Below are 56,948 nucleotides of genomic sequence, written 5' to 3' on the forward strand. Positions count from 1 at the left end.
CTTCTGCAAAAACTGCTCGGCCGAGGAGGTCTTGCTGACGCTGTCGAGACCCCGCAGACCGGCGAGGATGCCCTGCAATTCACCGGGGCTGAGCAGCCGCCGGTCGAGCTTGTAGCCGTCCATGATGGCGACCCCTCCGCCGCCGCCCCGGGTGCTCACCAGGGGGATGCCCGCGCGGCAGAGGGCGTCCACATCCCGCTGGATGGTGCGCCGAGACACCTCAAAGCGGGCCGCCAGCTCCGGCATGGTGGCCCGGTCGGTCTGCAAGAGGTAGGTCAAAATGCCCACCAGACGATCTGTTTTCACGCGCTCACCCCGCCGGTCAAATTGGATCGGAAACGCGGCTGTGCGCTCCCTCTGAAGAGAGTGTACGGCATTCCCGGCAAATTGACAAGCGGTGACCCTTGTCCCCCCGGCCGCCGCTGTGCTATCATGCAGGAAAGAGAAGGGATGTGCGGCCCCCGACGGGCCGCCTGTTTGCAGAAAGGGTGGTATGCCGTGTACCCAGTTGATTTGATCCTCGAGAACGCCCGGATATACAACAGCTATTTCCAGCGCTTTTTCCATGGCTATCTGGCCGTTTTGGAGGGGCGGATCTTCCATGTGGGCCTGGGGGAGGAGGGGCTGGAGGAGTTTTCGGCCCCGGCGCGCTTTGACTGCGGCGGGCGCTGCCTGATCCCCGGGCTGGTGGACGTGCACATGCACATCGAGAGCAGCATGGCCGCCCCGCTGCCCTTCACCGACTACCTGGCCCGCTGTGGGGTCACCACCATCGTCAGCGAACCCCACGAGATCGCCAACGTCTTTGGGTTCGAGGGGATCCGCGCCATCCTCGACGCCGCCCCCGACAGCGCGGTGGAGGTGCTCTGCGGCATCCCCAGCTCGGTGCCCTCCACCAGCGCCGCGCTGGAGACCACCGGCGGCGAGATCGGGCTGGAGGAGCTGAAGGAGCTGCTCCAAGACCCCCGCATCGCCTGCCTGGGCGAGGTGATGAACACCCGCGGGGTGCTAAATGAGCCCGCCTGCAAGCCCAACGTTTTTACCCGCTACCTGCGCACCCAGGCCCCGGCGCTCCCCCTGGAGGGGCACTGCCCCCGCCTCAAGGGGGTCGACCTCTCCCGCTACCTCTTCACCGGCATCGACTCGGACCACACCGAGCACGACTTGGAAGAGGTGAAGCATCGCTATTTTAAGGGGATGTTCTTCGAGTTGCAACAGAAGATGATGCTGCCCGAGGTGGTGGCGTTCATCGTGCAAAACCGCCTCTACGAGCAGACCGCCTTTGTCACCGACGACACCATGGCCGACGCCCTCGTCGACCGGGGCCACCTCAACGCCCTGGCGAGGGAGGCGGTACGACAGGGGATGCCCCTGGAACAGGCCGTCTACTGCGCCAGCTACACCGGCGCCCGGCGGATGCGGCTGTACGACCGGGGGGCCCTTGCCCCCGGCCGGCTGGCGGACATGGTGCTGCTCTCCGAGCGGGCCGAGGATTTTCTGCCCCAGCGCACCTACAAGGCCGGGCGGCTGGTGTGGGACGCGGCGGCCCCAGCCCCCACCCGCAGCCGCGCGGGGATGTTCCCGCCCCACTTCTACCGCTCGGTGCAGCTTTCCCCCATCGGGGAGGAGGCCTTTCGGGTGCCCGCCCCCCAGGGGGCCCAGCGGGTGACGGTGCGGGCCATGGGGGTCAGCCGCCTAAGGACCCAGACCACCGAGGAGCATCTCTCCCTGCCGGTGCGAGGGGGGCTGGTGGACTGGCAGGGCAGCGGCGCGGCCCTGGTCTGCGTCTTCGAGCGCCACGGCCGGGGCGGCGGCGTGGGCCGCGGGTTTGCCTGCGGCGACCTGCTGCAGCGCGGGGCGGTGGCCACCACCTACGCCCACGACCACCACAACCTGATGGCGGTGGGCCACAGCGCCGCCGACATGGCCCTGGCGGCCGAGCGGGTGCGGCAGTTGGGCGGGGGGATGGCGGTGGCCGAGGGCGGCGAGATCCTGGCCGAGATCCCCCTGCCGGTGGCGGGGCTGATGAGCGAGGAGCCGATGGAGGTCATCGGTTCCCAGTTGCGGGAGGTACAGCTTGCCCTGCGCCGGCTGGGGTACCGCCACTACGAGCCGGTGATGTCCCTGTGCACCCTCTCGCTGCCGGTGAGCCCGGCTTTGAAAATCACCGACAAGGGGCTGGTGGACGTGGCCAAAGGGGCGGTCGTCCCCCTGTTTTGTGAGGGATGAGCGGGAGAAAGCCGCGATAAAGGCCGTTGGAGCGGCCGGGTGCGCCCTGGCGGCCGCGCTTTTGGCGGCGGGTCCGGCTCTGGTGCCGGTGGCCCGAGCGGCAGTCGTCCCCCTTTCCAAAATAGAGGAGAGGCCGTTCCCCGGACCAAACGCAGAAGAGCGCCGCCGCCAGGGCTTTATAAAGTCGTTTTCTTTGCCATTTTGGCCGGGCCGACAGCGGCCCTTGACCCGGTGGTGGGATTTGAAATGGACAGCCGTTTTGGGCAGATGGCGGGGGAGAAGACGGCCCTCTGCCTCTCCCACCGGCTTTTCGGCCACCGCTTCTGCCGGGGCATCGCGGGCGGCCGATCCAGCGGGGCCCCCGTGAGGCTGGCTCTTATACACTTCTCGATGTGTATAAGAGCCAGGGTACGAACCACCGCGAGATGAGAAAGAGCGACGGGGGGATCTGGCCGTGGGGCAGGGGGCAAACGGCGTCTGCGCGTCCGCCTGGCCATCCCCGGCATCGTGGCCGCTTCGTGGCTATTATACCATATTTCTTCGCCGGGGGAACCCGGTTTCACCGCTTTTCAAGGAGGTTTTAAAAGAGATGAGACACCGCTTGTTTTCCGCCCGGGAGCCCGCGCGCCCGGCCCCCCTTTCGACCGAGGGGGACGCCATCTGCCTGGCCGGCGGCTGCTTTTGGGGGCTGCAAAAGTACCTCTCCCTCATCCGGGGGGTCACGGCCACCCAGGTGGGCTACGCCAACGGCTTTAGCGAAGATCCCAGCTACGAGGCAGTCTGTTACGGCAACACCGGCCACGCCGAGGCAGTGATGGTCCGCTACGATTCGGCCGTCCTCTCCCTGGAAGGGCTGCTGGAGTGCTATTTTGGGGCGGTGGACCCCACCATTCGCAACCGCCAGGGGGGCGATATGGGCAGCCAGTACCGCACCGGCATCTTCTACTTGCGGGAGGGGGATCTCCCCGCCATCCGCCGGGCGGTTGCGCGGGTACAGGCCCAGTACAGCGCCCCGGTGGTCACCCAGGTGGAGCCGCTGAAAAATTACGCCCCGGCGGAGGAGTACCACCAGGACTACCTGCAAAAAAATCCCCAGGGCTACTGCCACATCGGCTCCGCGCAGTTTCGCCGGGCCGAGGCGGCCAATCCCCCGCCCAGGGAGGCGGGGGAGCGGGGGTGGAAAAACCCGCCGGAGGAGGTGCTGCGGGAGGAGCTGCCCCCCGAGCAGTACCGGGTGCTGCGCGAAAACGGCACCGAACCCGCCTTTGAAAACCCCTACTGGGATTTCTTTGACGACGGCCTTTACGTGGACGCCGCCACCGGCCAGCCCCTTTTCCTCTCCTGCGACAAGTTCGCCTCCGACTGCGGCTGGCCCGCCTTCTCCCGTCCGGTGGAGGGGGCGGCCCTCACCGAGCGCCGGGACGAGAGCTTTGGCATGGAGCGGGTGGAAGTCCGCTCCCAGGGGGGCGACAACCACCTGGGCCACCTCTTTGACGACGGCCCGGCGCAGACGGGCGGTCTGCGCTACTGCATCAACAGCGCCGCCCTCCGCTTCATTCCCCGGGAAAGGATGGAGGAGGAGGGCTACGGCGCCTACCTCGCCCGGCTGGAAGGGCAGGGGAAGTGAGGGCCCACCCCCTCAAACCGTCCGTTGGCCGCCCGGGCGAGGGGAACAGGGCCCCGGCGCCTGCTGGGCAAACTCCCCAAAAAAGAGGGCGAAAAATCCCCGCTCACCCTGCAAAAGGGGGATTCTCGCGGCCCGCCCTTGTGTTTTGGCGGAGGCTGTGCTATTTTTATAAAAGTTATTTTGCCACCGGGCAAAGGGTGCGAAAAGCATTCGTCTGCACATCGTTAGGTCTTTGAAGATGTGCGAGCGGATGCTTCTTTTTTTGGAGGTGCTTGCAGTGAACAGAAAGGCGTTGTCCAACTACTTCACAAGGGCGGAGAGGCTGCTGTGGTGCTCGTCGGTGCTGCTGATCACCCTCTCCTTCTGCCTTTTTGACCGGGCCAACTACCTGACCCTGGTCGCCTCGATCGTCGGCGCGACCTCGCTGGTTTTAAACGCCAAAGGAAACCCCATCGGACAGTTTTTGATGGTTGTTTTCAGCCTGCTGTACGGGGTGATCTCCCTGCGGTTTGCCTACTACGGGGAGATGATCACCTATCTCGGGATGACGGGGCCGATGGCCCTCTTCGCCCTCATCTCGTGGCTGAAAAACCCCTATGGCGGCAACCGGGCAGAGGTGAAGGTGGACCAGTTGAAGCGGGGGGAGGGCGCCGTCATGCTGGCCCTGACGGCGGCTGTCACCGCGGTGTTTTTCTTTGTCTTGAGGGCCTTTCACACGGCCAATCTGGGGGTGAGCACCCTCTCTGTCGCCACCAGTTTCCTCGCCGTCTACCTCACCTTTCGGCGAAACCCCTACTACGCGCTGGCCTACGCGGCCAACGACCTGGTGCTGGTCGCCCTGTGGGGGATGGCCTCTTTGACAGACCCCTCCTACCTCTCGGTGGTCATCTGCTTTGCCATGTTTTTGCTCAATGACCTCTACGGGTTTGTCAACTGGCGAAGGATGCAGATCCGGCAGAGCGCGGCCCGATGAAGCGCAAAAAGGGCTCCCCCCAAGGGGAGCCCTTTTTTGTGGGAGAGGGGCGCAACCCCTCTCTCTTTGACAGCGGCGCGGGGAAATCAGAGCATCGCTTTCAGCAGCTCTTCCAGCTCGGCCTGGCTTGCCTCCCGCGGGTTGTCGGCGGTGCAGACGTCGCTCATGGCCTGCTGGGCCAGGAAGGGGACGTCCTCCGCCTTGACGCCCAGGGCGCCCAGGTTGGCGGGCACCCCCAAATCGGCCCCCAGCTGGCGCACCGCGTCGACCGCGGCCCTGCGGTACTCCTCCGGCGACATGTTGGCGGTGCCGTGCACCCCCATGGCCTTGGCGATGTCGCGGTACTTTTCGCCGGTGCACTCGGCGTTGAACTCCATTGCCCAGGGGAGGATGACCCCGTTGGTCAGCCCGTGGGAGGTGCCGTAGACCCCGCCCACCGCGTGGGCCAGGGAGTGGACGACGCCCCGCCCGGCGTTGGAGTAGCCCATCCCCGCCAGGTGCTGGCCCAGGGCCATGCTGCTGCGGGCCTCCGGGTCGTTTTCAAGGGCGGCTTTGCGCAGCGACCGGCCAATGAGTTCCACCGCCTTGAGGGTGAAGATGTCGCTCATGGGCCAGGCGCCCTTGCTGATATACCCCTCGATGGCGTGGGTCAGGGCGTCCATGCCGGTGGCCACGGTCAGGTCCTTGGGCATGCCGGCCATCATATCGGGGTCGACAATGGCCACCACGGGGATGTTGTGGGGGTCGTTGCAGACGATCTTGCGGCGGTTTTTCACGTCGGTGATGGTGTAGGAGGTGGTCACCTCGGCGGCGGTGCCGGCGGTGGTGGGGACCGCCACGATGGGCACGGCCTGATTGAGGGTGAGGGGCCGCCCCTCCAGCGAGAGAACGTCGTCGTAGTCGGGGTTGTTGGCGATGATGCCGATGGCCTTGGCGGTGTCCATGACGCTGCCGCCGCCGATGGCGATCATGCAGTCGGCCTTGACAAAGTGGTAGGTCTGCACCCCGTGCTGCACGTTTTCGATGCTGGGGTTCTGGTGGATGTCGTCAAAGAGGCTGTATTTGATTTTGTTTTCGTCCAGGATGTGGGTCACCCGCGCCGCCACCCCCAGGCGGATCAGGTCCCGGTCGGTGACGATGAGGGCCTTTTGCCAACAGTGCTCCCGCACCTCGTCGGGAATCTTTTCGATGGCCCCGGGGCCAAAGTAGGACGTTTCGTTGAGCAGCATTCTCTGGATCATTTGTCAAACCCTCCCGCTGTTATTTGTGTTGGGATATGGATTCTCTCAACACCTTTAGTGTAGTATATATATGATAACAAACTATTAACAAAAATAGAAAATGTAGATAGAATATACATATTTCTGCCAAAAAGACGCTAAACTTTTGCGCTTTCTTTTGTGCAGCTTGGGGGTGGGGCGGGCCCGCCGTTTGGGGCCGCGCCCTTTTGGTTTTTGGAGAAGTCTGCTATAATGGAGCAAACCGCCGGGCGGCCCGCGCCCCCGGCCGGAAAAACCCACCCAAAAAAGGAGCGAGCGACCATGTACGATACCCAGACCGGCGAATGGATCGAACCCGGCAAGGAGCCGATGTCCGCCCCCCTGCAGAGAGAGCCCGTCTACAAACACCTGGCGGCCACCTTCGGCTGGATGTTTCTGGCCCTGGCCATCACCTTTGTCACCTCTTATGCGGTATATGCCACCGGCGCCCTCTACTATGTCTTTGCCAGCCCCTACCTGCTCATCGCCATGGTGGTGGCCAAGCTGGTGATGGTGGCGGTCCTCAGCCGCAACCTCTACAAGTTCAGCGTGGGGGCGGCCCGGGCCATCTTCCTGGCCTACGCGGCCACCACCGGGGTAGTGCTCTCCTCCCTCTTTTTGCTCTACGACGTGCCCAGCGCCATCCTCCTCTTTTTGGCGGCCTGCGTCTACTTCGGGGCGATGGCGGCGGCGGGGATCATCACCAAAAAGGACGTCTCCGGCCTGGGGGGACTGGTGACCTGCGGCCTGATCGGGCTGCTGGTGATGACCGTGTTGTCGATGGTCTTTCGCCTCTCGGGGCTGGACATCGCCGTCAGCTTCATCGGCCTGGCCCTCTTCATGGGCATCACCACCTACGACGCCAAGCGGGCCAAGGACTACTATTACAGCTTTGAGGGCGACGGGGAGATGCTCAAAAAAATCTCCATCTACTCGGCGCTGAACCTCTATCTCGACTTCATCAACATCTTCCTCTATCTGCTGCGGCTGCTGGGCAAGCGCCGGAAGTAGAGCGGCGGCCATGGTACTGCTCCCCACCCGGCGGGGGGAGCACCGCGCCACCGAGGAGCTGGTGCGGGAGGCCTTTTGGGACCTCCTCGCCCCCCGGGTGCGTGGAACACTACCTGCTGCACCGGCTGCGAGGGGATCCTGCCTACCTGCCGGGCCTGGACTGGGTGGCCCTGGTGGCCGGTCGCCCGGTGGGAGTGATCGCCTGCCCCCAGGCCCTGGTGACGGGGGCAGATGGGGTGCGCCGCCCGGTGGCCACCTTTGGCCCCATCGGGGTGTTGCCCGACTGGCGGGGGCAAAGGGTGGGTTCCGCCCTCATCGAGACCACCCTCCCGCTGGCCGCCGAGCGGGGGTACGGCGGGCTGGTCATCACCGGCGACCCCGACTGCTGCCGCCGCTTTGGCTTTCGCACCGGCAAGGCCTTCGGCATCCGCCCGGGCGATGGGTGCTATCACGCGGCCCTGCTGGCAAGAAGCTGCGCCCCGGCGAGCTGTCGGGGGTCGCCGGCCGCTACTGCGAGACGGAGGTGTTCTCCCTCTCCCCCGGCGATGCGGGCCTGCTGGCCTTCGAGAGGGGCTTTCCCCCCAAAGAGCGGGTGGAGGGCACCCCCTCCCGGCGGCGGTTTGCCCGCTCCGCCGCCCGCCTCTCCCCGACGACTGACCGGCAAAGTGCCCCGCTCCCACTGTGGAGCGGGGCACTTTCTTTGACAGGTGGGGAAATTTTGTGGGCTGTTCTAAAAAAGCTGTACAAACCTTGTCTGATAAACAATTGAAAAGGGGGCGTTGAGGGAATAAGCTGAGGGTAGAAGCTGTCACACCGCTGGAGTAGACGGAGGGATACAGAATGGACGTTCAAAATTTGACCAATGAAGTGGGCGCGCCGGTGGCGGAAAACGAGAACGCACTGACCGCGGGTCCCCGCGGCCCGGTGATGCTGCAGGATGTTTGGCTGCTGGAGAAGCTGGCCCACTTTGACCGGGAGGTCATCCCCGAGCGGCGGATGCACGCCAAGGGCTGGGGGGCGTACGGCAAGCTGACGGTCACCGGCGACATCTCCCGCTACACCCGGGCCAAGGTGCTGCAGCCCGGCGCGGTGACCGACCTCTTCCTCCGCTTCTCCACCGTGGCGGGGGAGCGGGGCGCGGCCGACGCCGAGCGGGACATCCGCGGGGTGGCGGTGAAATTCTACACCGAGGAGGGCAACTGGGACCTGGTGGGAAACAACACCCCCACCTTCTTCCTGCGCGACGTCCACAACTTTCCCGACCTCAACCGGGCGGTGAAGCGCGATCCCCGCACCGGCATGCGCTCGGCGCAGAACAACTGGGATTTCTGGACGCTGCTGCCCGAGACCTTCCACCAGACCACCATCGTCATGTCCGACAGGGGAATCCCCGCCTCCTTCCGCCACATGCACTTTTACGGGGAGCACACCTTCTCCCTCTACAACGAGGAAAACCAGCGGGTCTGGTGCAAGTTCCACTTCAAGACCCAGCAGGGCATCCAAAACCTCACCGACGCCGAGGCGGAGGCGGTGGTGGCCAAGGACCGGGAGAGCCACGGCCGGGACCTCTACGAGTCCATCGAGCGGGGCGACTACCCCCGCTGGACCATGTACGTGCAGATCATGACCGAGGAGCAGGCCCAAGCCCACTATGAAAATCCCTTTGACATCACCAAGATCTGGAGACACGGGGAGTTCCCCTTGATCGAGGTGGGGGTGCTGGAACTCAACCGCAACCCCGAAAACTACTTTGCAGAGGTGGAGCAGTCCGCCTTCACCCCGGCCCATGTGGTGCCGGGCATCGGCTTCTCGCCGGACAAGTTCTTGCAGGGGCGGCTCTTTGTCTACGGCGACGCCCAGCGCTACCGGCTGGGGGTCAACTACAACCAGATCCCGGTCAACCGGGCCCGCTGTCCGGTGAGCGATTACCACCGGGACGGCGCCATGCGCACCGACGGCAACTACGGCGGCGCGCCCGCCTACTCCCCCAACAGTCAGGGGGCCTGGGCGGCCCAGCCGGGGGTGATGGAGCCGCCGCTGGACCTGTCGGGGGCCATGTACGCTTACGACCCCAAGGACGACCCCACCGACAACTGTTTCCGCGCGGGGGGCGACCTCTGGCGGGTGATGACCCCGCAGCAGCGCGACCTGCTCATCGAGAACACCGCCAGAAATATCGAGCCGGTGAGCAAAAACGTCAAGTACCGCCATGCCGTCCACTGTTACCTGGCGGACTTGGAGTACGGCCGCCGCATCACCGAGGCCATGGGGCTGGACTTTGAAAAGGTCAAGGCCCTCTCCCGCCTGCCCCACCAGAAGTTGGTGGAGGCCACGTTGGGGGAGATGGAGTAGAAACAAGGGACCCGGCGCTTTGGCGCCGGGTCCCTTTTCAGTTGCCATTCCCGCAGCGGCCCGCCGTCCGGCGCTGCGGGGGGAGGCAGGTGTTGCCGCCCGGCCGTCCCTCCCCGACTTCAATCGGGGGCTGGGGGAAAAGACAAATCTGCTTTTCATCGGCAAGAGCGAGTGGGGGAGAGGTGGCCTGCCCCAACGGAGGGCCGGTGGGGCTTTTTCTCCAGTCGAAAAGCAGCGACCGAATACGGGTGGGGGCCGCTGATTGGAAGGTTGGAAAGAGGAAAAGGGGGGCCTGCATTTTGAAAGGGACCCAATCGAGGGCGATGCTGCCAAGCCACCGGCAGCTTGGCGGCTCTGCCCTTCGGCGAGGGAGGCGATTGCCTTGGCGGGCAGCGCCCTCGGACCGGGCTGTTGCCCCACTTCGGTTGGCCCCTGCGCCCGCCGTCTCTTTGTATTCATCCCCCTGCAAAGGTGGGTGCCTCCCTTGAAAGGGCGGGGGAGCGGCCCCTAGCGGCAATATCCGTCGGGCAGGGGGCGGTGGGGGTACTGCACGGCAATGCGGTTTTCCGGCAGGGGGTCAAAGAGGTAGAGTGCGGTGAGAAAGAGCCACTCGGCCGGTTTCATCAGCAGATAGATGGCGTCCGCCAGGTAGGGGGAGCGGATGTGCCGGGCCACCGGGTAGCCCAGCCGGTCGTAGAGCCCCCGCACCAGCCGGTGAAAGGGGGGGGTGCGCTCCTCCAGCAGCTGTTCAAAGGCGTTGGCCACGCAGAGCTGCCGGTTGACCGTCACCTGGTGGCCGTGGCGGCAGCCCGGGCGCAGGGGTTTGACCAGCCGCCGGTGCCCGCCCGCCGCCACCGTGCAGAGGTAGTGCTCGTCGTAAATGACATTGGGGGGAGAGACCTGCCGGGAGAGGTTCCAGTCGCTGGTCTCGCTCCAGGCCCGCAGCACCGCGTCGGGCGCCTGGCCAAAGAGGGCCAGCAGCCCGACGAGGACCCCCAGCAGGGGCCACATCAGCAGCCCGGCGAGCCAGGGCCAGTTGGCGGCGTTTTCGAGCAGGGCGGCCATCCATCCCAGCAGGGGGCGGGTCTGGTAGCGCGCCGCGGCCTCCCGCCGGGAGCACTGTTCCCGCCACTGGGCCACCAGATCCCGCACCGCCTTGGCGGCGATGAGAAGGCAGTTGGCGGGGAAAAGGGCCAGCAGCCAGTACCGGGCGGTGAACACCTGCGCGATCCAGAGCAGGCAGACGCCGCAGCCCAGGTAGAGGGCGGCCATGGCCAGCACCGCCGCCAGGGGCGGCAGTTTGGGCAGGGGGACCAGCCGCAGCAGCAGGTATCCCAACAGCCCCACGGCCGCCAACACCGCCACAGTGGGCGCCCCCCAGCTGGCGACGGGGGTGTGTCGCTGGGCGTTTTGCAGGGGAACCGGCCAGTCGGCAAAGCGGATCTCCGAGACCGAGAGGAGAAGGGCGGTAAAGAGAGCCCCGGCCGCCAGTGTCGCCCCCTCCACCGCCTGTCCGGCCCGGCGGGCGGCTGCCCCCTTGGCGCGGCGGATCAAAAAGGCCAGGTTGAGGAGGGTCAGAAGGAGGGGCCAGACCAGAAAGAGGCCGACGCCCGCCGATACCGCGAACAGCCCCGAAAGGGAGGAGGCGCGGCCCAGCGCCGCAGTCAGACAGCCCAGAAAGCCCAGGGCCTGCCCGGCCGCCAGCGACCAGAGGAGCGGATGGCGCAGGAAGGCCCCTTTGGCCTTGGCGGGGCTCATCCCCTTTTCCCCCGGGACGCGAGGCCCAGCCAGCGGCCGTAGAGGAGGGCCAGCAGCAGCTGAACGCCCCCCGCTGCCAGGGCGATGAGCAGGCAGGGGAGAAGGCCGCCTCCTCCTTGCCCCCAGCCGCGGTAGTACCAGAGGGCAAGGGCGTCGCCCCCCAGGCAGAGCAGGGCGGTCAGTCCCCCCGAAACGGCGGCAAAGAGGGGGGCACTGCGGTATTCCCTGGCAAAGAAGTAGTGGATGAGGGAGAGAAAGAAACTCACCCCCGGCACCACCAGCCAGAGGGCGGCCCGCCCCTGGGGCAGGGTGTGCCAGCCCCCCTCCACCATCACCCCGGCAGCGGTGAAGAGCAGGGCGGTGAGGAGGATGGCCGCCAACAGGGAGTTGGCCCAGCGGCGGCGGATGTTGGCGAGGACGGTCCCCTCCGGCGGGGGGGCGGCGAGGGGGAGGTCGAGCCCCGCCTCCATCTCCGCCAGAGCGCGGCGGCAATCGGCGCAGCCGGCCAGGTGCGCCTTTACCGCCCGGCGCGAGGCGTCGCTGCAGACCCCGTCCAGGTAGAGGGGGAGCAGGTCGCGTATCAAATCACAGTCAAAGTCCATCCAAACCATCCTCCTTCATGACGGCGATGAGCCGCCGTTTGGCCCGGTAGTAGAGCACCCGTGCCCAGCTTTCAGAGCGGCGGAAGTGGCGGCTGATCTCGGCTAGCGAGAGCCCCTGCAGGGCGTGCAGGGCAAAGACGGTGCGCCCCGGCTCGGTCAGCCGCTCCACCTGGTGGAGGATGGCCTCCGCCGCCTCTCGTTCCTCCTGGCGCAGGAGGGCTGGGTCCTCCGCTGCCGCATCGGCCACAGCTCCCTCCAGGGGGAGCTGGCGGCTCTGCCTGCGCCGGGCGTCCAGATAGAGGTTTTTGCCGATCTGGCAGAGCCAGGAGGAGAGCCGGCAGTCCCCCCGAAAGCCGTCCAGCCGGGTCAGGGCGCGGACAAAGGTCTCCTGCAACAGCTCCTCCGCCTCGCCGGGATCGCCGGTCAGCCGCAACAGGTAGCCGTAGACCAGGGGGGCGTTCTCCCGGTACAGCTGTTCAAATTCATCCACGGCGGCTTCCCCCCTCTCTTCTGGTAAGACGTCCTGCCCCTTCCCGCCGTTACAGCATCCCGCTTTTTTTCTGCCCCTTCGCCCCGGCGGTCATCCGGCCGCCGGGGCGGGCGGGAGGGGGAAAACGGCAGAGAAACGGGCCGCCCGCCCTCTGGCGAACGGCCCGTTGCGGTCGGGTCGGCGGTCAGTCCCGGCTGCGGCGCAGCTTGCTCTCGGCGGCTGCCAGCCGGTCATAGCCCTCGATCTTGCGGTCAAGCCTTGCCAACACCGCCTGCATCTCCTCGATGCGCTCCGCCAGCCGCTGCCGCTGCTCCACCAGCAGCAGTTTGCGGGCCGGGGCGGTCTCCTCCCCCTGCTGGAAGAGGGCGACATACTCCACCAGCGACTCGATGGGGAGCCCCGCCCCCCGCATACACTTGATGAATTCGACCCAGCGGCAGTCCTCCTCGTCGTACTCGCGGATGCCACCGGCGCTGCGGTGTACCGGGGGGATCAGCCCGATGCGCTCGTAGTAGCGCAGGGTGTCGGCGGACAGGTCGTAGGTGCGGCTCACCTCGGCAATGGTCATGGCGCAGTCTCCTCTCTCTTGTTTGGATCGTCTGTTTTTGTCGTCCCTCTGCCGGCCTGCGCCCGGCGGGCGAGTTCCTCGGGGCGTTTGACCCGGTAGCCCTGCCGGCTCTTTTGCAGCACTCCCTCGCGGCAGAGGTCGGCCAGCAGGCGAAAGACATGGCGGTAGCTGGTGCCGACGGAGCAGGCCACGTCGGTGAGTTGGTCGCAGAACAGCCCGCCGGGCGCGTTCTTACAGATGTAGGCGCAGAGCCGCTCCTGTGCCGAGCAGAGGGAAGAGAGGGCGTAGTTTTCAGAGCTCCTCTGCAACTTGTCGGCCAGCACCGCCCCCAGCCGCTGCCAGAAGGGGATGTTTACCCGCAGCTGCTCGGCGACGCTGGCGCGGTCGACCGAGACGCACTCAAAGTCGGAGATGGCCGTCACCGTGGTGGTGGCCGACCGCTGGTGGGTCAGCAGTTCGATTTCCCCCATCATCCCGTCCGAGAGATAGTAGCAGAGGATGAGGTTTTTGCCGACCGGTGTGGAACGGGAGACCTTGGCCAGCCCCTTGACCGTCAGGGCCAGGCCCTCGATCTCGTCTCCCTCCCGCACAATGACCTCACCCGGGTGGTAGCGCAGGGCCGCGCAGTGTTCCCGCGCCACCCCTTGCAGGTTGTACTCGGCGAGTTTGGCCAGATGCCGCTCCTCCAGCTCGCACCGCTCCATCGGTTTCGCCCCCTCTCTACAAGATAGGATCGCACCCCTTCCCCCAAAACACCATGACAAATGTCCTATGCCGTCCCGGCACGATTTGGTATCCTCATGGCAGGGAGGGATGAAACCATGTATCAACTGCTCGCTCTTTTGACCGGCGTCACCCTTGCGGTCATGGTGTCCATCAACGGCAACCTCACCGCTGCATACAGCGTCTTTGTGGCGGCGGCGATCGTCCACCTGGTGGGTTCGCTCTTCGCCCTGGTCCTCTGCGCGGCCCAGCGGGAGAAGCGGCCCCTGTGGGGCCACCGCCCCCGCTGGATCTACCTGGGTGGTGCCATCGGGGTCTTTACCACCGTCTTCAACAACCTCGCCTACGGGAAAATCAGCATGACGAGCATCGTCGCCCTGGGGCTGTTGGGGCAGACGGTGGCGGCCCTCGCCATCGACCACTTCGGCCTGTTGGGGATGGAAAGGCGCCCCTTTCAAAAGAGCTCCCTCATCGGGCTGGCCTTTTCCCTGGCGGGCATCGCCATGATGCTCGACCACACGGTCGCCGCCGCGGCGGTGGCGGTGGCGGTCTCCCTCGGCGCGGGGGTGACGGTGGTCCTCTCCCGCACCGTCAACGCCCGGCTGGCCGAGCAGACGGGACCCCTGCGGGGCTCCCTCATCAACCACCTGGTGGGGCTGCCCATCACGGTGGTGCTGGCGCTGGGCTCCATCTGCCTGGCGGGCGGGGCAGAAGTCGGCAGCGGCGCGGGACGGCCCTGGATCTACCTCGGGGGCGTTTTGGGGGTGGCGGTGGTGCTGCTGAGCAACCTGACCGTCCCCCGCGTGCCGGCCTTTCGCCTGACCCTCCTGCTCTTCATCGGGCAGATCTTCACCGGCGTCCTGCTGGACCTTCTCCTGGGCAACCGCTTTTCCGACGCCACCTTCCGCGGTGGGCTGGTCATTGCCGCGGGGGTCATTGTCAACCTTGTGGTGGAGAGGTGGGCCGCCCGCAAGGGGGAGAAGGGAGAGACCTAGCGTCTATCGCAAGAGGGCGGCCGGTATACAGTCGGCCGCCCTCTTTTGGGGCTAGAGGCAGGCGCGGAAGATGGCCTCCACATCGGCCGGGCGCAGGGGGCGATAGCCCCGCAGCACCCCGTCGCCGCAGGCCTTTTTGGCCATCTCGGCGAAATGGGTGTCGTCGATGCCCAGGGCGGTGAAGGTGCTCTTCAGTCCCAGGGTGTCAAAGAGGAAGGCGGAGAGCCGGGCAATGCCCTCTCTGGCGGCCTCCTTGTCGGGCAGGGCGGCATCGACCCCGAAGACGCTCCTGGCAAAGCGGGCAAGGCGGGGGGCGCTCTCCTCGTCGAGGATGTGCTCCATCCAGCGGGGGGTGAGGATGGCCAGCCCCAGGCCGTGGGTGATGTCGTAAAAGGCGGAGAGCTCATGCTCCATGGGGTGGCAGCTCCACTCACAGGTCTGGCAGGTGCGGGTGAAGCCGTTGATGGCCCAGGAGGAGGCCCACATCAAATTGGCCCGGGCCTCGTAGTTCTCGGGTTCCGCCAGCGCCACCGGGGCCGCGTGGACCACCGTCTCCATCAGCCCCTCCATCATCCGGTCGAGCATGTAGAGGCTGCCCTCGGCGTTGAAGTAGGTCTCCATGAGGTGGGAGAGGATGTCGGCCGCCCCACAGGCGGTCTGGTAAGGCCCCACAGTGTAGGTGGCGGTGGGGTCGAGGAAGGAGACCTTCGGCCGCATGGAGGGGTGGCCCCTGCCGATCTTGTCCCGGGTCTCCAGGTTGCTGATGACGCCGCCCGCATCCATCTCCGAGCCGGTGGCGGACAGGGTCAACACGGTGACGATGGGCAGGCAGTTGGTGATGGGGGCTTTGTCGGACAGCAGGTCCCATGCGTCGCCGTCGTGGTAGTACCCCGCGCCGATGAACTTGGTGGCGTCGATGGTGGAGCCGCCGCCCACCGCCAGCAGCACGTCGATTTCGTGCTCCTGGCAGAGGGCGACCCCCTTGTTGACCGAGGTGATGCGGGGGTTGGGCTCGATGCCCGAGAGCTCGAAGAAGGTGAGGCCCGCCCGCTCGATCTCCGCGACGACGCGGTCGTAGAGACCGGTCTTTTTGATGGAGCCGCCGCCGTAGGTCAGCAGCACCCGGGTGCCGAATTTCTTCAGCTCCTCCCCCAGATGGGAGAGCTGGTCGGGCCCGAAATAGACCTTGGTGGGGATATCGTAAACAAAATTTTGCATTGGAAAACTCCTTTCATCTGGCCGAAGGAGGGGCAGATGCGGCATCCCTCCAGCGCAAGTTCCTCTCGATCCCATTTTAAAGCGCCAGCCGGCCGGGGTCAATAGCCCTATTGGGCGGATTTTTTGGTGCAGGCGGCGATCGGTCTACCCGTCCACCGGCTCTAGCCACTCGGTCGAGCCGCCGTCGGCGGGCACCTCGACCGCCAGGTGGGAAAACCAGCTGTCCGGCGCCGCGCCGTGCCAGTGCTTGACATCCGGCGAGATGTTGACCACATCCCCCGGGCGGAGTTCTCGGGCGGGCTCGCCCCAGGCCTGGTAGTACCCCCGTCCCCCGGTGACCAGCAGGATTTGGCCGCCCCGGCGGTGGATGTGCCAGTCGTTGCGGAAGACAGGGGCAAAGGTGACGTTGGCGATGTTCACCCCCCTGTCGGTGAGCATTTCCAGATAGGATTTTCCGCTGAAGTGGGCGGCAAAGGCGGTGTTTTCCGCCCCCATGGGGAAGACGGCGCCACTGCCCAGGTCGTGCAGCCCCTTTTCTTCGTCCATCTCTCATCCCTCCTCAAACGGCGACGCGCAAGGGCCGCTGTTTTGTTGTCTGGTTTTAGGATAAACCCTGGAGTTCACTCCAAGTCAAGGGCCAATTTTGCGCTGCCTTTCAGTAGGGGTCAAGCGGCAAAAATGCCCTCTGGAGCACTGCTCCAGGGGGCGGTTTTGGGAGACCACAAGAGAGAGGGAAGACGGGCGAAAAGGGAGGATGTCCAATGTGCGAAGGAGGCACAGGGTCCACTGGTTTTTTACATCCTGTCAGAAAGCGTCATTCAACGGGCTTTTCTTCCTGTTTGGCCATGGTGATGAGTGTTTTTGCATCGTCCCCCAGGAAGCGGATGGTGCCGCGATCGCCGTCCTGAACAAAAAGGTGGTCCGGGAGATCGTCGTTTTGTGGCCTGGAATTTTTCAGGTGGATTAGGGGAGTGTGGGCTTCACTTATGTACTGCATCAGAAAAATGAGAAACTCTTTTTGGAGTTCCAGCATATCCCTGTCAAAGCCTCCAGCTGGATTGCGATGCCCGTCGATGTCGAGATATAAAACGCGCTTTTTCCCGGGATGAGCCCTCTGCGCCTCAGCTGCCAGTTCCATTAGAATGCACGCCGACGTATCGAAGTCCTCATCTTCGTATACGACGTGGTAGATAGCCACTTTTTTACTCTCCAGTGCTGTGTAAGCGCTATCGCTGAGCCCTCTGTCAAGAATGCCGCTGGCTGTCATTGATTCGACTTGTTGGTAATAGTGGTCCCTCATCTCCCTGATCTGCTTTCTCTTGGCGGGATTTTCACCAAATAGGTCGTGACATCTTGCGCACAGCGGAACGGCGTTGTCCAGCGTGTCATCGCCGCCTTCGTGTTGTGGCTTAATGTGGTGAACCTCCACAAACGGCTCCCCACAAACCACACATCTAAAATTGCTTTTCCTCTTGGCGGTCAACTTGGTTTGCTCACTAAAGGGCATGGGCTACCTCCCTTTTCTCACGGGCATCTCTCTGGGAGACAAAACGACCCGCTTGCAAAAATGACAGACGAGCCTAGGCGCGCCTGTCATCAAACACTTACTTTACTTGAGATAGCTATTCCCACTCGGCAAATTCAGATATAGTAGGGTGTATTTGAGGTGATTTCGCAGGAAAAACTTTCGCAAATATGTTAATATTCCACCTGCTATTTTCGGCTGTAAAGTTTATTAGTATCAAAATAGTATCACAAAAGGCTGGGAAATACAACAGAATTATGTGGAGCTCTACATAATTCCGGCACGGACGGACGCTGTCAGGCACAGCGGATAACAGCCTTGCAAGAGGCGTTGTACCTGCGCTGGATATATTCTTGATAGGCTTTCTGGTCTGTCATGGAAATTCCCCCTCTCTGAATAATAGTGCGGGGCGGCAGTACTCCTTGCTGTCGCCCCTTGATTGCCTACCAGCAAAGACGGGCGGGGCTGTCAACGACGGCGCGAAGCGGCGTTCATTTTATCGTTGACTGGCTCGGCTGGGTTTGCTATTTACCCGACAAACTTGAATTTATTTTAAGCTATCACGTTTTACCTTCTTAAGCCTTACTATCATTACCATAGGAATTTCTTTGTTGGTTTTGAAACATTCTTCATAAAATCCATCAATGACAAATCCAGCTCTAAAACAAAGGTTAAAAATATCTTGTATGGAACGATGATAATAAATCTGCTCTTTCGGTTGCCCTTCAATCGCTATATCATAGTAACTGTGCGGTGTCATATATTTTTCAGTCAACGTGACAAAACAAGGGTGTTGCGTTGCAAAGACAAAAATTCCGCTTTCCTGCAACAGTTCATAAACAGCCATAAGAAGTGGTTCAATGTCCGTAATATCCATAATTGCCATATTAGAAACTGCTTTCGTAAAGGCTCGATTTCTTTTTAATTCTAATATACTTTTTCTATCGGTCGCATCCGCCACACAAAATTCAATTTGTTTTGCATATTGTGATTGCCGTCTTTTAGCCAATTCTATCATTTTTTTGCTGTAATCAAAAGCGACAACCGAAGCACCTCTTTGTGCAAGATACGAAGAATAATTTCCATTGCCACACGCAATATCCAAAATGTAATCCGCAGGATTAGGAGATAGAAGTTCCGTTACTTTGGGGCGCACTACCTCTCTGTGAAATTCATTAGATTCGTCACCCATTGCATTATCCCAAAATTGTGCGTTCTCCTCCCAGATTTTTTTACTTTCCTCTGTTCCCATGTTCTCTCCCACTCCCAAAATTTGCTTTTTTGCTTCCATTAAATCTTCCTTACGATATTCCATTGTTACCCTCCATAACTTCTGATTGTTGCCGTCTTGACGATTATGTATCTTTACATTACCTTCTGAAACATATGGCGCACCTTGTCCAGGCGGTTGTTTGGACGGCGGGGCTGGATGACCGGCTGGCCGACAGCGGCCTGATACCCTTTTAGCTCTGTAAGGCATACGCTCTGCCCGTTGGTGTAAAAGGCCAGATCAGTACGGTATGCCTGTATACAGCGGGCGGGAATCTCGCCAGTAAAGACAACTTCATCCTTTTTTACCTGGGCCGTTTCGATGGTGGCACAGTATTTCGGTGCATCATGATAAGCCCTGGAAAGGTATTCCTGGGGCGCATAGAGGGTGAAGGAGAGATAAGGTTCCAGCAGCTGCGTCCCCGATTCCTTCAATGCCTGTTCCAATACAATCGGGGCCAATGAGCGGAAGTCCGCCGGCGTGCTGACTGGACTGTAATAAAGCCCGTATTCAAAGCAAATCTTACAGTCCGTTACGTTCCAGCCGAACAAGCCCTGCTCCAGCCCGTAACGGATACCATCCCTGACAGCGTTTTGAAAACTCTGGTTCAAGTATCCCAGCGAAACCCGGCTCTCGTATTGTACGCCGGAGCCAAGCGGGAGTGGTGTAACAGACAGTCCGATAGATGCCCAAAACGGGTTGGGCGGCACCTCGATATGGATGGTGTGGCTGGCTGCTTTGAGCGGCCGCTCCATATAAATGACGGTGGGTTCCTTTACCACTGTTTCAATCTTGTATTTTTCCGACAGCAAAGCGGAAACGACCTCCAACTGCACCCGGCCCAAAAAAGAAAGAATGATCTCATGGGTGATGGAATCCACTTCGCAGCGCAAAAGCGGGTCAGTATCCGCAAGTTGCGTAAGAGCGTCCAGCAGCCGTTCTCTTTGCGCTGCCGTTTTCGGCGCAATCGTCGTCCGCAGCATGGGGAGGGGGGCCTCGCGCCACCTTTTACGAGGGAGCCGGGTTTGATCCCCTAATACATCGTTTAACCTCACGCTGTCGCTGGGAAGGATAACAATTTCGCCCGGATAAGCGGTGTCTGTCCGAACAATTTCCCCTTTGGATGGAATACGCATCTCTGTGATTTTCAGCTTTTCTCTCCCGGCCAGGGCCACCGTATCCCGCAGGCGCAGCGTTCCGCTGTATAGCCGCAGATAGACACGCCGCTGGCCGCAATCGGTGTACTCAACCTTGAAAACGCTGCCGCATAGGGTGGCGCTCCCCTGTTCCCCAATCGGTTGGAACAGTCCTGTCACCGCATCCATCAACGGTTGAATGCCAAGGCCCTTTTTGGCGCTGCCATGATAGACCGGAAACAGGGAGGCTTCTTGAACCCGCCGCTGTTCCTCCCGCGCAAGTTTTTCCTGGCTGATTGGTTCTCCTGCGATATACTTTTCCAATAATGCATCGTTATTTTCGATGACCGCATCCCATGCTTCTATGTCGGTATTTTCCTCCAGGACTATTTCCGGGGACAGCGACACCGTCTGCTTGATGATAATATCGGCGGAGAGCTTATCCCGAACAGACTGAACCACGCTCTGCAAATCAACGCCAGCCTGGTCGATCTTGTTGATAAAGATAACGGTGGGAATGTTCATTTTCCGCAGGGCATGGAACAGAATACGGGTCTGGGCCTGCACGCCATCTTTCGCGGAGATCACCAAGATGGCCCCATCTAAAACAGCCAAAGAGCGGTACACCTCCGCCAAAAAATCCATGTGGCCGGGCGTATCCACAATGTTAACTTTACATCTGTGCCACTGGAAGGAAGTGACTGCCGCTTGAATGGTAATCCCACGCTGCCGCTCCAAAAACAAGGTGTCCGTCCTCGTTGTCCCTTTTTCGACGCTCCCTGGTTCTGAAATGGCTCCACTGGCATATAGCAGACTCTCCGTCAAGGTCGTCTTTCCAGCGTCTACATGGGCAAGAATCCCGATATTGATAATGTTCATGTCTATCCTCCATACAAGGCCCGAATGGGCGCAAAAATCCCCAGCGGCTAATACTTTTACCGCTGGGGATCATGACTTCGGACACACAGAAACATACACGACTTACATAAGCCGCGGTCCGTCACGATATTTACTAAAAAGGCAAAAGTATTCTTAAAATTGGGTACAAAAACCAAGCCCCTGCAAGGGGCAATCATTTTTGCGCCCATTATCAAATTTTATTTAAGAATACCTTGCCGCATATTTGATAGACTCCTCAAATCAGGATAATAGCAGTATATCATAGTACGCTCTAAAAAACAAGAAATCATTTTACCGATTCCACAAATAAAATCGGAGGGTATTCACTGGAATACCCTCCGGTTTTGGTGATTATCGTGCGTCTATCCGAATTTTTGACTTTGCGGCCCGTTTCCGTTCCTTTTCGGCATGTTCCTGCTGGTAAGCTGCCTCTAATATTCTGTCCACTTGTTCTGGGCCAAAGGCCCTTTTGACCCGCTCATAGTCAGCGGAGACTTGCCGCATGGCCTTGTTTTCCAACTTGACCTCCTGCAATCGATCAGACAGGCGGATGTTGCTCTCCCTCACCCGGCCATAGTCCCCTTGCAGACGCTCAAATTTCCCCCGCAGCTCCACATAGGCCAGATACAGGGAGCGCAGCACCTTGACGATTTGGGCCAGCAGGGGCTTTGCCTTTTTCTCTCGGTAGGCCCGGCCTGTTTCCAGCGTTCCCGGCTCCGGCAAAATCTCCTCCGGATTGGCGGAGAAATCCGCTGCCAACCGCTCCATATTTTTCACCGCCGGGGCAAGTTCTTTGAGCCGCCGTTCCTGGCTCTCCACCTGGTTTTCTTTCTCCGCCTTGACCGTCTCCAGAACGGCGATCTCCTTTGCCCGCTGCTCTTTCTTGTAGTCCAGCACAGACAAGTGCTTGTCGTGGGTGCCTTTGTCCTCCCACTCAATCCCGTGGCGCTCCATGACCAGGGAAAGCTGCTCCTTTTCCGAGCGCACCCACTGGCTCCACTCTGTGTCCCCTCTGGTGCCGCCCTGGAAACCCTGGGCCGCTAACGCCTGTTTCAAAGATACCCTCGTGTCCAGCCCTCGCTTGCTCCCGGTGGTGAATGGTACAAAGTCAATGTGCAGATGGGGCGTAGCCTCGTCCATGTGGAGGTGGGCAGAGAACACCCGGAGTTGGGGGTTGCGCTCTTGAAAGCCCTTCATGTACTCGTCCAAAACCGCTGCCGCAAGCTGTCCCTCCTCGCTGTCGGCGCTCATATCATCTCGATTGCCCACTTGCAGGATGATTTCATGGAACGGCTTTTCCTGCTTGCCGGAGCGGATCTTCTCATAGTAATCCTCTATCCTTCTGTCGGCCCTGGTTTGTTTAGCGTTGTACCGTTCCAGAGCCTCGTCAAAGAGTTCATGGTACACCGCCTTGATATTCTCCTGGCAGTAGGTTATATTCAAGTGGGAGCGTTCCGGGTCAGTGTTCTTGGCGTGGAATTTTCTACTGTTATGGTTCACCGATCCTTGGCCCACCATGGCGCTGATTGTCCTTTTCAAATCAATCCCTCCTCCCTTTTCCGCCGCGCAAGCGGCGAGCCTTTGTTACTTTCTGCGAAAGTAACGCAAAAGCACTTTTGACAGCCTGACGGCCATCAAAAGCGCATTTGCGCCCTACGGGGTGGTGTGGGGGCTTTGCCCCCGGCAACTGCGGTTGCCTCCCCCAGCAGGGCCGCCCTTTGAAAAGGGCACCCTGCACCCCGCCTAAACTTTGTCACTCGCCGTTGGGCAGGGTGGAAAGGCCAGGGGCCTTTCCACCGCCCGGCAAGTGTTTTCCGTGGGCCGAAAGTCAAGGGGTACGGGTTGTATTGACTTGCGGCAATCTCCACCCGCAGGTATGCCCCCCTTGACTTTCGCCCCCGCTCCCCGTGACAGCCGTGACGACCGTGACGATGTTTTACACACCGCCTCCGCACTCCGAAAAGCTGTCACAGCTGTCACGGTCGTCACGCCTGGGGTTCCTCCAACGTGAGCTTGATACTCCGCCCGGCATGGGTTCGGGCGCTTTCATAGTGGATGTGGTACTCATAGGACAGCCGCCACGCCCGGACATTCAGCCGCATAGCCAGGGCATTGGGTTTCATATCCAGCCCCAGGGCGGCGACAAGTTCCGTGGCCGTCCCTCTCCACTCTGGCCGTTCCGCCGTTACCAGGGCGGCAACAGCCTCCAACACCGGGTCAGGCGGCTCCTGCCGCAGCTCCGTTTCCCGCCGCTCCAGCTCCCACACAAGCCGTTCCTCGTCCCGCTTGAGGTAGAGGCGCTGGTCTTGCTGATCCCGCCCAGAAATGTCCAGGGTGGCGGCGTTGTCTGCCCGCCGCTCCTTTTGGAGCAGAAAGGCCCCGTCTGCCGCACCCAATAAGCCGTTGGTGCCGGAGATCATATCAAACTTATCATCGGCCTGCTGCTTGCGGGTGTGATGTACAACCAGGAGGCAAACCCCGCTTATATCGGCAAACCGTTTCAGTTTGGTGATTACCTCATAGTCGTTGGCATAGCTGTACTTCTCTGCCCCGGCCTCCCGGATTTTTTGCAGGGTGTCGATGATAATAAGCCGGGTGTCCGTGTGTTCCCGGACAAAGCCCTTTAGCTGCTCCTCCAGGCCACCGCCGAGCTGCTTAGCTCCGATGGCAAAGAACAGGTTTCCGGTACTCTCTACTCCAAACATCCGGTACAACCGCTCCTGTAAGCGACGGTGGTTGTCCTCCAGGGCCAGATAGAGGACTGTCCCCTGGCGCACCTCATACCCCCACAGGGAAAGGCCCATACTCACATGATAGGCAAGCTGGGCCATGAGAAAGGACTTGCCCACCTTGGGAGCGCCCACAAAGAGATATGTCCCCGCATAGAGCAGACCGTCTACCACAGGAGGTCTGCCGGGGTACACCTGTTCGTAGAGGTCATTCATAGACACGGTAGGCAGATAGGCCGGGTCATTGACCCGGCTTATCTGCCGCAGGATTTCCTCCAAATCTCTTTCCGGGGGCTTGTGTTCTGTCACGCCCTCTGCTATACTTTGGTTAGGTTTTTGTGAGAGCGACTGTCCCCCGTCTGCGCCAACAGGCGGATATGGGGCAGTCGTTTTCTCTTGCAATCTATCCATCTATCAATCCTCCCTCATGCCGTCCATGATGGCGGCGATCAGCCGGATGGTGTCCAGCAACTCCCCATCCACGCCATTCCCGGCCTCGATACGCTCCAGTTCTTCCAGAACGGCGGCCAGCTCGTTCCGCAGGGCCTTATACACCCTGGGGTTGCCCTGTACCACCACATCCCGGCACAGCAGCCGTCGGGTGATGTAGTCCTGTTTGGTAAGGCCGGAGAGCCGCACAGCGGTTTCAATTTCCCTGTCCTCATCCGGGGACACCCGGAAAGCCACAGTTTTGTTTCTCCAGCGGTTGTGTCGGTCAAGATTTTTCACTGACATGATTTAGGCCCCCTTTCGCTCCATGTCCAGTTTGTCCGCCATCTCCGCCTGCCGGGTGGGGAACAGGTGGGCGTAGCGGTAGGTAATATCAATGCTTTCATGTCCCACCCGGTCAGCGATTGCCAGGGCCGTAAAGCCCATGTCAATGAGCAGCGAAATGTGGGAGTGCCTCAGGTCGTGTATTCTGATCCGCTTTACCCCGGCCTCTTTCGCACCCCTGTCCATCTCCCGGTGGAGGTAGGATTTTGTCACCGTGAAAATGCGGTCGGTGGGCTTCACCCCATACAGGCTCTTGATATAGTCTCGCATTTCTTCACAGAGGAAAGCGGGCATTTGAATGACCCGGTTGCTCTTAGGGGTCTTGGGGTCGGTAATCACATCCTTGCCCTTAATCCGCTGGTAGGACTTGGAGATGGTGACGGTCTGTTTCTCAAAGTCGAAGTCGCCAGGAGTGAGGGCCAGCAGCTCCCCCTCCCGGACGCCGCACCAGTAGAGCATTTCAAAGGCGTAATAGGAAAGGGGCTTGTCCATCATGGCCTCGGCGAATTTCAGATACTCCGCCTTTGTCCAGAACAGCATTTCCCGTCCCTTTGGCTTTCCCATATTGCCCGCCTGGGCAGCGGGATTGACCTTTAGATTGTAGTGCCGTACCGCATGGTTGAACACGGCGCTCAACTGATTGTGCAGCGTTTTTAAGTACACCGGAGAGTAGGGCTTGCCGTTCTTGTCCCGGTAACCCAGCATTTCATTCTGCCAGGCGATGACCTCCTTGGAGTGAATGTCGCACATCTTCCGCTTGCCGAAGTACGGCACCAACTTCTTGTAGAGGATATGCTCTTTCGTCCCCCAGGTGTTTTCCTTGATACGGCCTTTCATGTCCGCCACATAGACAGCCACGAAGTTTTCAAAGGTCATTTCCAGGTCGGCGGTCTGTTGTTGCAGGAATGTCCGCTCCCACTCCAGAGCCTCCCGCTTGGTGGGAAAGCCCCGTTTCATTTTCTTTACTTTCTTGCCCGTCCAGTCCTCGTAGTAAAAGGACGCATACCATGTGCCCTTTGCCTTGTCTTTGTATGCCGGCATTGTGGTTCCCTCCTTATTGTCTGTCCCGCAGCCCATAGAATTTTTCCTCGAAGTAGCGCCTGCTTACCCGTCCGGGAATGGTGAGAAAGCCTTTTTTCTTCAGCTCCTCGTTCATCTCCCGCACCAGCTTGTAGGCGTAGGGCTTGGAAATGCCCAGCTCCCTGGCGACCTCCTCTGCTCTCACAAACAGCTCCTTTTCCATGGTCAGCACCTCCTTATTTTAGTTTCGCAAATATGTTAATGTCACCATCTTCATTATACATTAACATAAGTGTTAATGTCAAGAATTTATTTCGCATTTTTGTTAAAGATTATCTTGCATCTTTCGCTTTTTTGCGCTATACTATTGGCAAAGGCGGTGGGATATTATGACAGTCGGAGACAAGATAAAGAAAATCCGCACCTTTCGAGGCATGACACAAAAGGAATTGGGGCTTGCTATCGGCTTTGAGGAAAAGGGAGCGGACAACCGGATCGCCCAGTATGAGACGAATTACCGTGTTCCGAAACGGGAACTGCTGGACAAGATGGCCGAGGCGCTGCGGGTAGACCGCCAGAACTTCTACACCATCGCCCCCGGCTCTGCCGAGGACTTCATGCGGACATTCTTCTGGCTGGACGAGGACAGCCCTGGCGCTATCCGCCTGTTCCAACTTGTCCGCAATCCGGGCAGAGCAGGGGCCGCTGATGATACCGCTGTACGGTACAATGATAGCGATGACTGGCCCGCACACCCTCCCGTGGGTATGTACTTCCAGTATGGCCTTGTGGACGAGTTCATGCGGGAATGGCTTTTTCGTCAGCAGGAGTTACACGCCGGGGAGATCACCAGGGAAGAGTATTTTGAATGGAAACTCAACTGGCCCCATACCTGCGACGATGGCCTGGAAAGCGAATATTATATCCCTTGGCGGAAAAATAAATAAGACAAGCAAAAAAACCGCCCTGCTGAATTTGTCGTTCAGCAGGGCGGTTTTGCTTGTCCTTTTGGGATTTTTCTCTTGAGAATACCGGGCGGACACAAATAGTATCAATCCAGTATCAAGAGCAGTATGGACGGGCAAAAAAGCCTGTATTCATGCGGGTTTTCGCCGTTTCGAGCGTCATTCCCACTCAATAGTAGCCGGGGGCTTGGTGGTCACGTCGTAGACGATGCGGCCGATGCCCGGCAGCTCGCCGATGATGCGGGTGGATATCTTCTCCAGCACGTCATAGGGGATGCGGGCAAAGTCGGCGGTCATGAAGTCGTCGGTGGTGACCGCCCGCAGCGCCAGGGTGTAGCCGTAGGTGCGGAAATCGCCCACGACCCCCACCGTCCGCTGCTCGGTCAGCACGGCGAAGTACTGGCTCAAACTGCCGGACTCGCCGGCCTTGTCCAGCTCCTCGCGGAAGATGAAGTCGGCCTTTTGCAGCAAGTCGACCTTTTCGGGGGTCACCTCGCCCATGACGCGGATGCCCAGGCCAGGGCCGGGGAAGGGCTGGCGCCAAACCATCTCCTTAGGCAGACCCAACAGGATGCCCAGGCGGCGGACCTCGTCCTTAAAGAGCATGTTCAGCGGCTCGACGATGTCCTCGAAGTCCACATGCTCGGGCAGGCCGCCCACGTTGTGGTGGCTCTTGATGACGGCGCTCTCGCCGCCCAGGCCGGACTCCACCACGTCGGGGTAGATGGTGCCCTGAGCCAGGAAGTCCACCTTGCCGATCGTCTTGGCCTCTTCCTCGAAGACGCGGATGAACTCCTCGCCGATGGCCTTGCGCTTGGCCTCGGGCTCGGTCACCCCGGCCAGTTTTCCGAAAAAGCGCGCCTGGGCGTTGACCCGCTTGAAGTTGACATCCATCTTGCCGAAGGTCTCCTCGATGGCGTCGCCCTCTTTGTAGCGCATCAGGCCGTGGTCCACAAAGATGCAGGTGAGCTGCTTGCCGATGGCGCGGGAGAGCAGGGCCGCACAGACCGAGGAGTCCACCCCGCCGGAGAGGGCCAGCAGCACCTTTTTGCCGCCGATGCGCTCTTTCAGCCGGGCGATTTCGCTGTCCAGATAATTCTCCATGTTCCAGTCGCCCACACAGCCGCAGATGTCAAAGAGGAAGTTGTGCAGCATCCCGTTCCCCTGCTGGGTGTGGTTGACCTCCAGGTGAAACTGCACCGCGTAGAGCTTTTTCTCGGGGCACTCCATGGCGGCCACCGGGCAGTTGTCGGTGACGGCGGTGACGGAGAAGCCGGCGGGCGGCTGGGAGATGTAGTCCACATGGCTCATCCAGACCACGCTCTCCTGCTGGATGCCCGCAAAAAACGGGGTCTCCCCCACCACCTTGCAGACGGTCTTGCCGAACTCGCCCACCGGGGCCGCCTCGACCTTGCCGCCGAACATGTGGGCCATCATCTGGGCGCCGTAGCAGATGCCGAGGATCGGCACCCCCAGCTGGTAGAGGGCCGGGTCGCACTGGGGCGAGTCGGGCAGGTAGGCGCTGTTGGGCCCGCCGGTAAAGATGATGCCGGACGGGTTCCCGGCCCGGATCTGCTCCACCGGCGCGGTGTGGGGCAGCACTTCGCAGTAGACCCCCAGGTCCCGCACCCGGCGGGCAATCAGCTGGTTGTACTGGCCGCCAAAGTCAATGACATAGATGAGCTGATGTTTCAAATTGATACCCCCGCTGTCTGTTTTGATGTCAAGGCGTACAAAAGGCGGCCCAACCGGCGCCACCGGCGCGTCGGACCGTCCGCCTGCCCGGCGCGCTGCCGGACAGGCTGTCTCTCACTCCATCTATTGTGCCATGGGGCTGTCGAAAAAGCAATCGCTTCTCATATCTTTGTAAACTTTTGCCGATAGCTTTCCCCCTGCGGCAACGGTTTCTCAAAGCAGTTTGCATAGACGGTGTCGGCGCGGTCCTCCACCCGGCCGAAGGAGGTGCCCTCCGCCCGGGCCAGGCTGTGGCAGACCGGCAGCCGCTGGGGCCCCCGCAGCAGGGCGAGGCCGGTCTCGGTGGCCCCCAGGATGCGCAGGCAGTCGGGCGGGGCGAGGACATCTTCCCGGCGGATGTCCAGCAGCAGGCACCAGACGGCTCTCCGCACCCGGGCGCGGGTGTGCTGGCGGCTGGCGCAGCGGGCGGCCAGCTCCTCCAAATCGGCGGCGCCGTCGGCACAGGCCTGCAGCCGGCGAGCCAGCCCCTCGTCGCAGAAGGGGAGGGCTGCCAGCCGCTCGAGGGGGGCCAACTGCACCGCCAGCACAGCCGTCCGCCCCAGCCAACGGCTGTCTGCCAGGGGGTGCGGCTCCGGCAGCCCCTTCGGCAGATAGGGGGCCGCCTCCTCGCCCTTTTCGGCGCGCAGCAGGGCGCGCAGGGCGCTGGCGCTGGCGGTCTGCCCCCCCAGGCGGCTGTCGTGGTGGCCCGCGCCGATGCGCCGGATGGGGAGGATATCCATCCCCGCCCCGGCGCGGCGGATGGCCAGCAGGTATTCCAGCGCCAGGGTGTCGTTGGGGGAGGAGAGGAGCGCCGCCTCTCCCCCCAGGCGGCGGCAGGCTTCGGCCCGGGCGGCGGGGTACCCCAGGTTCCCCCGCTGCAGCGCTTTGGCCAATTGGACAAAGGCCTCGCTCTCCACCAGCTCGGCAGTTGCCTCCAACCCGGCCCGGTCGCCGCTCTCGCTGCCGAAAAAGAGGGTGCCCACCCCCAGCGCGGCCAGCAGGGAGACCCCGCCCTGGGCGTAAAATTGGGCCGAGGAGAGGCAGTGGGCGGTGGGGATCTGCACCACCAAGTCGGCCCCGTTTTCCAGCAGGGCCCTCGCCCGCACCCACCAGGGGAGGAGGGCCGGCTCCCCCCGCTGGACAAAGTTGCCGCTCATGGCGCAGACCACCGCCTCCGCCCCGCGGGCCCTGGCCTGCGACAGCAGCCAGATGTGCCCGGTGTGGAGGGGGTTGCACTCGCAGACGACCCCGAAAATCCGCACAAATACGCCCTCCTTCCGGCTTTTCCCCTTGCACTTTTTCCCATTTTATACTACTATATAGTACGCAAGTGTGTTCGTCAACAAACGAGGACAGGCGAAAAATCAATTGAGGGGGAACTTTTTTCATGAAAATATTGGTCATCAACGCCGGCAGTTCGTCGCTGAAGTACCAGCTCATCGACATGCAGGACGAGAGCGTTCTGGCAAAGGGCAACTGCGAGCGCATCGGCGTAGACGGTCTCATCACCCACAGCGCTGGGGATAAAAAAATCGAGAAGAACATGCCCTTCCCGACCCACAAAGAGGCCTTCATGGCCGTGGTCGAGATGCTGACTTCCGGCGAGGGCAAGGTCATCGACAACGTGCAGGAGATCTCCGCCGTCGGCCACCGGGTGCTGCACGGCAGCGAGAAGTACAAGGTCTCCACCGTGGTGACCGACCAGGTCATCGACGACATCCTCTCCTTCAAAGAGCTGGGCCCCCTGCACAACCCCCCTCAGGCCATCGCCATGCGCGCCTGCCAGGAGGTCTTTGGCAAGGAGATGCCGATGGTGGCGGTGTTTGACACCTCCTTCCACCAGAGCATGCCCCGCAAGGCCTACATGTTCGGCATCCCCTACGAGTACTACGAGAAGTATTCCATCCGCCGCTACGGCTTCCACGGCACCAGCCACCGCTATGTGACCGCCCGCTACGGCAAGATCAAGGGCGGCCTCGAGGGCACCAAGATCATCACCTGCCACCTGGGCAACGGCAGCTCCATCGCCGCGGTCAAAGACGGCAAGGTGGTGGACACCACCATGGGCTTCACCCCGCTGGACGGCTTTATCATGGGCACCCGCTCGGGCGGCATCGACCCTTCGGTGGTCACCTACCTGATGAACAAAGAGGGCTTCACCCCCGACGAGATGAGCGACCTGCTCAACAAAAAGTCGGGCTTCCTGGGCCTCTCCGGCGTCTCCAGCGACTGCCGCGACCTGCGCCAGGCCGCCAACAGCGGCAACGACCGGGCCAAGATGACGTTGGAGATCGTGGTCTACCAGATCAAAAAGTTCATCGGCAGCTACATCGCCGCCATGAACGGGGTGGACGCGGTCATCTTCACCGGCGGCATCGGCGAGAACGACGACGTCTTCCGCGCCGAGGTCTGCCGCGAGATGGAGGCCCTGGGCCTCTCCTTTGACGAGGAGAAGAACAAGGCCGCCTCCCGCCAGGACGCCAAGTTCAGCGCCGAGGGCTCCAAGGTGGAGGCCTGGGTCATCCCCACCAACGAAGAGCTGATGATTGCCCGGGACACCCTGGAACTGATCGAAAAATAGATCCATTTGACGGCAAGAGCCCGCGCCCCTTGTGGCGCGGGCCCTTTTTGGTCGGCAAAAACCGGGGTCCTCCCTCTCTGCCAGAGAGGGAGGACCCCGGTTTCAGTGGGGACAGAAGCGGCCTTTACTTGTGGGCCTTCAGCCAATCCAGGGCGCACTGGGCGTAGAGGGCGGCCCCGGTGGGGAGGACCGACTCCTCCGGCACCATGCCGGGGTTGTGCATCGAGCACTGGTGCCCCTCGCCGATGCTGCCGGCCCCCAGGTTGAGGTAGCAGGAGGGGACGTACTGGGCCACGTATGTAAAGTCCTCGGTCCCGCTGGAGGGGGGGACCGCTTGCACGTCCTTCTCGGGGACGACCTTGGCGCAGTAGGCGGCCAGTTCGTCGCAGGTGTCGGCGTCGTTGACCAGGGGGGGCATGCCGTAGACAAACTCCACCTCGGCTTCGGCCCGGTAGACTTTGGCCGTGCCCTCGGCCACCTCTTTGATCCGCTTTTTCAAAAACTCGCGGCGCTCGTGGGTGGTGGCGCGGATGGACGCCTCCATCACGCAGTGGCCGGAGACGGTGTTGCAGGTGTCGCCGCCCTCGATCTTGCCGACGATCATCACCGAGCCCTCGGTGGTGGACACCTCGCGGGCGATGACCTCTTCCAAAGCCACCACGATGTGGGCCGCCACGCTGATGGCGTCCACCCCCAGCTGGGGGGTGGAGCCGTGGGTGCCAAAGCCCTTGACGGTGATGCGCACCATGTCGCCGGAATTGGCGGCGGTCCCCCGCACGTACTGAACGGCCCCGGTGTAGGAGTCGGGCAGCCCCACCGAGAGGTGGATGGCCATGGCCGCGTCGACCTTGGGCCCTTCCAGCACCCCGGCCTCCACCATGGCCTTGGCCCCGGCCAGCTGCTCCTCACCGGGCTGGAACATCAGCTTGACGGTGCCATCCAGCTCCGCCTCCCGTTCCTTGAGCAGCTTGGCCGCGCCCAGCAGCATGGCGGTGTGACAGTCGTGCCCGCAGGAGTGGCAGTTGCCGTTGTCTGCGGCAAAGGGGAGGCCGGTCACTTCCCGCATGGGAAGGGCGTCCATGTCGGCGCGCAGCAGAAAGGTCTTGCCGGTGCCGGCCGGTTTGCCCACCAGGGCGACGATGCCGGGGCCGCAGGGCTGGGGGTCAAGGCCGAAAGAGCGCAGCTTTTCGGCGACCAGAGCCGTGGTCTGGGGCAGGTCCAGCCCCACCTCTGCGTAGCTGTGCACCGCTCTGCGGTTCCAGCGGATCTCCTCCTCCAGTTGCTTGGCGCGGTTCAAAAACAGATTCTCCAATGCGAACACCTCTTTCTCACTTTCGCGATTTTTCAGCCGCCGGGCCATCTGCACAGGGTGCAGGGATTTGGCCCGACAGCTGCTCTGCGGCTATCATACCACAAAAAGAGGCTGCAAAAAAGGGGCGCGGCCACTGCATTTGTGCAGTTGCCAAGCCCCTTTTTTGTGGATTTTGCGCCCGTGTCTACTCGGTGACATCCAGCGCACGGCTGTCTTTGAACAGCAGGGCGATACACCAGATCCCGGCGATCCCCACCACAGTGTAGATGATCCGGCTCACCAGAGAGGCCATTCCGCCGAACAGGTAGGCCACCAGGTCGAAGGAAAAGATACCCACCAGCCCCCAGTTGAGGGCCCCGATGATGACCAGTACCAGGGCAATTTTGGATACGACTCCCATACAAATGGTACCTCCATCCGCAGAAATATTGAAAATGACAGCGCCTTGCAAACGCTTCACCTCTAGTATGGGTGGGAGGGGAGGATTTATGCACCGGCAAATGAATTTGAAAAAACGGCCTTTTTTTATTTTTTGTTCTTTTTTCCTGCTCATCCCCCAAAGAGGATGTACAGGCCGTATAGCTCGACGGCACAGCCCAGCACCCGCCCCAGGATAGAGGCGCGGCGCAGGCCCAACTTGGCATAGGTCTGCGGGGTGCAGAAGGGGAAGAGGACGAGGGTCGCCCCCAGCAGGGTCATGCCGCCCCCAACGGTGTAGTTGACGGGAAAGCGCGACTGAAAAAGGGAGCCGCCCACCATCAGGAGACAGGAGAGGACGATGCCCGCCCAAAACCATTTCAGGTGCTTTTGAATGCCCGCCATCTCCCGGCCGTAGGCAGCCCGGCAGTCCTCGCTGCAAAAGGCGCTCTCCCGCCCGGAGTCGCCGTAGAAGACGGCGCGCCGGCCGCACCGATCGCAGATGCGCTTGGTCCCCTCCTCCACCTGCAGGGAGGAGGAGTACCGGCCGGTGAGCTGTTCCACCGACCGGTGAAACAGCTCTGCCAGGGCGACGAGGTTGGCGGTGCTGGGCCGGCTGGCGCCCCGCTCCCAGCGGGAGACGGCCTGCCGGCTCACCTCCAGGGCCTCCGCCACCTGTTCTTGCGAGAGGCCGGCCTGCAGCCGGGCCTCGCGGATGTTTTCTGAAAGGGACATCTCTTTTCACCTCGCTCCAAGGATATCACACCCCGGGGCAAAGGGCCAGCAACCGGGGGGCAAGTATCGGTTGCGGCGGGCTGTTTCTTGAAAGGCCCCCCCGCAAAGGCGATGGCGGCGGAAAAAGGCAGAGAGAGGGGGCGGGGCAGGCGCGAACCTGCTTCGCCCCCTCTCTCGGGGAGGTGGGGAGTGGCTACCGGCAGCCGTAGCGGGCGGTGCGGTAGAGGGTCTCGGCGGTGTCGAGGACCAGGGAGAAGAGGATACAGGCCAGGACGATGTCGTTGAGGTGGAGAAAGAGGGGAAGGAAGCCAGCGGGGGTGTTTTGCTCCACCAGGGCAATCAGCTCGCCGCTGAAAAAGGGCTGGATGCGAAGCGAAAAGTAGGCGATCCCGCCGGTGAAGAGGTGAAGGGTGGTGGAGACCGCCGCATAGCGGACGGAGTAGCGCCCCTCGACAAGGGCGAAGAGGTGGACGACGCCCGCCAGCAGGAAGAGGAGGATCGCCCCGGCGACGAATCGGCCCTCTGCCTGGGGGGACAGCAGCTGTATCGGCCCCTGTCCGGCAAACGCGGCCGCGGAGAGAGCGGAAAAGTTGAGCATGACGGTCACCATGACGGCGGCCCCCACCACCCCGACGATGGATTCCCCCCGGCTGATGCGGGCCTTCTCGGTGGGGATGGGTGGGAGAGCGGAGATCCAGTCCGCGGGCTGTTCCCGCCTACCCGGCACCCCCAGGCGGTCGAGAAGGGCAACCACCAGGGTGACGACGGCGAAGAGGGGGAAGGCCCAGGTGAAGAAGGAGCGCAGCAGGAAGAGGGGCGAGGGGGCGACCGAGATGCCGCTGCCCTTTAGCAGGCTGATCAGCGTGCCGATCCCCCAGACGGCAAAGTGGATGGCGGCGCACCCGCCCAGGGAGACGGCCAGGGCGGCCTTGTAGGGGCCGTACCAGAGGGGGCTGATGAGGCCGCGCCCCTCGCGGGCGCCGTAGCGGCGGGCGAGGGCCTCCGGGGGGCCGAACCCCTCTAAAACGGCGCGGATGTCACTCTCCTCCGCCGCTCGGCCCTGGCAGCGGGCGTCCAGCATGTCGGCAATGTCGGCCCGCAGCTCCCGCTCGATGTCGGCGCGGCTTTTTTTTGGCAGGTCCTTGGTTGCGGCGTAGAGGTAGCGCTCGACGGTTTCAAAGGTCATTTTTTGCCTCCTTTTCGATCTCTTCCACGCTGTGGGAGAGCTGTTTCCACTGTTCTTGCAGCTGCTGGTAGACGACAGCCCCCTCTGGGGTGAGGGAGTAGTACTTGCGGGGTTTGGCCCCGTCGGTCTCCCACACGCTGTGCAGGAGCCCCTGTCCCTCCAACCGGCGCAGCAGCGGGTAGAGGGTACCCGCCTCCACCGGGATGCCCTTTTGCGCCAGGGTGCTGACCAGGTGGTAGCCGTACATGGGGCGGCGCAGCAGCCCCAGAGTGCAGAGAACAAGGGTCCCCCGCCGCAGTTCTTGCTCCAAGCTGCCCAACAGATCGTCTTTGCCCATTGAAATCCCCCCTTTTGATGCCTGGCAGACAGGTGGTGATAAGCAATACACTGTATTTGCAATTTCATTATAGTGTGTATCACATACTATTGCAAGCAAAAAATAAAAAAAGAGCGATTTTATTTGACTATCCATCCTCCTGCGAGGTATACGGATCAAAATAAAGTCGGCCGGGAGTGAGGAGTCACCTGCTTGGTCTCACCCCGCGCGGGCGTGAGACCTGGATGCTGAGGTAGGGCAAGCCAGACCTCTCTTATTTCAATCCACTCACCCTACGTGGGGACGTGGGGCGAACTGGGACTTTTCCAGAGCCCCATTCTCAGCGTGTACAGTGGTCGTCCCCCACACAGGTGTGCAGAGTGAAATCTCTGGCAGTGAGGTAGGGGCCGGCGGGACACCGGCTCCGCACCCCACGCGGATATTTAGAAGGAGGGGGAGCGGCTGTCCCAATCCCTGCCCCGTATCCCTGCTCCGTTGGGAAGATAGCAGTTCTGGTCGGGGGGCCCAAAGGGGGGCGACAGAAAGAGGGGGAACGGGCGGATGCCCGTTCCCCCTTGTGCAGAGAGGTCGGATGGGTGAACTTCGCGTTTGGCAGGAGGTGCGGCGGGGCGCCCCTTTGGCGGGGTCACAGCCTCGTCGGGGAAAGGTGCGCCGGTCTATTCCCTCTCCGCCCGCAGGAGGGCGGTGCCCTCGTTTTGGTAGAGGAGCTCGACGCGGGCGAAGCCCGCCTCAGTCAGCAGTTCGGTCTGGTGTGCGAGGGTGAGGGGGATGTCGATGTGGACAAACGCCCCTTCGGGCAGGTCGCTTGCCTGCCGGCGGCGGTGGTATTCGGCCAGACAGAGATCCTCCTCTTCCTGGCAGCAGGCCAGGTAGTCGCACTCCAGATAGCAGCCGCCGCTGCGGACGGCCCGGTAGAGTTTGCGGTAGATCTCCCTCTTTTTCTGGTAGGGGAAGTGATGGAGGGTCTCAAAGGAGAGGGCGGCGTCGTACTGCCGCCCTTCAAAGGGATAGCTGAAGTAGTCGGCACAGATGGTCTCCACCCGGGAAGAGGGATAGTTCTGCCGCAGCTTTTCGAGCATGGGTGCGGAGAGGTCGATGCCGGTGACCCGCAGGTCGGGGAAACGGCGCAGGAGGGAGGCCAGCTCCAACCCGGTGCCGCAGCCGATGTCCAGCAGGGTGGAGAGGCCGTCGGGCAGGTAGTCGGCCAGCGCCTCGTACTCGGCCGCCCAGTGGGCCAGGTGAACGCCCTCGTACTGGTCCAGCCGGTGGGCGAAGAAGGAGGACATCTCCTCGACAGGGGTGTCCCGCTCCCCCTCCAGCCAGCTGCGCAGCTCGGCGAGATAGGCGGCCTGTTCTTCGGGGGTGCGGATTTTGCTGACGAGCACTGAAATCACCTTTCTTTTGTCAGTGGGGGCTGGCAGCAGGGGCAGTAGACGCTGCTGCGCCCGCCAATGACGGTTCGGCAGAGGGGTGCGCCGCAGGCAGGGCAGGGCTCCCCCCCGTGGCCGTAGACCTGAAAGAAGGAGCTGCCCCGGTAGTTGCGCCCCCCGCTGGCCAGGTACTCCTCGGGCGAGGTCTCCTTGCCCTGGATGGCGGCCCGGAGGATGGCGGGGATCTGCCGGGCCAGGCGGGCGACCTCCTCCTGGGTGAGGGTGTTTGCCGGGCGGGTGGGGCAGATGCGGGCGGCAAAAAGGGATTCGTCGGCGTAGATGTTGCCGATGCCGGCGACGATGGACTGGTCGAGAAGGCACTCCTTGACCGCCCTTTTGCGCCGCGCCAGCTGTCCGGCCAGGTAGGCGGCATCAAAGGCGGGGTCAAAGGGCTCCGGCCCCAGGCGGTCGATGCCGGTAAAGCGGTCCTCCTCCCCCGCCCGCAGGAGCCAGAAGCGGCCGAACCGGCGCAGGTCGATGTAGCGCAGCTCGCTGCCGTCGTCCAGGGTGAAGACCAGGTGGGTGTGCTTTTCCTGGGGGTGGCCGCTGGGGGTGGGCAGGAGGTTGCCGGTCATCCTCAGGTGGAGGACGAGTCGGTCGCCGCTCTCCAGGTGCAGGGTGAGGAATTTGCCCCGCCGGTCGACGGCGGAAAAGGTCTGTCCCTGCACCAGGCGGCAAAACTCCTCCGCCCCCGGGCGGGCGATGACTTTGGGGTTGTGGGCGGTGACCCGCTGGATGCGGCGGCCCCGGATCTGGGGTTCGACGACCCGCTTGACGGCTTCGACTTCTGGCAGTTCTGGCATGGCGCTCTCCTCTTTTCTGGTGGCCGCAGTGGGCCGGTTTGACCCGTTCAGTGTAGCATCTTTGTCCCCATTTGTCGATTGGGGGTGGGGGAAGGGGTTGCGGCGACCGGCCCCGGGGCGGTATACTGGTGGCCAGGGAGGGGCGCGTCCAAGCGGGCCGCCCCACATGTCAAAGGGGAGGAACAGGCGATGGCGGGGAGGATCTATCTCATCACCGGAGTGATGGCGGCGGGCAAGTCCACCGTGGCCCAGCTGCTGGCCGAGCGGATGGCGCGGGGCGTGCACCTGCGGGGGGATGTTTTTCGGCGGATGATCGTCGCCGGCAGGGAGGAGATGAGCGAGACCCCCACCCAGGGGGCCCTCGACCAGTTGGCCCTGCGCTACCGCCTGGCCGCCCAGGCGGCCAAGACATACTGTGAGGCCGGCTTCACGGTAGTTTTGCAGGACAACTACTACGGCCGGGCGCTGCCCGAGATGATCGAGCTGCTGCGGGGATACTCCGTCTTCCCAGTGGTGCTCTGCCCGCGGGCAGAGGTGGTGCGGCGGCGGGAGGCCGGGCGGGGCAAGACCGGCTACACCGGCTTTGCGGTGGAGCGGCTCTGCGCCGACTTCCTGCGGGAGACCCCCCGTCTCGGCCTCTGGCTCGACAGCTCGGAACAGACCCCGGAGGAGACGGTGGAGGCCATTTTGCAGCACAGCGGGGGCGCGGTCGGGTGAGAAAAAGCGGGCGCAAAAAAACAGGCGGGCAAGCTGCTCGCCTGTTTTTTATCTGGGGCCGTGGGGGCGGTCAAGCGGGTCGGTCATCGGCCGCCTGGGCGGCTTTTTCCTTCTGCGCCTTGATCACCTTCAGACGGGAGAACTCCTCCCGGTCCTTCTCCTCCAGGGCCTCGGTGATGGCCTTTTCTGTGGCCTTCAGGTCGGGGATGATGATGTGCTCCAGGGCGTTGGCCCGCTTCTGGGTCTTGCGGATGGCCCCGGCCAGCCGGTAGACGCTGTTCTCCACCTCGGCCAGGCGGACCGACAGCTCCTTGACCTTTTGAAACTTGCGGTAGGCGTCGTCGAATTTGGAGTTGGACAGCTCGAAGCCGTAGACCGGCCGGGGGTCGGCGTCCTCGTAGGTGAGGTGGGGGATCTCCACCCCCATCACGCTGCGGGAGGTCATCTGCAAGCTGTCGTCCACCGGGACGCTGCCCACCAGGTGGTCGATCTTGCCCAGGGACATGTTGGCCTGCTGCAGGGCAAAGTAGGCCTGGCGGAAGGTGGCGCTCACCTCGTCCTTGATGGCCTTGGCCTCGTCCACCCGCTGCATCAGCTCGCGGATGAGGACGTTGCGCTTGCGGTCCAGCAGGTCAAAGCCCAAGCTGGACAGGTCCAGGGATTTGCGGGTGGCCATCAGATTGGCCTTGGTGGCGAATACCTGCCCGGCCATCAGCCGTTCTCCTTGTTGAAGGCCTCAAAGATCTCGGGGCGGTAGTACTGGTCCACCAGCTTGTTGTCGATGCGGTCCAGGGCCTGCCGGGGCAGGATGCTCAGCAGTTCCCAGGCCAGGTCCAGGGTCTCGTCGATGGTGCGGCCGCCGTCCTCCCCCTGGTTGAGGAAGCGCTTTTCAAACTCTCGCCCAAAGACCAGGACCTTCTTGTCGGTGTCCGAGAGCTCCTCCTCGCCGATGACCGAGGCCAGGCTGCGGGCGTCCTGCACCTGGGCGTAGCAGGCAAACAGCTGGTTGGAGACGGCGGAGTGGTCCTCTCTGGTGTACTCGGCGCCGATGCCGTCCTTCATCAAACGGGAGAGGGAGGGCAGCACCGAGACCGGCGGGAAGATGCCCTGGTTGTCCAGCCCCCGGTCCAGAACGATCTGCCCCTCGGTGATGTAGCCGGTCAGGTCGGGCACCGGGTGGGTGATGTCGTCGTTGGGCATGGTGAGGATGGGGATCTGGGTGACCGAGGCGTTTTTCCCCTTGATGATGCCGGCGCGCTCGTAGAGGCTGGCCAGGTCGGAGTAGAGGTAGCCAGGGAAGCCCTTTCGGGCCGGGATCTCGCCCTTGGAGGAGGAGAACTCCCGCACCGCCTCACAGTAGGAGGTCATGTCGGTCATGATGACCAGCACGTGCTTGCCCAGCTCGTAGGCCAAAAATTCGGCGGCGGTCAGGGCGCAGCGGGGGGTCATGATCCGCTCGACGATGGGGTCGGAGGCCAGGTTGAGGTACATGACCACGTTGCTCATGACGCCGGCCTCTTCAAAGCTGCGCTTGAAGTAGTCGGCCACATCGTTTTGCACCCCCATGGCGGCAAAGACGATGCAGAAGTCCTCCCCGTCACCGATCTTGGCCTGCTTGACGATCTGCACCGCCAGCTTGTTGTGGCTCATCCCCGAACCGGAGAAGATGGGCAGCTTCTGCCCGCGGATCAGGGTGGCCAGGCAGTCGATGGAGGAGATGCCGGTCTGGATGTAGTTTCGGGGGTAGACCCGGGAGACCGGGTTGATGGGCTTGCCGTTGACGTCGGCAAACTCGGTGGCGTGGATCTCGCCCAGGTTGTCGATGGGACGGCCCGCGCCGGAGAAGATCCGCCCCAGGATCTGGGGGGAGAGGGGGATCTGCATGGTGTGCCCGGTGAGGCGGGTCTTGGTGTTTTTCAGCGAGAGGCCCTCGGTCCCCTCGAACACCTGGATGACCGCCCGCTCGCCCTCGATCTCGACGATGCGGCCGGTGCGGGTCTCGCCGCTGTCCAGTCGGATCTCGACGATCTCGTCAAAGCTGACGCCCTGCACCTTGTCCAGCACCACCAGGGGGCCGTTGATCTCTTTTAGTCCTACATACTGTAAACTCAAATTTGCCGCCCCCTCTCTAATTCATGGCCGCCAGGGTGGAGTCGATCTCCTGGCGGAGGCTGTCAAATTTGTCCAGCCGGTCGTTCTCAATGTCGTATTTCATCTTGTTGATCTTGTCAAACAGCCCGCTGCCGGCGATGGTGGTGACCGGGATCTGGCGTTCGTTCACCACGATCAGGGCCTTTTTGTAGAGGTACCAGATGGTGCGCATCATCTCCAGCTGCTTCTCCAGGGGGACATAGGTGTCCTCTTTGTGGAAGGCGTTTTGCTGCAAGAAGCCGGTGCGGACCAATTTGGCCACCTCGATGATGAGCTTCTGGTCGTCGGGCAGCACGTCGGCGCCGATGAGCTTGACGATCTCCAGCAGCTGGCTCTCTTCCTGCAGGATCTGGGCCATCCGGCTGCGGTAGCGCAGGAAGCGCTCGCCCAGGTGGGCGTTGTACCAGCCGGCCAGGTCGTCCAGGTACTCGCTGTAACTGGTGGTCCAGTTGATGGCCGGGTAGTGCCGGGCGTAGGCCAGGGATTTGTCCAGCGCCCAGAAGCAGCGGACGAACCGCTTGGTGTTCTGGGTCACCGGCTCGGAGAGGTCGCCGCCCTGGGGGGAGACGGCCCCGATGATGGAGATGGAACCCTCGCTGTCGTTTAGGTTGACCATGTAGCCGGCGCGCTCGTAGAAGGTGGCGATGCGGGAGGGCAGGTAGGCGGGGAAGCCCTCCTCGGCGGGCATCTCCTCCAAGCGGCCGGAAATCTCGCGCAGGGCCTCGGCCCAGCGGGAGGTGGAGTCGGCCATGATGGCTACGTGGTAGCCCATGTCCCGGTAGTACTCGGCCAGGGTGATGCCGGTGTAGATGGACGCCTCGCGGGCGGCCACCGGCATGTTGGAGGTGTTGGCGATGAGGACGGTGCGGTCGGTCAGGGGCCGGCCGGTCTTGGGGTCGATGAGGGAGCCGAACTCCTCCAGCACCTGGGTCATCTCGTTGCCGCGCTCGCCGCAGCCGATGTAGATGATGATGTCCGCGTCGCACCACTTGGCGATCTGGTGCTGGGTCATGGTCTTGCCGGTGCCAAAGCCCCCGGGCACGGCGGCGGTGCCGCCCTTGGCGATGGGGAACATGGTGTCGATGACCCGCTGGCCGGTGATGAGCGGCTGGGAGATGGGGAGGCGGGTCTTGGTGGGGCGGGGGGTGCGGATGGGCCACTTCTGGCACATCTTCACCTCGTGGGTGGCGCCCCGCTCGTCCTTGACGGTGATGAGCACGTCCTCCACCCGGTGGGGACCGCTCTCGGCGGCGGTGAGGACGGTGCCGCTCAGGTGGGGCGGCACCATCACCCGGTGCTCGATGCGGGAGGTCTCAGGGCAGGTGGCGATGATCTGGCCGGGCGAGACCTGCTCCCCCGGTTTGGCGAGGACGGTGACGTCCCACTCCCGCTCGGGGTCGAGGGAGGGGATCTCCACGCCGGAGCCGATGAAGGCGCCCTCCTGATCTTCGATCTTTCCCAGGGGGCGCTGCACCCCGTCGTAGATGTTGGAGATGATGCCCGGCCCCAGGGTGACGCTGATGGGGCTGCCGGTGCCCAGCACCGGCTCCCCGGGCCGCAGGCCGGAGGTCTCTTCGTAGACCTGGATGGTGGTGGCCGCATCGTTGACGATGATGACCTCGCCCATGAGGCGCTTCTGGCCGACATAGACCATCTCGCCCATGGAGAAGTCCTTGGTGTCGCGCACCTTCACCACCGGGCCGTTGATGGAATAAATGGTGTTCAAAAATATCGTACCCCCTTAGAAGTTGGTTGGGCAGGCAGAGGAGGGCCCATTGCCCCGCAAAGGGCCTAGATGGCCTTTAAGACCAGGCCCGAGTTGGCGTAGAACCACGCCCGCTGCTCCTCCAGGGCGTTGTCCAGGGTCTCGTCGCAGGCGTAGCCCTCGTCCAGGTTCTCGGCGACAAAGCCGCCCACGGCGATGGCGTCGTCGTATTCCACCCGGCAGGGGACGGAGAACGCCTCGCCGCAGAGCCCTTCCAGCGCCTTGTCGGCGGGGGAGAGGCGAACGGTGACAGAGGCAAAGGAGTGATCGGAGGCCACGGCCGTCAGCCGGGCCTTTAAGTAAGCGGCGTATTCGGGGGACTGGTGAAAGGCCACCAGCCGGGCCCGGGCGGCCTCAAAAATCTCTTTGGCATAGCCCTCGCTGCGCTGCAGCAGCTCGGTGCGGTATTGCAGGGTGGCCTTGGAGATGGCGGTGGTCTCCCGGGTGTGGATGTCCTTTTTGGCCTTTTCCACATAGCGGGCGGCGTCCTCGTTGGCCTTGGCCTCCGCGTCGGAGAGGGCGGAGATCCGCTTTTGCGAGGCGGACTTCAAAATGGCGCTCGCCTGCTCCTCCACCGTCTGTTCGATCTCCTTGCGGATGAGTTCCAATTTTTCTTCGTTTGAAAGCATCTAAGCCACCTCAAATCTTCACGCCGATGGCGTCTTTGATGTACCGGGCCAGGTTCTCCTCCAGGTGGGAGGAGCCGTGCCGGTCGGGGATCTCCACGATCAGGGTCGTCTTGCTCTGCTGTTTGTACTGGTAGACCAGGTCCTGACAGAGGGAGACCAGCTTCTGGGTCATCAGCACCACGGCGATGTCGGGGTCCTCCATGGCGGTTTTGAGGGCGGCCACCGTCTCGTCGTACTGGTGGACGACGGTCCCCTCCATCCCGGCCAGACGCATGCCCATATAGGTGTCGCTGTTGTCGCTGATCACAAAAAATTTCATTGCAGATGCCTTCTTTGGCTTAGACTTTGTTGAGGATCATGATGGAGATGAGCAGGCCGTAGATGGCGACGCCCTCGCCCATGGCCACGAAGATCAGGGATTTGCCGAAGGTCTTGTCGTTCTCGCTGACAGCGCCGATGGCGGCGGGGGCGGCGGCGGCGACAGCGATGCCGCAGCCGATGCAGGCCAGGCCGGTCACCAGGGCGGCGGCCAGGTAGGCCATGCCGGCGGCGGAGGAGGAAGCGGCGGCAGCGGGGGCCTCAGCGGCGTAGCTGACCACCGGCAGGAGGACTGAGCCCAGGCAGGTGGCGCCGAAGGCGATGAGCTGTTTCTTCATCATCGAGGGGGCTTTCTTCCCGGCTTTGCGGGCTTTGAACAGGTAGAAAAACAGGGCGGCGATGGCGGCGGTGGCCGCGGTCAGAAGCAGAATATCCATAGTGATAAAACCTCCAATTAGAAATTGTCAAACGTATTTATGTTTCTCCGGGCGGCCCTAGAACAGGGCCGCCCGCCTTTCCCGGTGGGGAGTGGGCGCGCAGAGCGGTTCAGTTGGCGTGCTCGTGCACGATCTGGCTGATGGGGGTGAAGGGCACCCCTTCGCCCGAGTAGTAGCGGCCGAACATCTCGTAAAACTCCAGGCGCAGCACCTGGATGCCGACCACCAGGCCCTCCAGCCCGATGACGAAGAGGTTGCCCAGGGCCACGGTGACGGCATAGCCCACCGGCCCGAACATCCCCGCCAGGGTGAAGACCACGCTCATCATCCCCGCGTGGCTCAGGATGAAGCCACCGACGCGGAGGAAAGACATGGTGTTGGCCACAAAGGAGATGGCGATCTCCAGCATCTCAAAGATGTTTTCCAGGGCGTAGGCGCCAAAGCCCCCTTCGGGGAAGGCGTCCTTTTTCAGCAGGAGGTTGCCCAGGGGCACCCGCATGAAGATGCAGATGATGGGGATGACGATGCAGATGAGGATGATGGGCAGGTTCAGGGAGAAGCTGACCCCCAGCATCGGCAGGCCGATGGCGCTGATGACCGTGGCGTAGAGGACAAAGCCGGCCACCCCGTTTTGGGAGAAGAGGGCCTTGCTGTAATCGCGGTTTTTCAGCCCGATGTAGATGTTCAGGGCCATCGAGGTGAGGATGAGCACCACCCCCAGGGCCACGGCGCCGATGAGCAGCACGTTGATGGTCTGGGCGTTCATCACCTCCACCGGCTTTTCGGCAAAGCCGATGGCCCGGTACAGCGGGTCGAGGGCGTGTTCAAAGCCGAAGACCGAGCCGTAGAGGAAGCCGAAGAGGGTGGAGCTGATGCCCATGCGCATGATGATCTCGCCCAGGCGGGACTTCTTCCACTTGGCAAAGAGGAAGCCGCCCAGCACGATCAGCAGCCCCTGGCCCACGTCTCCGAACATGATGCCGAAGAGGAGGGTGTAGGTGAAGGCCACCAGGGGGGTCGGGTCGATCTCGCGGTGGCTGGGCACGCCGTACATCTCCACGTACATCTCAAAGGGGCGGGCAAACCAGTTGTTTTTCAGCTTGGTGGGCTTTTCGGGGCGGGTGCCCTTTTCGTGGGCCTCCTTCATCGAGTGGGTCACCAGGCCGGGCAGCATGGGGACCGCTCCGTCGTCGGACTTCTCGGCGGTGACCACCACGGTGGGCAGGTCGCCGAAGAGGGCCTCGAAGTCGCCCTCCTTCCCCGCGGGGACGTAGCCGGCGAACTCGAAGTAGTCGCCGCCGGCGAACTTGTCAAAGCTGGTGCCCACGAACCGACGCACGCCGTAGGTCTCCTGCATGAACTGGACGGTGGCGTAGTAGGAGAGGAGGGTCTCCCGCCCCTCTTCCACCAGCCGGTCGCGCTCGCCCTTGCAGCCCTCCAGGGCCGCCTGTTCCTCGGCGAGCTTTTCCTCCAGGTAGGCGGCAGCGTCCTCCGGCTCGCCGTGGAGGTAGTCGGGGATGCGCACCCGCTCGAAGTAGAGGGCCTCCATGATGGAGTCCACCTCGGCGGCGTGCTGCTCCCCGGTCAGGTAGAGGCACCACTGGTAGTTTTTGTCGCTGGAAAAGGTGAAGAGGAAGAAGGGTTTGTCCTGGTAGTGCTCCAGCTTTTTGTAGTTTTCCAGCGGCAGCCGCCCAAAGCGCACCTTCAGGTACTTGGCCTTGAACAGCTCGTCAAAACTGGTGTGAAAGCTGCGGATCATGTCCAGGTGGGAGAGGTTGAGGCGGTGTTCCTCCACCAGCTTCGCGATCTCCTTTTCCTTTTGGTCGGCCGCGTCGAACCCCTGCCGGAACGACTCCACGAACCGGCGGACATCCGCCAGATTCAGGTCGTGACTGCTGCGCTCCAGCTGGTCGCCGGGCACCGCCACGGGGGTCAACCCGGCGTCGGTGCAGGCCGAGCGCAGGGCGTCGGCCAGTTCGGTATAGGGGTTTTCGGCGGAGGCGGCCTTGGAGACCGCCCCGCTCTTGGAGGTGATCTCCTCCGGGTGGAAGTAGTCCAGCCGGCTCAGCCGCAAGACCACCTCGTCCAAATTTTCCAGGCGACCGATCAGGCTGACCAGGGTCGTCTTTTGTATTGCCATAGTGCGTGATTCTCCTTTCGCGTCAGGCATTTCTCCAGGCGGTGGCGCCGCCTAGATGATGAGCAGCTTCTGAATGTCCTCCGGCTGCACCCCGTAGCGGATCCCCTCCACTATGTGGATGATGTTGTCGCACTCCACTGTGCCCAGGGTCACATAGGCCAGAAAGGCGGTGGCCGCCTTGGTGGCAAAGCTGATGTGGCGGCGGCTCAGGTGGTACTTGATGTAGCTGGTGTGGTACTCGATATAGAGAAAATCGTCTTTGTCGAAGTAGTTTTTGTAGCTGCTCTGCGCAATCTCCCGGATGAAGGCGTCCCCGTTGGGGGCCGCGGCGAGGGATTGCAAAAACCTGTCGGAGAGGCGGGAGTACTCGTTGTGGACGATGAACCGGTCCAGCTCCTCGGGTTTGTAGTGAAAATACACCTTGAGGCGGTAGAGGTTGGTGATGTTTTGCAGCTCCAGGCTGGTGGAGACGATGTCCATCATCTCCTGCCGGGTCTTGCCCTTGTAGGTCTCCTCGATGAGGGAGAACAGCCGGTTGTAGTACTGCTGGCGCAGGGCGATGACACAGCTGCTGACATCGAATTCGCCGGGGGCCAGGGCAAAGGGCTCCACCGTCTTGTAATAGGGGGTCTTTTCCAGCAGTTCCAGCAGTTCCCGCCCGGTCTCCGCTTGGCCCAGGGCCACCGCGTCAAAGGAGAGGTAGTCCAGCAGGAAGGTGGGCACTTCGGGGACAAAGTGGGTCTCGCCCTCGGCGTCCAGCCGGTTGATGCAGCCGATGAGCTGGTCCATCTCGATCTGGCCGATGAAGAAGCTGACGTACTGCTCGCGCTCCTTGCGGCCGGGCAGATAGCGCACCAGCCGCAGCAGGGAGTAAAACAGGTCTTTTTTCACAGTGGCTTCCAGCTGGCCGCGGTGCAGGGCCGCCGGGTTGACTGTGTCCATGGCGTCTTGGTAGTGGGTGCTGTTTTTGAGGTAGGCCGCCAGCTCACTCAAAGAGGTCTTGTGCAGCATCTCCCCGTACTGGGAGGGGGTGATCCGCTTGCCGTACATGGCCTTGATCTTGGCGAGGATGGCGTTTTGAGAGAAGGTCGTGAACATGCCCTACTCACCGCCCACGCAGCGCTGCACGATAGCATCCACCAGACTGTCTTTTCGCTGCTGGTAACTCTCGTCCAGCGCCTGCACCGCGTCGGCGTACCGTTTTTTCAGCTCCTCCGACCGGGCCTGCACCCGCGCGTCGCTGTCCTTTTGCAGTTGGGCCACCTCGGCCTTGGCTGTGGCCAGGATCTCGTCGCTGAGGGCCTGCTGCTGCTCTTCCAGCGAGTCGAGGATCTGGTTTCGCTGGGTCTCGGCGTCGGTCAGCTTTTTTTGGGCGCCCCGGTCGATCTCCAATAGGTTATGGATCAAATCTTCCATAGAACCTGCCTCCTTTCCCGTGTGAAGTGAACGTTCCACGGATAATCCTACTCCTTTTTTGATGGCTCCGCAATGTTGCAACTCATAAAAACCGAAAGCTGGAAAAAAGCTTTTTTGAGCAGACGGCACAAAAGAGGGGAGGAATACTGAGCATCCTGCCCAAAAAATTTAGCCGAGATTGATTTTGTCGAAAAGGGGAGGGGGAGCGGCGCGGTCGGTTTGACGAAAAGCGGAGCGAGAAAGCCGCTTTTTGACAGACGGGTCTGCGGCTGTTCCCGATGCGATAGGATCGGAAAAAAGAGGGGCGTTTATTCCCCCAAACGGGGCGCGGCGGGAGAAAAGGGGATATTTCTTCTTATATATAGCTGTCGTCGCCCCCGGGACAGGGCCGGGCGCGGCCGGGGCGGCGGGGAAACTTGCGCCGGGCGGCGGTAGGTGATAAAATAAACTGATATTGATTTTCTGCATCCCGCCGGGTTTTCCCGGCGGCCCGAATGGAAGTGGATGGCAACTTTGAGTATGAACCAGTGGATTTTACCCAACACCCCGGCGGAGAAATGGTCTGCCGTGGCGGCGCAGACGGGGCTTGCCCCCCTCTGCTGCAAGGTGCTCTGCGCCCGGGGGATCGACACCCCCGAGAAGGTGGAGCACTACCAGAATGACCCCTGCGAGATCGAGGATCCCCTGCGCCTGATCGACATGGAGCGGGGGGCGGCCCGGATCCGCCGCGCCGTCGAGGAGGGGGAGCGCATCTGTGTCTTTGGCGACTACGACGCCGACGGCATCACCTCCACCGTGCTCCTCTACTCCTACCTGGACATCTGCGGGGCGGATGTGCGCTGGTACATCCCCTCCCGGGAGTCCGACGGCTACGGCCTCAGCCTCTCGGCGGTGGAGGCGCTGCACCGCGACGGGGTGCAGCTCATCGTGACGGTGGACAACGGCATCGCCTGCTGCCGGGAGGCCGAGCGGGCCGCCGAGCTGGGGATGGATCTGGTCATCACCGACCACCACCAGCCGGGGGCCGAGCTGCCCCGGGCCTGCGCGGTCATCGACCCCTACCGCAAAGACTGCCCCAGCCAGTTCAAGTGCCTGGCGGGGGTGGGGGTGGCCTTCAAGCTGGTCTGCGCGCTGGAGGAGCAGGACCCCCGGGTGATGCTCGACGAGTTCGCGCCCCTGGTGGCCATCGGCACCGTGGCCGACGTGATGCCCCTGAAGGGGGAGAACCGCCTCTATGTAAAGGAGGGGTTGGCCGCCCTGCCCTACTACGACAACCCGGGGCTGGCCGCCCTCATCGCCCGCTGCACCAAGGGCGGGGAGATCACCGCCCAGACCCTGGCCTTTACGGTGGTGCCCCGCATCAACGCCGCCGGGCGGATGGAGAGCGCCGAGAGCGCCGTCAAGCTGCTGACCTGCCTGGACGAGGGCGAGGCCGAGCGGTGGGTGGACGACCTCTGTGAGAAAAACGCCCAGCGCCAGCAGGTGGAGGGCGAGATCATCGAGGAGATCCGCCAGATGCAGTCCCAGCACCCCGAGTACTTTGGCCAGCGGGTCATCGTGCTGGCGGGGGAGGGCTGGCACAAGGGCATTGTGGGGATCGTCTCCTCCCGGGTGGTGGACCGCTTCGCCAAGCCCTGCATCCTCCTGGTCCCCGACGGGGAGGAGGCCAAGGGCTCGGGCCGCAGTTTCGGCGACTTCTCCCTCTACGAGGCGTTGGAGAGCTGCGCCGACTGCCTGAGTCGCTACGGCGGGCACAAGCTGGCCGCCGGCCTCTCCCTGCCGGTGGGGCGCATTGGCGAGTTTCGGGAGCGGATCAACGACTACGCCCGCAGGACCCACCCCACCATGCCCCTGCCCACCCTGCGCATCGACGCAGCGGCCGACTTCGGCGAGCTGACGCTGGAAAATGTGCTGGCGCTGGAGGAGCTGGGCCCCTACGGCCACGAAAACCCCAAGCCCAACTTCCTGCTGCAGGGGGTGCAGGTGGAGGGCGTCTACCCCATCTCCGACGACCGGCACGTCCGCCTCAAGCTGAAAAAGGGCGGGGCCACCCTCTTTGCCGTCTACTTCCGGGTCTCCTCGCAGGAGTTCAAGTACGCCCCGGGGGACCGGGTGGACGTGGTGGTGACGTTGGACCTGTACCAGTACTTGGGGGAGCAAAACATCTCCATTAAAGTCAAGGACATCCACCCGGCTGGGCTCTCCCCTGCCATCTACGACGAGATGGCCCTCTACCAGAAAATCGAGCTGGGCGAGCCGCTGGACGACGGGGAGTTCGCCCGGGCCATGCTCACCCGGGAGCAGGTGGCCCTGTGCTACAAGGCCGCCCTCTACTTCGGCCCCGCCGTCGGCGACTTCGTCCTCTTTTACAACAAGATGGCCGGCAAGCCCATCACCTACTGCCAGATGATGTTGGCCCTCAACGTCCTGGCGGAACTGGGCATCCTGACGGTCAAGCGGGAGAAGGGGAAGGTCGTGCTCCTGGTCAACAGGGGGCAGAAGGCCGACCTGAACGCCTCCCGCATCCTGCGAGAATTGACTGCGAAAAGGACTGCTGCACTATGTATTTAAGCTACGAACAGCTGCGCGAGAAGCTGGCCGCCGGCGACAAGTACGACCTGGCGGTCATCGACCGCGCCTATCAACTGGCCTACGATGCCCACGGCGAGCAAAAGCGCCGCTCGGGCGAGCCCTATATCACCCACCCGGTACAGGTGGCCGCCCTCCTCTGGGAGCTGGGGATGGACACCGACTGCGTGGTGGCGGCGCTGCTGCACGACGTGGTGGAGGACACCCCCACCTCCCTGGACGAGGTCTCCAAGCAGTTTGGCCCCGACGTGGCGCTGCTGGTGGACGGGGTGACCAAGCTGGGCAAGATCCAGTTCACCACCAAGGAGGACGAGCAGGCCGAAAACATCCGCAAGATGCTTTTGGCCATGTCCAAAGACATCCGGGTCATCCTCATCAAGCTCTGCGACCGGCTGCACAACATGCGCACCCTGGAGGTGATGCCCGAGCAGCACCGCCGGGACAAGGCCCTGGAGGTGATGGAGGTCTATGCCCCCATCGCCCACCGGCTGGGCATCAGCTCGGTAAAGGAGGAGCTGGAGGACCTGGCCCTCAAGTACCTGGACCCCTTCGGCTACTACCAGATCCAGGAGTACCTCAACAGCCGCAAGGTGGATACCGAGGACTTTTTGGAGATCGTCACCGGCCGGATCCGGGAGCGGCTCAAGGACTACGAGGACGTCATCGAGATCTCCGGCCGGGTCAAGTCGATCTACGGCATCTACCGCAAGGTGTTCATGAGCGGGCGCAGCTTCGACGAGATCTACGACATCGTGGCGGTGCGGATCCTCTGTAACACCGTCAACGAGTGCTACAACATCCTGGGGCTGATGCACGACCTGTTCCGCCCCATCCCCAACCGGTTCAAAGACTACATCTCCACCCCTAAGCCCAACATGTACCAGTCGCTGCACACCACCGTCATCTCCAAGGAAAAGATGCCCTTTGAGATCCAGATCCGCACCTACGAGATGCACCACACCGCCGAGTACGGCATCGCCGCCCACTGGAAGTACAAGGCCGGGGTGCGGGGGAGCGACAAGCTCGACGAGAAGTTGGCCTGGGTGCGCCAGCTGCTGGAGGCCCAGAAGGACTCGGAGGACGCCCGGGACATCATCACCAACATCAAGAGCGATCTGACCTTTGAGGAGGTCTACGCCTTCACCCCCAAGGGGGATGTGAAGAGCCTGCCCAAGGGCTCGACGGTGATCGACTTCGCCTACGCCATCCACTCGGGGGTGGGCAACTCGATGGTGGGGGCCAAGGTGGACGGGCGGATCGTCTCGCTGGACTACCAGATCCAAAACGGCGAGATCATCGAGATCATCACCACCAAGTCGCCCAACCGCGGCCCCAGCCGCGACTGGCTGAAGATCGTCCACACCAGCGAGGCCCGCAACAAGATCCGCAACTGGTTCAAAAAGACCCAGCGGGAGGAGAACATCCTCGAGGGCAAGATCGAGGTGGACCGGGAGTTCAAACGCAACCAGATCGCCGTCAACGACGAGCAGCTCGAACAGCTGCTGATGGGGGTGGGGAAGAAGTACCAGGTGGGCAGCCTGGACGACTTCTACGCCGCTTTGGGCTACGGCGGCATCAACCTGACCCGGCTGATGCCCCGCATCAAAGAGGCCTACTCCAAAATGGTCAACCCCGCGCCCCCGCCGGCCCCCCTCACCAAAGAGGAGGTGCCCCTGACCAAGTCCAAACACACCTCCTCGGGCGGGGTGGAGGTCGAGGGGATTGACAACTGCCTGGTGAAGTTTGCCAAGTGCTGCAATCCCCTGCCGGGGGACAGCATCGTCGGCTTCATCACCCGCGGGTTCGGGGTCTCGGTCCACAAGGCCGACTGCCCCAACGTGCTGGCGGCCAAGAATTTGGAGGAGAACAGCGAGCGCTGGGTAAAGGTCAAGTGGAGCGCCTCCAGCCGGGACTCCTTCAAGTCCACCCTGCAGCTGGTGGGGCTGGACCGGCAGGGGCTGTTTGCCGACATCTCCATCGCCCTCTCGGCCATGCGGGTGCCCATCTTTGCCATCAACGCCCGCAGCCTGCAAAACGGCTTTGCTGACGTGATGATCACCATCGGCATCTCCAACGTGGAACACCTGACGAGCATCATCGCCCGGCTACAGAAGATCCAGGGCGTGGAGAGCGTGCAGAGAAGCAGCCAATAGATCCCCGGTGGACGATGGCCCGGCGGGGTGGTATACTTGTGAAAAATCGGCGGGCGGGCCATCCGCCGCCGGGAAGAAGAGAGAGGAGCGAGCGCGGTGAAAGCGGTATTGCAGCGGGTCACCTCGGCCGGGGTGGCCATCGACGGCGGGCCCCGGCAGGGCATCGGCCCCGGCCTGGTGGTCCTGTTCGGGGTGGAGGAGGGCGACCGGGAAGAGTACGTGGACGCCTTTGTGCAGAAGATCGTCCACCTGCGCATCTTCTCCGACGAGGCGGGGAAGCTCAACCTCTCCCTGCTGGACCAGGGGTATTCGGTGCTGGCGGTGCCCAACTTCACCCTCTGCGCCAACTGCAAAAAGGGGCGGCGCCCCTCCTTTGAGCGCTCGGCCCGCCCCGATTTCGCCTCCGCCTGCTTCGACGCGCTGGCGGCGGGGCTGCGGGCAGCCGGGGCGGCGGAGGTGGTCTGCGGCCGGTTCGGCGCCGACATGGCGGTGGACCTGGTCAACGACGGGCCGGTGACCCTGATTTTGGACTCGGCGGAGATCGTCAAACAGTGAGAGGGCGGGGCTGCCCCGCGAAAGGAAGGAACACATGGAAATTGGGATGATGACCCTGGGTGCCCTGGGCACCAACTGCTACCTGGTGTACGGCGAGAAGAAGACCGGCATCCTCATCGACCCGGCGGACAGCGGCGACACCATCATTCAGTGCATCAAAGCCGAGGGGGTGGATGTGAAGTACATCGTCCTCACCCACGGGCACTTCGACCACATCGGGGCCCTGCGGCAGGTGAAGGAGTTCACCGGCGCGCAGATCGCCATCCACGAGAAGGACGCCTACCGCCTGCCCCGGGCCGACCGGGAGGCCGCCCTCTTCGGCATGCCCTGCGAGGCCCAGCCCCGGGCCGACGTGCTGCTGCACGACGGGGACGGGCTCAAGGTGGACGACCTGCTCTTCCGGGTGCTCTTCACCCCGGGCCACACCGAGGGGAGCATCTGCCTGCTGGGGGGGAAGGCCCTCTTCACCGGGGACACCCTCTTCTGCGGCAACGTGGGGCGGACCGACCTGCCCGGCGGCAGCCTGCCCTGGCTGGAGACTTCCCTGGCCCGGCTGGCCGCACTGGAGGGCAACTACGCCGTCTACCCCGGCCACGGGGACGTGACCAACCTGGACGCGGAGCGGCGGCAGAACCCCGCCTTTATGGCGTAGGGGCGGAGCGATGAAGGTATTGGTATTGGGCCACCGCCTGCAGTACGAGGTGCAGAACCTGGTGGGTCTGTTCTTCCCCGGCGAGCGGGTGGAGACGGCCTTTGAAAAACAGCCCGACTGGCAGGTGCTGACCTACCTGCGGGAGGGGAGGGGCGCCACCCGGCTGCTGGTCCTCTGCCGGCTGGGGGAGGGCGGCGAGACCCTGCGGGCCCACTGCGCGGTGGCGCCGGGGGAACCGGGCCACAAACAGCGCTGCGAGATGGCCTTTGGCGAGCTGCTCTACCGCCTCTTCTCCCAGGTGACCGGTTACCGCCCCAAGTGGGGGGTGCTCACCGGGGTGCGGCCGGTGAAGAACATCCGCCGCCGGCTGGACGGGGGGATGGACGAGGCGGGTCTGCGCCGCCTCTTCTGCGGGGAGTACCGCGTCAGCGAACAGAAGTTCGACCTGGCCCTGCAGACCGCCCGGGTGCAGGAGCGGGCCCTGGCCCCCCTCCCCCCGGCGGGGCCGCGGGATGTGAGCCTCTACATCTCCATCCCCTTCTGCCCCAGCCGCTGCCTCTACTGCTCCTTTGTCTCCCACTCGGTGGAGAAGACGCATAAACTGGTGGAGCCCTATCTGGAGCTGCTGCTGCAGGAGATCAGCGCCACCTTCGCCCTGGTGGAGCGGCTGGGGCTGCGGCTGCGCACCGCCTACATCGGCGGGGGGACCCCCACCATCCTCACCGCCGGGCAGATGGACCGGCTGCTGGGGCACCTCTTCTCCCTGGTGAAAACCCCGCTGGAGGAGTTCACCGTCGAAGCCGGGCGGCCGGACACCATCGACCGAGAGAAGCTGCGGGTGATGCGGCAGTACCCGGTGAGCCGGATCAACATCAACCCCCAGACCCTGAACGACGCGGTGCTGGAGAGGATCGGCCGCCGCCACACCGCCGCCCAGACGGTGGAGAGCTTCTACCAGGCCCGGGAAGCGGGCTTTGCAAACATCAACATGGATTTGATTGCCGGGCTCCCGGGGGACAGTTACAAGGGCTTTGTCTCCACCCTGGACCGGGTGGTGGCGCTGGACCCGGAGAATGTGACGGTGCACACCCTCTCGGTCAAGCGGGCGGCCGATTTGAAGAGCACCGCGATGGTGCGCTACGCGGCGGCTGACGCCCCGGTGGAGCGGATGGTGGATTACGCCGCCGCCACCCTGGGGGCGGCCGGGTACGACCCCTACTACCTCTACCGGCAGAAAAACACCCTCGCCAACCTGGAAAACGTGGGCTATGCCAAGCCGGGGTCCGAGGGGCTTTACAACATCTACATGATGGAGGAGCTGCACACCATCCTCGGCTGCGGTGCCGGATCGGTGACCAAGCTGGTGGGCCGGGGCACCCGCCCCATCGAGCGCAGTTTCAACTACAAGTACCCGCAGGAGTACATCCGCCAGTTTGCCACTGTGTTGGAGCGCAAGGGGAGTTTGGAGGAATTTTATGGCTGTCTTTCAGAAGCGGAACATCCCGCTGTATGAGATAAACTTCCGGGCCAAGGAGCCAACGGCGTTTATCGCCGCCTGCGACCACCGCTACGAGAGTGCCCTGGCCGCCATCGTGGGCGACGCGCTGGAGACCCTGGGGCAGAAAAACGTCTTTATGCTGGCGGGGCCCTCGGCCTCGGGCAAGACCACCACCGCCCACAAGCTGGCCGCCGCCTTTGGCCGGCGCTCGGTGGAGGCGCGGGTCATCTCCCTGGACGACTTCTACCGGGGGCGGGGCTTCTGCCCCAAGCGGGAGGACGGAACCGAGGACTACGAGACGGTCCACTCCCTGGACCTGGACTGCTTTACCGCCTGCATGGAGAAGCTGCTGGCTGAGGGGGAGGCGGAGTTCCCCATCTTTGACTTTCAGGTCAAGCAGCGCGCCGGGGAGACCCGGCACATCTCCCTGGGGAAGGACCAGGCCCTGATCATCGAGGGGATCCACGGGCTCAACCCCCTGCTGACCCGGGGGATCGAGGGGCGGGTGAAGCGGGTCTACGCCACCGCCATGGACCGGTTTGTGGGGGACGACGTGGTGCTCAAGACCAACGACCTGCGCTTTTGCCGCCGCATCGTCCGCGACTGCCGGCACCGCAACATCTCCGGCGCCGAGACGGTGGACATCTGGCCCTACGTCTGCGACGGGGAGTTCATCTACATCAAGCCCTACCGGTCCGAGTGCGACTACTACGTCAACACCGCCTTCGGCTACGAGCCGGGCATCTACGCCGGCTACCTGCGGGCGATTTTGGAGGGGATGGGGGACATCCCCCAGACCGGCAAGGTGGGGCACATCCTGCGCAAATTGCAGCGGTTTGTCCCCATCGACCCGGCGCTGGTGTCCAAAGACGCCATGGTGCAGGAGTTTATCGGGTAAAATCGGGGTGCGAAGGGGACTCGCCATCCCCCTCACAAGCATCCCTCTTGCAGCCTCCGCTCTGCCGCGAGGGCTGCAAGAGGGGTCCCGCCGGCGGCGGATGTCCGCCTGCGGGACGGATGGGAGGGGACTGCGCCCTCTCCCGCCCCCCCTGGCCCCCCTCTGTCTCCCCCCGCGGGGGAGAACGGGGACGAGAGCTGGAGAAAAAATAGAGTGTTTGAAACCAGGTTGACTGGTTTAAACTGATACGCCCGCACATTTTGAAAGACGCGACAGGAGGTTTGCGACCATGGGATTTTGGGACGATTTTGCCGACACCACCAAACAGGTATTTGACTACACCGGCAACAAGGCCGACGAGTTGGTGCAGAAGGGGAAGCTCAAGTACCGCATCGAAAAGCTCAGCTACCAGCTGCGCCAGCAGCAGCGGAAGCTGGGGGCCCTGGTCTACGGGCTGAAGAAGGCCGGCAAGGAGAATGCCCCCCTGCTGGACGAGTGCATGGGGCAGATCGACGCCCTGGTGGACCAGCTGCGGGAGGCCCGCAGCCAGTACGACAGCGTGGGCGGCAGCAAGAAGATCTACTGCCCCCGCTGCGGCTTTGAAAACGCCGACTACGCCCTCTACTGCATCTCCTGCGGGCAGAAACTGCAGGAGGACGAGGGCGAGAAGGAACCCCAGCCCCCCGAGGAGTAAGGCGGCGGGCAGAAGAGAGAAGAAGAGAGAAGACAGGGAGAGAGGTACCTTTATGAGCATGGAACGGGCAAAAAACTACCCCATCGACTTTTTCGGCGAGAACGTCTTTGACGACGAGGTGATGCAGCGATACATCCCCCACAAGACCTATCTGGAGCTCAAGAGCGTCATTGAAAAGGGCCAAACGCTGAATTCCCAGCTGGCCGACGTGGTGGCCAACGCCATGAAGGAGTGGGCCATCTCCCGGGGGGCCACCCACTACACCCACTGGTTCCAGCCCCTCAACGGCTTTACCGCCGAGAAGCACGAGTCCTTTATCTCCCCCACCGGGGACGGCGGGGTGATCACCGCCTTTTCGGGGAAGATGCTCATCAAGGGCGAGTCCGACGCCTCCAGCTTCCCCTCCGGCGGGCTGCGGGCCACCTTTGAGGCCCGGGGCTACACCATGTGGGACTGCACCTCCCCGGTCTTTTTAAAGGAGGATAAGTCGGGGGTGACCCTCTGCATCCCCACCGCCTTCTGCGCCTATACCGGCGAGGCGCTGGACGAAAAGACCCCCCTGCTGCGCTCCCTGAAGGCGGTGGAGGAGGAGGCGCTGAAAATCTTGAACCTCTTCGGCTTCTACGACGTGAAAAAGGTCACCCCCTCGGTGGGGGCCGAGCAGGAGTACTTCCTCATCGACCGCAAGTACCTGAACTCCCGGCTGGACGTCAAGTTCGCCGGGCGGACCCTCTTCGGCGCCCGCCCCCCCAAGTGCCAGGAGTTGGAGGACCACTACTACGGCAACCTCAACGAGAAGATCTCCTACTTCATGAAGGAGCTGGACAACGAGCTGTGGAAGGTGGGGGTCACCGCCAAGACCAAGCACAACGAGGCCGCCCCCTCCCAGCACGAATTGGCGCCGGTCTACTCCTCGGTGAACATCGCCGCCGACCAGAACCAGATCATCATGGAGACGCTGCACAAGGTGGCCGCCCGCCACGGGCTCTGCTGCCTGCTGCACGAAAAGCCCTTTGAGTACATCAACGGCTCGGGCAAGCACAACAACTGGTCCCTGACCACCGACACCGGGATCAACCTCTTCGAGCCGGGGAAGACCCCCTACGACAACATGATGTTCCTCCTCTTCGTCTCGGCCATGATCAAGGCGGTGGACAAATACAGCGGGCTGCTGCGCCTCTCCACCGCCAGCTACACCAACGACTGCCGGTTGGGCGGGTACGAGGCGCCGCCGGCCATCCTCTCCATGTACCTGGGCAGCGACATCCACGAGATCTTGCAGAAGATCGCCGACGGCAACCGGGACAGAGAGGGCTGCCCCCGCAAGATCATGGACATGGGGGTGGCGACCCTGCCCCGGGTGCACGCCGATTCCAGCGACCGCAACCGCACCTCGCCCTTTGCCTTTACCGGCAACAAGTTCGAGTTTCGGATGCTGGGGGCGTCCATGTCCATCTCCTGGGTGAACACGGTGCTCAACACCATCTGCGCCGACGTCCTCTCGGAAATCGGCGAGCGGCTGCAGGGCTGCCAGGACTTTGACGCCGAGGTGCAGCAGATCATCAGCGAAATCTACCGGGAGCACGGGCGGATCCTCTTCAACGGCAACGGCTACGGGGAGGACTGGGAGAAAGAGGCCCAGGCCCGGGGTCTGCGGTGTGTGCGGGACACGGTGGA

At 62.7% G+C, this 56,948-nt stretch carries 53 protein-coding genes (2 of these 53 cut by a window edge); 18 read left to right on the forward strand and 35 right to left on the reverse strand.

What is annotated here, in order from left to right; translation table 11 throughout:
• Positions 1–306, reverse strand: partial view of a helix-turn-helix transcriptional regulator gene (locus BN3266_RS08250; RefSeq protein WP_075109719.1) — the 5' end (the start) only. Its footprint begins 600 nt before the window's first position; 306 of the gene's 906 nt are visible here — the first part of the coding sequence; the start codon lies at positions 304–306; its stop codon lies off the left edge, out of view.
• Positions 307–498: 192 nt separating this feature from the next.
• Between BN3266_RS08250 and BN3266_RS08255 the strand changes: the two genes are divergently transcribed.
• From BN3266_RS08255 to pnuC, 3 genes are all read left to right on the forward strand, one after another.
• Positions 499–2,229: an adenine deaminase C-terminal domain-containing protein gene (locus BN3266_RS08255; RefSeq protein WP_154669035.1), complete on the forward strand. Its 1,731-nt coding sequence runs from the start codon at positions 499–501 to the stop codon at positions 2,227–2,229.
• 589 nt (positions 2,230–2,818) lie between these two features.
• A complete protein-coding gene (gene msrA / locus BN3266_RS08260; protein WP_082671743.1) occupies positions 2,819–3,856 on the forward strand; it encodes a peptide-methionine (S)-S-oxide reductase MsrA in 1,038 nt (345 codons plus the stop codon).
• A gap of 238 nt (positions 3,857–4,094) precedes the next feature.
• The gene (pnuC, locus tag BN3266_RS08265; RefSeq protein ID WP_059004795.1) at positions 4,095–4,829 is read left to right on the forward strand and encodes a nicotinamide riboside transporter PnuC; all 735 of its coding nucleotides are present in this window, start codon (positions 4,095–4,097) and stop codon (positions 4,827–4,829) included.
• Positions 4,830–4,915: 86 nt separating this feature from the next.
• Here pnuC and fucO read toward each other — a convergent pair whose 3' ends face one another.
• Entirely contained in the window at positions 4,916–6,070 is a 1,155-nt protein-coding gene (gene fucO, locus BN3266_RS08270) for a lactaldehyde reductase (protein ID WP_059004796.1), read from the reverse strand.
• A 300-nt stretch (positions 6,071–6,370) separates the two neighbouring features.
• On the opposite strand from fucO, the gene BN3266_RS08275 reads away from it, so the two are divergent.
• The 3 genes from BN3266_RS08275 to BN3266_RS08280 all read left to right on the forward strand — a co-directional run bounded on the left by BN3266_RS08275 (position 6,371) and on the right by BN3266_RS08280 (position 9,451).
• Positions 6,371–7,099, forward strand: coding sequence for a Bax inhibitor-1/YccA family protein (locus tag BN3266_RS08275; protein ID WP_059004797.1), 729 nt, complete (start codon positions 6,371–6,373; stop codon positions 7,097–7,099).
• Positions 7,100–7,200: 101 nt separating this feature from the next.
• Positions 7,201–7,803, forward strand: coding sequence for a GNAT family N-acetyltransferase (locus tag BN3266_RS13900; RefSeq protein ID WP_154669036.1), 603 nt, complete (start codon positions 7,201–7,203; stop codon positions 7,801–7,803).
• 136 nt (positions 7,804–7,939) lie between these two features.
• A complete protein-coding gene (locus tag BN3266_RS08280; RefSeq protein ID WP_059004798.1) occupies positions 7,940–9,451 on the forward strand; it encodes a catalase in 1,512 nt (503 codons plus the stop codon).
• Positions 9,452–9,958: 507 nt separating this feature from the next.
• Here BN3266_RS08280 and BN3266_RS08285 read toward each other — a convergent pair.
• From BN3266_RS08285 to BN3266_RS08305, 5 genes are all read right to left on the reverse strand, one after another.
• The gene (locus BN3266_RS08285) at positions 9,959–11,209 is read right to left on the reverse strand and encodes a DUF6688 domain-containing protein (protein ID WP_059004799.1); all 1,251 of its coding nucleotides are present in this window, start codon (positions 11,207–11,209) and stop codon (positions 9,959–9,961) included.
• Entirely contained in the window at positions 11,206–11,811 is a 606-nt protein-coding gene (locus tag BN3266_RS08290; RefSeq protein WP_059004800.1) for a zf-HC2 domain-containing protein, read from the reverse strand. The genes BN3266_RS08285 and BN3266_RS08290 overlap by 4 nt, the downstream gene beginning before the upstream one ends.
• The gene (locus BN3266_RS08295) at positions 11,801–12,301 is read right to left on the reverse strand and encodes an RNA polymerase sigma factor (RefSeq protein WP_059004801.1); all 501 of its coding nucleotides are present in this window, start codon (positions 12,299–12,301) and stop codon (positions 11,801–11,803) included. The genes BN3266_RS08290 and BN3266_RS08295 overlap by 11 nt, the downstream gene beginning before the upstream one ends.
• A gap of 184 nt (positions 12,302–12,485) precedes the next feature.
• The gene (locus BN3266_RS08300) at positions 12,486–12,869 is read right to left on the reverse strand and encodes a MerR family transcriptional regulator (protein WP_021659459.1); all 384 of its coding nucleotides are present in this window, start codon (positions 12,867–12,869) and stop codon (positions 12,486–12,488) included.
• Complete coding sequence (locus BN3266_RS08305) at positions 12,866–13,573, reverse strand: Crp/Fnr family transcriptional regulator (protein WP_059004802.1); 708 nt, start codon at positions 13,571–13,573, stop codon at positions 12,866–12,868. The genes BN3266_RS08300 and BN3266_RS08305 overlap by 4 nt, the downstream gene beginning before the upstream one ends.
• Before the next feature lie 117 nt (positions 13,574–13,690).
• Here BN3266_RS08305 and BN3266_RS08310 point away from each other — a divergent pair, with 117 nt between their 5' ends.
• On the forward strand, positions 13,691–14,587 hold the full coding sequence (locus BN3266_RS08310; RefSeq protein ID WP_059004803.1) for a DMT family transporter: 897 nt from the start codon (positions 13,691–13,693) through the stop codon (positions 14,585–14,587).
• A 51-nt stretch (positions 14,588–14,638) separates the two neighbouring features.
• Here the strand turns inward: BN3266_RS08310 and BN3266_RS08315 are convergent, their stop codons facing one another.
• The 10 genes from BN3266_RS08315 to BN3266_RS08360 form a co-directional block, all read right to left on the reverse strand.
• Complete coding sequence (locus BN3266_RS08315) at positions 14,639–15,805, reverse strand: iron-containing alcohol dehydrogenase (protein ID WP_059004804.1); 1,167 nt, start codon at positions 15,803–15,805, stop codon at positions 14,639–14,641.
• Between the two features lie 144 nt (positions 15,806–15,949).
• Positions 15,950–16,351 carry a cupin domain-containing protein gene (locus BN3266_RS08320; protein ID WP_059004805.1) on the reverse strand — a complete coding sequence of 134 codons (402 nt, stop codon included), beginning with the start codon at positions 16,349–16,351 and terminating at the stop codon, positions 15,950–15,952.
• 268 nt (positions 16,352–16,619) lie between these two features.
• Complete coding sequence (locus BN3266_RS08325) at positions 16,620–17,312, reverse strand: HNH endonuclease (protein WP_075109720.1); 693 nt, start codon at positions 17,310–17,312, stop codon at positions 16,620–16,622.
• A gap of 565 nt (positions 17,313–17,877) precedes the next feature.
• Positions 17,878–18,645, reverse strand: coding sequence for a class I SAM-dependent methyltransferase (locus BN3266_RS08330; RefSeq protein ID WP_005876002.1), 768 nt, complete (start codon positions 18,643–18,645; stop codon positions 17,878–17,880).
• A gap of 50 nt (positions 18,646–18,695) precedes the next feature.
• Positions 18,696–20,615 (reverse strand): tetracycline resistance ribosomal protection protein Tet(W), encoded by a 1,920-nt coding sequence (gene tet(W), locus BN3266_RS08335; protein WP_031474227.1) that lies wholly within the window; start codon positions 20,613–20,615, stop codon positions 18,696–18,698.
• A 372-nt stretch (positions 20,616–20,987) separates the two neighbouring features.
• The gene (locus tag BN3266_RS08340) at positions 20,988–22,175 is read right to left on the reverse strand and encodes a plasmid recombination protein (RefSeq protein WP_228275371.1); all 1,188 of its coding nucleotides are present in this window, start codon (positions 22,173–22,175) and stop codon (positions 20,988–20,990) included.
• A gap of 446 nt (positions 22,176–22,621) precedes the next feature.
• On the reverse strand, positions 22,622–23,776 hold the full coding sequence (locus tag BN3266_RS08345) for a helicase RepA family protein (RefSeq protein WP_031474225.1): 1,155 nt from the start codon (positions 23,774–23,776) through the stop codon (positions 22,622–22,624).
• 3 nt (positions 23,777–23,779) lie between these two features.
• Positions 23,780–24,100: a plasmid mobilization protein gene (locus BN3266_RS08350; protein WP_004010381.1), complete on the reverse strand. Its 321-nt coding sequence runs from the start codon at positions 24,098–24,100 to the stop codon at positions 23,780–23,782.
• A gap of 3 nt (positions 24,101–24,103) precedes the next feature.
• Positions 24,104–25,180: a site-specific integrase gene (locus tag BN3266_RS08355; RefSeq protein ID WP_004010380.1), complete on the reverse strand. Its 1,077-nt coding sequence runs from the start codon at positions 25,178–25,180 to the stop codon at positions 24,104–24,106.
• Between the two features lie 13 nt (positions 25,181–25,193).
• On the reverse strand, positions 25,194–25,382 hold the full coding sequence (locus BN3266_RS08360; RefSeq protein ID WP_004010379.1) for a helix-turn-helix domain-containing protein: 189 nt from the start codon (positions 25,380–25,382) through the stop codon (positions 25,194–25,196).
• A gap of 166 nt (positions 25,383–25,548) precedes the next feature.
• Between BN3266_RS08360 and BN3266_RS08365 the strand changes: the two genes are divergently transcribed.
• Positions 25,549–26,106, forward strand: coding sequence for a helix-turn-helix domain-containing protein (locus tag BN3266_RS08365; protein ID WP_004010378.1), 558 nt, complete (start codon positions 25,549–25,551; stop codon positions 26,104–26,106).
• A gap of 177 nt (positions 26,107–26,283) precedes the next feature.
• On the opposite strand, the gene guaA is transcribed toward BN3266_RS08365, so the two are convergent.
• Both guaA and BN3266_RS08375 read right to left on the reverse strand, forming a co-directional pair.
• The gene (gene guaA / locus BN3266_RS08370) at positions 26,284–27,819 is read right to left on the reverse strand and encodes a glutamine-hydrolyzing GMP synthase (RefSeq protein ID WP_059004806.1); all 1,536 of its coding nucleotides are present in this window, start codon (positions 27,817–27,819) and stop codon (positions 26,284–26,286) included.
• Positions 27,820–27,980: 161 nt separating this feature from the next.
• Positions 27,981–29,120 (reverse strand): tRNA(Met) cytidine acetate ligase, encoded by a 1,140-nt coding sequence (locus tag BN3266_RS08375; RefSeq protein WP_059004807.1) that lies wholly within the window; start codon positions 29,118–29,120, stop codon positions 27,981–27,983.
• A gap of 125 nt (positions 29,121–29,245) precedes the next feature.
• Here BN3266_RS08375 and BN3266_RS08380 point away from each other — a divergent pair, with 125 nt between their 5' ends.
• Positions 29,246–30,439, forward strand: coding sequence for an acetate/propionate family kinase (locus BN3266_RS08380; protein ID WP_021660483.1), 1,194 nt, complete (start codon positions 29,246–29,248; stop codon positions 30,437–30,439).
• 124 nt (positions 30,440–30,563) lie between these two features.
• Here the strand turns inward: BN3266_RS08380 and BN3266_RS08385 are convergent, their stop codons facing one another.
• From BN3266_RS08385 to mutM, 7 genes are all read right to left on the reverse strand, one after another.
• Positions 30,564–31,751, reverse strand: a complete 1,188-nt coding sequence (locus BN3266_RS08385; RefSeq protein WP_242861748.1) for a M20 metallopeptidase family protein — start codon at positions 31,749–31,751, stop codon at positions 30,564–30,566.
• Between the two features lie 184 nt (positions 31,752–31,935).
• Positions 31,936–32,151, reverse strand: a complete 216-nt coding sequence (locus BN3266_RS08390) for a DUF378 domain-containing protein (RefSeq protein ID WP_021660486.1) — start codon at positions 32,149–32,151, stop codon at positions 31,936–31,938.
• A 149-nt stretch (positions 32,152–32,300) separates the two neighbouring features.
• Positions 32,301–32,903: a helix-turn-helix transcriptional regulator gene (locus BN3266_RS08395; protein ID WP_059004808.1), complete on the reverse strand. Its 603-nt coding sequence runs from the start codon at positions 32,901–32,903 to the stop codon at positions 32,301–32,303.
• A gap of 193 nt (positions 32,904–33,096) precedes the next feature.
• Positions 33,097–34,089, reverse strand: coding sequence for an HAAS signaling domain-containing protein (locus BN3266_RS08400; protein ID WP_059004809.1), 993 nt, complete (start codon positions 34,087–34,089; stop codon positions 33,097–33,099).
• Positions 34,079–34,426 (reverse strand): PadR family transcriptional regulator, encoded by a 348-nt coding sequence (locus tag BN3266_RS08405; RefSeq protein ID WP_059004810.1) that lies wholly within the window; start codon positions 34,424–34,426, stop codon positions 34,079–34,081. Before BN3266_RS08405 ends, BN3266_RS08400 begins: the two co-directional genes overlap by 11 nt.
• Before the next feature lie 656 nt (positions 34,427–35,082).
• A complete protein-coding gene (locus BN3266_RS08410) occupies positions 35,083–35,811 on the reverse strand; it encodes a class I SAM-dependent methyltransferase (protein WP_059004811.1) in 729 nt (242 codons plus the stop codon).
• 5 nt (positions 35,812–35,816) lie between these two features.
• Complete coding sequence (mutM, locus tag BN3266_RS08415) at positions 35,817–36,659, reverse strand: bifunctional DNA-formamidopyrimidine glycosylase/DNA-(apurinic or apyrimidinic site) lyase (RefSeq protein WP_059004812.1); 843 nt, start codon at positions 36,657–36,659, stop codon at positions 35,817–35,819.
• Between the two features lie 189 nt (positions 36,660–36,848).
• Between mutM and BN3266_RS08420 the strand changes: the two genes are divergently transcribed.
• On the forward strand, positions 36,849–37,376 hold the full coding sequence (locus tag BN3266_RS08420; protein WP_059004813.1) for a P-loop nucleotide/nucleoside kinase family protein: 528 nt from the start codon (positions 36,849–36,851) through the stop codon (positions 37,374–37,376).
• Positions 37,377–37,446: 70 nt separating this feature from the next.
• On the opposite strand, the gene BN3266_RS08425 is transcribed toward BN3266_RS08420, so the two are convergent.
• The 9 genes from BN3266_RS08425 to BN3266_RS08465 form a co-directional block, all read right to left on the reverse strand.
• A complete protein-coding gene (locus BN3266_RS08425) occupies positions 37,447–38,088 on the reverse strand; it encodes a V-type ATP synthase subunit D (RefSeq protein ID WP_021660494.1) in 642 nt (213 codons plus the stop codon).
• Positions 38,088–39,488 (reverse strand): V-type ATP synthase subunit B, encoded by a 1,401-nt coding sequence (locus BN3266_RS08430; RefSeq protein ID WP_059004814.1) that lies wholly within the window; start codon positions 39,486–39,488, stop codon positions 38,088–38,090. Before BN3266_RS08430 ends, BN3266_RS08425 begins: the two co-directional genes overlap by 1 nt.
• A gap of 16 nt (positions 39,489–39,504) precedes the next feature.
• Positions 39,505–41,253 (reverse strand): V-type ATP synthase subunit A, encoded by a 1,749-nt coding sequence (locus tag BN3266_RS08435; RefSeq protein ID WP_059004815.1) that lies wholly within the window; start codon positions 41,251–41,253, stop codon positions 39,505–39,507.
• Between the two features lie 65 nt (positions 41,254–41,318).
• On the reverse strand, positions 41,319–41,921 hold the full coding sequence (locus tag BN3266_RS08440) for a V-type ATP synthase subunit E (RefSeq protein WP_059004816.1): 603 nt from the start codon (positions 41,919–41,921) through the stop codon (positions 41,319–41,321).
• 10 nt (positions 41,922–41,931) lie between these two features.
• Entirely contained in the window at positions 41,932–42,240 is a 309-nt protein-coding gene (locus tag BN3266_RS08445) for a V-type ATP synthase subunit F (protein ID WP_021660499.1), read from the reverse strand.
• Between the two features lie 19 nt (positions 42,241–42,259).
• On the reverse strand, positions 42,260–42,676 hold the full coding sequence (locus tag BN3266_RS08450; RefSeq protein WP_021660500.1) for an ATP synthase subunit C: 417 nt from the start codon (positions 42,674–42,676) through the stop codon (positions 42,260–42,262).
• Between the two features lie 109 nt (positions 42,677–42,785).
• Positions 42,786–44,816 carry a V-type ATP synthase subunit I gene (locus BN3266_RS08455; RefSeq protein ID WP_059004817.1) on the reverse strand — a complete coding sequence of 677 codons (2,031 nt, stop codon included), beginning with the start codon at positions 44,814–44,816 and terminating at the stop codon, positions 42,786–42,788.
• 51 nt (positions 44,817–44,867) lie between these two features.
• Positions 44,868–45,914, reverse strand: coding sequence for a V0D/AC39 family V-type ATPase subunit (locus BN3266_RS08460; protein ID WP_059004818.1), 1,047 nt, complete (start codon positions 45,912–45,914; stop codon positions 44,868–44,870).
• Positions 45,915–45,917: 3 nt separating this feature from the next.
• On the reverse strand, positions 45,918–46,232 hold the full coding sequence (locus BN3266_RS08465; protein ID WP_021660503.1) for a hypothetical protein: 315 nt from the start codon (positions 46,230–46,232) through the stop codon (positions 45,918–45,920).
• Between the two features lie 504 nt (positions 46,233–46,736).
• Between BN3266_RS08465 and recJ the strand changes: the two genes are divergently transcribed.
• The 8 genes from recJ to BN3266_RS08505 all read left to right on the forward strand — a co-directional run.
• Positions 46,737–48,803 (forward strand): single-stranded-DNA-specific exonuclease RecJ, encoded by a 2,067-nt coding sequence (gene recJ, locus BN3266_RS08470; protein WP_082671747.1) that lies wholly within the window; start codon positions 46,737–46,739, stop codon positions 48,801–48,803.
• Complete coding sequence (locus BN3266_RS08475) at positions 48,794–50,974, forward strand: RelA/SpoT family protein (RefSeq protein WP_059004820.1); 2,181 nt, start codon at positions 48,794–48,796, stop codon at positions 50,972–50,974. The genes recJ and BN3266_RS08475 overlap by 10 nt, the downstream gene beginning before the upstream one ends.
• Before the next feature lie 96 nt (positions 50,975–51,070).
• On the forward strand, positions 51,071–51,529 hold the full coding sequence (dtd, locus tag BN3266_RS08480) for a D-aminoacyl-tRNA deacylase (protein ID WP_059004821.1): 459 nt from the start codon (positions 51,071–51,073) through the stop codon (positions 51,527–51,529).
• 34 nt (positions 51,530–51,563) lie between these two features.
• Positions 51,564–52,181 carry an MBL fold metallo-hydrolase gene (locus BN3266_RS08485; RefSeq protein ID WP_059004822.1) on the forward strand — a complete coding sequence of 206 codons (618 nt, stop codon included), beginning with the start codon at positions 51,564–51,566 and terminating at the stop codon, positions 52,179–52,181.
• A gap of 10 nt (positions 52,182–52,191) precedes the next feature.
• A complete protein-coding gene (gene hemZ, locus BN3266_RS08490; protein WP_075109722.1) occupies positions 52,192–53,694 on the forward strand; it encodes a coproporphyrinogen dehydrogenase HemZ in 1,503 nt (500 codons plus the stop codon).
• Entirely contained in the window at positions 53,657–54,577 is a 921-nt protein-coding gene (locus tag BN3266_RS08495) for a uridine kinase family protein (RefSeq protein WP_059004824.1), read from the forward strand. The genes hemZ and BN3266_RS08495 overlap by 38 nt, the downstream gene beginning before the upstream one ends.
• A 289-nt stretch (positions 54,578–54,866) precedes the next feature.
• Positions 54,867–55,271: a zinc ribbon domain-containing protein gene (locus BN3266_RS08500; protein WP_059004825.1), complete on the forward strand. Its 405-nt coding sequence runs from the start codon at positions 54,867–54,869 to the stop codon at positions 55,269–55,271.
• A 52-nt stretch (positions 55,272–55,323) separates the two neighbouring features.
• Positions 55,324–56,948, forward strand: partial view of a glutamine synthetase III family protein gene (locus tag BN3266_RS08505; protein WP_059004826.1) — the 5' portion only. The gene runs 496 nt beyond the window's last position; the window shows 1,625 of its 2,121 coding nt (coding positions 1–1,625); the start codon lies at positions 55,324–55,326; the stop codon falls past the right edge of the window.

Source organism: Bittarella massiliensis (ex Durand et al. 2017), from assembly GCF_001486165.1.
In the GTDB taxonomy this organism is placed as follows: domain Bacteria; phylum Bacillota; class Clostridia; order Oscillospirales; family Ruminococcaceae; genus Bittarella; species Bittarella massiliensis.

Bases quoted from the DNA above. Each gene is read 5' to 3' on its own strand.
- BN3266_RS08395 (WP_059004808.1), bottom strand. From the start codon at position 32,903: ATGTCCCTTTCAGAAAACATCCGCGAGGCCCGGCTGCAGGCCGGCCTC.
- BN3266_RS08500 (WP_059004825.1), top strand. From the start codon at position 54,867: ATGGGATTTTGGGACGATTTTGCCGACACCACCAAACAGGTATTTGAC.
- fucO (WP_059004796.1), bottom strand. From the start codon at position 6,070: ATGATCCAGAGAATGCTGCTCAACGAAACGTCCTACTTTGGCCCCGGG.
- msrA (WP_082671743.1), top strand. From the start codon at position 2,819: ATGAGACACCGCTTGTTTTCCGCCCGGGAGCCCGCGCGCCCGGCCCCC.
- BN3266_RS08425 (WP_021660494.1), bottom strand. From the start codon at position 38,088: ATGGCCGGGCAGGTATTCGCCACCAAGGCCAATCTGATGGCCACCCGC.
- BN3266_RS08305 (WP_059004802.1), bottom strand. From the start codon at position 13,573: ATGGAGCGGTGCGAGCTGGAGGAGCGGCATCTGGCCAAACTCGCCGAG.
- BN3266_RS08325 (WP_075109720.1), bottom strand. From the start codon at position 17,312: ATGCCCTTTAGTGAGCAAACCAAGTTGACCGCCAAGAGGAAAAGCAAT.
- BN3266_RS08315 (WP_059004804.1), bottom strand. From the start codon at position 15,805: ATGCAAAATTTTGTTTACGATATCCCCACCAAGGTCTATTTCGGGCCC.
- BN3266_RS08310 (WP_059004803.1), top strand. From the start codon at position 13,691: ATGTATCAACTGCTCGCTCTTTTGACCGGCGTCACCCTTGCGGTCATG.
- BN3266_RS08390 (WP_021660486.1), bottom strand. From the start codon at position 32,151: ATGGGAGTCGTATCCAAAATTGCCCTGGTACTGGTCATCATCGGGGCC.
- BN3266_RS08450 (WP_021660500.1), bottom strand. From the start codon at position 42,676: ATGGATATTCTGCTTCTGACCGCGGCCACCGCCGCCATCGCCGCCCTG.
- BN3266_RS08380 (WP_021660483.1), top strand. From the start codon at position 29,246: ATGAAAATATTGGTCATCAACGCCGGCAGTTCGTCGCTGAAGTACCAG.
- BN3266_RS08420 (WP_059004813.1), top strand. From the start codon at position 36,849: ATGGCGGGGAGGATCTATCTCATCACCGGAGTGATGGCGGCGGGCAAG.
- BN3266_RS08350 (WP_004010381.1), bottom strand. From the start codon at position 24,100: ATGTCAGTGAAAAATCTTGACCGACACAACCGCTGGAGAAACAAAACT.
- BN3266_RS08365 (WP_004010378.1), top strand. From the start codon at position 25,549: ATGACAGTCGGAGACAAGATAAAGAAAATCCGCACCTTTCGAGGCATG.
- BN3266_RS08405 (WP_059004810.1), bottom strand. From the start codon at position 34,426: ATGGGCAAAGACGATCTGTTGGGCAGCTTGGAGCAAGAACTGCGGCGG.
- BN3266_RS08320 (WP_059004805.1), bottom strand. From the start codon at position 16,351: ATGGACGAAGAAAAGGGGCTGCACGACCTGGGCAGTGGCGCCGTCTTC.
- BN3266_RS08400 (WP_059004809.1), bottom strand. From the start codon at position 34,089: ATGACCTTTGAAACCGTCGAGCGCTACCTCTACGCCGCAACCAAGGAC.
- BN3266_RS08360 (WP_004010379.1), bottom strand. From the start codon at position 25,382: ATGGAAAAGGAGCTGTTTGTGAGAGCAGAGGAGGTCGCCAGGGAGCTG.
- BN3266_RS08440 (WP_059004816.1), bottom strand. From the start codon at position 41,921: ATGCTTTCAAACGAAGAAAAATTGGAACTCATCCGCAAGGAGATCGAA.
- BN3266_RS08275 (WP_059004797.1), top strand. From the start codon at position 6,371: ATGTACGATACCCAGACCGGCGAATGGATCGAACCCGGCAAGGAGCCG.
- BN3266_RS08355 (WP_004010380.1), bottom strand. From the start codon at position 25,180: ATGCCGGCATACAAAGACAAGGCAAAGGGCACATGGTATGCGTCCTTT.
- BN3266_RS08455 (WP_059004817.1), bottom strand. From the start codon at position 44,816: ATGGCAATACAAAAGACGACCCTGGTCAGCCTGATCGGTCGCCTGGAA.
- BN3266_RS08475 (WP_059004820.1), top strand. From the start codon at position 48,794: ATGTATTTAAGCTACGAACAGCTGCGCGAGAAGCTGGCCGCCGGCGAC.
- mutM (WP_059004812.1), bottom strand. From the start codon at position 36,659: ATGCCAGAACTGCCAGAAGTCGAAGCCGTCAAGCGGGTCGTCGAACCC.
- BN3266_RS08345 (WP_031474225.1), bottom strand. From the start codon at position 23,776: ATGGATAGATTGCAAGAGAAAACGACTGCCCCATATCCGCCTGTTGGC.
- BN3266_RS08465 (WP_021660503.1), bottom strand. From the start codon at position 46,232: ATGGAAGATTTGATCCATAACCTATTGGAGATCGACCGGGGCGCCCAA.
- recJ (WP_082671747.1), top strand. From the start codon at position 46,737: ATGGCAACTTTGAGTATGAACCAGTGGATTTTACCCAACACCCCGGCG.
- hemZ (WP_075109722.1), top strand. From the start codon at position 52,192: ATGAAGGTATTGGTATTGGGCCACCGCCTGCAGTACGAGGTGCAGAAC.
- BN3266_RS08280 (WP_059004798.1), top strand. From the start codon at position 7,940: ATGGACGTTCAAAATTTGACCAATGAAGTGGGCGCGCCGGTGGCGGAA.
- BN3266_RS08330 (WP_005876002.1), bottom strand. From the start codon at position 18,645: ATGGAATATCGTAAGGAAGATTTAATGGAAGCAAAAAAGCAAATTTTG.
- BN3266_RS08460 (WP_059004818.1), bottom strand. From the start codon at position 45,914: ATGTTCACGACCTTCTCTCAAAACGCCATCCTCGCCAAGATCAAGGCC.
- BN3266_RS08285 (WP_059004799.1), bottom strand. From the start codon at position 11,209: ATGAGCCCCGCCAAGGCCAAAGGGGCCTTCCTGCGCCATCCGCTCCTC.
- BN3266_RS08290 (WP_059004800.1), bottom strand. From the start codon at position 11,811: ATGGACTTTGACTGTGATTTGATACGCGACCTGCTCCCCCTCTACCTG.
- BN3266_RS08445 (WP_021660499.1), bottom strand. From the start codon at position 42,240: ATGAAATTTTTTGTGATCAGCGACAACAGCGACACCTATATGGGCATG.
- BN3266_RS08495 (WP_059004824.1), top strand. From the start codon at position 53,657: ATGGCTGTCTTTCAGAAGCGGAACATCCCGCTGTATGAGATAAACTTC.
- BN3266_RS08300 (WP_021659459.1), bottom strand. From the start codon at position 12,869: ATGACCATTGCCGAGGTGAGCCGCACCTACGACCTGTCCGCCGACACC.
- BN3266_RS08485 (WP_059004822.1), top strand. From the start codon at position 51,564: ATGGAAATTGGGATGATGACCCTGGGTGCCCTGGGCACCAACTGCTAC.
- pnuC (WP_059004795.1), top strand. From the start codon at position 4,095: ATGTGCGAGCGGATGCTTCTTTTTTTGGAGGTGCTTGCAGTGAACAGA.